This is a genomic window from Paractinoplanes globisporus DSM 43857 (genome assembly GCF_000379645.1).
Classification (GTDB): domain Bacteria; phylum Actinomycetota; class Actinomycetes; order Mycobacteriales; family Micromonosporaceae; genus Actinoplanes; species Actinoplanes globisporus.
Genome location: NZ_KB903306.1, coordinates 1 through 53287, shown reverse-complemented (window position 1 = coordinate 53287; position 53287 = coordinate 1). Strand labels below are relative to the sequence as shown.

Sequence of the window (53287 nt, the reverse complement as noted above, 5' to 3'; positions counted from 1 at the left end):
TGGGCTACTACGGCATCCGGTACGGCGCGGCCCCGATCGTGATCTGGCGCTGCACCCACTACGTGGTCACCAACGAGCGGATCCTGCTGCAGGACGGCGTCGTCGCCCGGGAGCGCCGGGACCTGCCGCTGAACCGCATCAACGACCACCTGCTGACCCAGTCCCTGCTGGACCGGCTCTTCGGCTCGGGCACGCTCACGATCGACTCGATCGGCGACCAGGCCGCGGTTCTCACCGCCGTCCCGCACGCCCACCAGCTCCAGACCGCGCTCTACGAGCTGGTCGAGCGCCTGCCGGACGACGAGGACGACGAGGAAGCAGTAATAGAAGAGGAGAAGCCGGTCACCGGGTGGCGTCGAGCTCGGCCTCGGCCGTGATCTCGGCGAGGCCGGCGACCGCGTCGAGGTCGGCCAGCTCGGCCTCGTGACCGTCGACGGGCGGCTTCAGGAAGACGAACGTGCGGTACGCCCAGAACCGGAACACCGTGGCGATCACGATGCCGATCAGCGTGACCCCCATGAACGCCAGCTCGTCGTGCTCCTCGGTGAGGCCGAAGCCGTACTTGCCGATCGCGACCATGCCGGACTGGATGACCATGCCGATCAGGTTGAAGCCGAAGAAGAGGGTGTACTCCCGCCGCAGCGCCGTCCGCGTGTGGTGGCGGTAGGTCCAGTACCGGTTCGCGAAGTACGCCAGCGTGGTGGTCACGACCGTCGCGATGACGCTCGCCTTGACCGCGCCGACCGGCAGCGCGGCCCAGGTGATTGCCATGTAGAGCAGCGTGTTGGCGGCGCCGATGACACCGAAGGCGATGGCCTCGGGGGCGAGGTGGCGCAGGCGCTGCGTCAGCGTGCTGGCTGAAGGCATCAGGCGAACCTTACGGAGAGAGTGGGCGGTCACGCGGAGTCACCAGCGGTCGAAGGCGTAGCAACGTTAGCCGTGTGACGGTCGGGGGTCTGCCCCGCGGAGCCCGGAACGGGGGAAGGTGTGGCGCGGAACACGAACCGCCGGTACGACCAGAAGCGGAACAGTGTGCCGACGGCGGTGCCGATGAGCTGACCCGAGACGTTGTCGGCGAGCGGGGTCTGCAGCGCCGGCCAGATCTGCCCGAGGCCGTAGTGGCTGATCGCGAGGCAGGCGAGGCCGATGCCGAGGCCGATGGCGTTCAGCACGAAGAACAGGGTGTACTGCCGCGCCATGTGGTCGTGGGCGCGGTGCCGCCAGGTCCAGAAGCGGTTGCCCACGAACGCCACCGTCGTCGCGATCACGGTGGAGATCGTCTTGGCGAACAGCGTCTCGATGCCGAGCTGGAGCAGGATGTTGAAGATCGTCAGGTCGATGGCGAACGCGATGCCCCCGACCGTGCCGAACTTGCTGACTTCCCGGATCAAGGCCCGAAGCTTCACGCGCACGCGGGACTGCGGCGCGGGCGGGGTATCGGGCACGCCCCGAGAGTACCGGGGGTTGTCACGGTCCGCAGTTTTCGTTGGCGAGTCTTAACCGGCCCGGTCGGCATGGTGACGCTGGGGGTACGGCCGGTGACGGAGCCCGTCGATCTCGCTGATCTCGGCGAACCGTCCCCGGCAATCGCCGCACCAGCCCAGGTGAGAGCGCATGCGGGCGGCGTCGCGGGCGGCGAGCCGGCCGCGAAGATGACCGCCGAGCCGGTCGCCGGCCCAGCGGCACTCCGGGTGCTCGGCCACGGCGACGTGCTGTTGCAGATAGAGACTGCGCAATCCCTCGCGGGCGCGGTGGGCGAGCACGGCGACCGCGTTCGGCGTCATCCCGAGCATGTCGGCCACCTCGGCCGGGCTGTTGCCCTCGACCGCGGTCTGCCAGAGCACGTCCCGCCATCGCTCGGGCAGTTTGCGAAAGGCGGCCACCGCGTACGACCGCTCGAGCCGGTCGAGCGCCGGATCGGTGAACGGCTGACCCTCGTCGTACCGGGTCAGGTCGTCGGTGAACTCGAGCCGGCGGTCCCGGCGGGCGCGGTGGTAGCAGACATGCCGCATGGTCGTGTGCAGATAGGCGCGGAAGGCGACCAGCGGGCCCCGGCCGGCTCGCAGCGACGCGAACACCTTGGCGAACGTCTCGGCGACCAGGTCGTCGGCGTCGGCCGGATCGTGAGCGAGGCCGAACGCCAGCTGACGGGCGGCGCCGCGGTGCCGTTCGTACAGCGTGCCGTAGGCGGCGGTGTCGCCCGACCGGACGGCCGTCAGCAGATCGGTGTCCGAGTCCGACGCGTCTGCCGGGATCGTCATTCCTGCCCCCAATAGAAGAGGAAAGACCAGATATCCGCAGTTTACGGCGTTTAGTCCGATTTGGGAAAGGGGGCCGAACGGCCGGGTCCGAGACGCCGAAATGGCGATGTTGCGCAGAACTGCGCTGTCCGGCGAAGGATCGATCGTTTGCAAGCAAAGTTTCCGAGGATTGTGCGGTTATCCACAGGAACAACCGATGAACGGCACGTCGGATCGTCTTAGGCTCAGGTGACTCCCATGACGCAGCCGGGCGCCCGGCCCGGCGGTCATTGGTCAGTGCCGACCGAAGGAGATCGCATGCAGCAGCCCCCGACCTCCCATCCCCGCCTGTTGGCATGGGTGGACGAGGTAGCAGCCATGACCACGCCCGACCGGATCGTCTGGTGCGACGGATCCGAGGCCGAGTGGACCGGCATCACCGATGCCCTCGTCGACTCCGGCGCTCTCGTCCGCCTCGACCCGGCCAAGAAGCCCAACTCGTTCTGGGCCCGCACCGACCCCGGTGACGTGGCCCGCGTCGAGGAGCGCACGTTCATCTGCTCGGTCGACGAGGCCGACGCCGGACCCACCAACAACTGGATGGCGCCGGCCGAGATGAAGACGACGATGACGGAGCTGTACCGCGGCTGCATGCGCGGCCGGACGATGTACGTCGTTCCGTTCTGCATGGGCCCGCTCGACGCGCCGCAGCCCATGTTCGGTGTGGAACTCACCGACAGCCCGTACGTGGTCGCCAGCATGCGCATCATGACCCGGATGGGGGCCGGGGTCCTGACGGCGCTCGAAGAGGCCGAGGCCGACTTCGTGCCGGCGCTGCACTCGGTCGGCGCGCCGCTGTCGCCGGGAGAAGAAGACGTTGCCTGGCCGTGCAACGAGACGAAGTACATCTCGCACTTCCCGGAGACCCGCGAGATCTGGTCGTTCGGCTCGGGGTACGGCGGCAACTCGCTGCTCGGCAAGAAGTGCTACGCGCTGCGCATCGCCAGCGTGGCCGCCCGCGACGAGGGCTGGCTGGCCGAGCACATGCTGATCATGAAGCTGACCTCGCCCGAGGGGCAGGTCCGCTACATCGCCGGCGCGTTCCCGTCGGCCTGCGGCAAGACCAACCTCGCCATGCTCGAGCCGACGCTGCCCGGCTGGAAGGTGGAGACGGTCGGCGACGACATCGCCTGGATGCGCTTCGGCTCGGATGGGCGGTTGTGGGCGACCAACCCCGAGTTCGGCCTGTTCGGCGTCGCGCCCGGCACCGACTTCCACACCAACCCGAACGCGATGCGCACGCTGGCCCAGGGCAACTCGGTCTTCACCAACGTGGCGCTGACCGACGACGGCGACATCTGGTGGGAGGGCATGGGCTCGCCCCCGCCGCATCTGACGGACTGGAAGAACCAGGACTGGACGCCCGACTCGACAACGCCGTCGAGCCACCCGAACAGCCGGTTCTGCACCCCGATCGCGCAGTGCCCGATCCTCGCCGACGAGTACCACGACCCGCGCGGCGTGCCGATCGACGCGATCCTCTTCGGCGGCCGCCGCAAGACCACGGTTCCGCTGGTCACCGAGGCGCGCGACTGGGTGCACGGCGTGTACCTCGGCGCCACCCTCTCTTCGGAGACCACGGCGGCCGCGGTCGGCCAGGTGGGCGTGGTGCGCCGCGACCCGATGGCGATGCTGCCGTTCATCGGTTACCACGCCGGCGACTACTTCCAGCACTGGATCGACATGGCCAAGGGCGCGTCCGGCGACGCCGCGAAGCTGCCGAAGGTCTTCTACGTCAACTGGTTCCGCCGCGGCGATGACGGCCGATTCCTCTGGCCCGGCTTCGGCGAGAACAGCCGCGTCCTCAAGTGGATCGTCGAGCGCCTCGACGGCAAGGGCGAGGCCGTGGAAACCGCCATCGGCCACGTCCCCACTCCGAACGCCCTGGACGTGACCGGCCTCGACATCACGCCGGAGGACCTGGCCGCCGTCCTCGAGGTCGACCGCGACGAGTGGCTGGCCGAGATCCCTCAGGTCACCGAGTGGTTCACCAAGTTCGGCGACAAGCTTCCCGCGGTCCTCTGGGCCGAGCTCGACGCCCTCCGAGCTCGGCTCGCCGACGCTTGATTCCCCGCCTCGCTCCGCTTCGGCTTCCCCCGACCGAGGCGGAGCGAGGTGTCTTTCTCCCGCTTCCTTGCCCGTACGCGCCGAGCACGCCTTCTCGCCCACCGTGACAAACGTAATTAACCGCCCGGCCGAGGTCGGTGCCCCGGACGAGAGCTAGGGTTTGGGGCGATGAGTCTGCGGTCTCTGATCTATTCGTTCTATGAGCGGCGCCTGGCCGGGAAGCTGGCCGGTAAGCCCGTGCCCCAGCACGTCGGCGTCATGTGTGACGGCAATCGGCGCTGGGCCAAGGAAATGGGCTTCGTCGACCCCAACGACGGCCATCGGGTCGGCGCCGCCCGGGTCAAGGAGCTGCTCACCTGGTGCGACCAGGCGGGCATCAAGCACGTCACGCTCTACCTGCTGGCCACCGACAACCTGCGCCGCCCGGCCGCCGAGCTCGACCCGCTCGTGCGGATCATCGAGGATCTCGCGACCGAGCTCGCCGAGGACGGCAACCCGTGGCGGCTGCGCATGGTCGGCGCGCTCGACGTGCTGCCCGCCACCACCGCCGCCACGCTGAAAGCGGCGCAGGAAAAGACCCGCGACCGCACCGTCGGCGTCGAGGTCAACATGGCGGTCGGCTACGGCGGCCGGCGCGAGATCGCCGACGCGGTCCGCTCGCTCATGCAGCAGCACGCGGCCGCCGGCGGCACGCTCGAGGAACTGGCCGAGATCCTCGACGTCGAGCACATCGCCGAGCATCTCTACACCCGCGGCCAGCCCGACCCCGACCTGATCATCCGCACGAGCGGCGAGCAGCGGCTCTCCGGCTTCCTGCTGTGGCAGTCGGCCCAGTCGGAGTTCTACTTCCACGACGCCAACTGGCCCGACTTCCGCCGCATCGACTTCCTGCGGGCCCTGCGCTCGTACGCCACCCGCCAGCGCCGTTTCGGCGCCTAAAAGCTCGTGAGACCGTCGGTCAGGAACTGAGCCACCGCGTACGGCGACTCCAGGGTCAGATCGGCGGCGCTGGAGACCTCGGCGCCCGTCTCGGGGTTGGCGACCGCGACGGCCACGCCGAAGAAGCCGGGATCGACCGCCTCGCGGGCGCGCAGCGCGTCGAACGCCTTGATGTCGGACATGTCGTCGCCGAAGTACCACGCGCAGTGCGCGTCGCGGACGCCCTCGGTGATGACCATGCCCTTGTCCTGGTCGACGGGGGGCTTCAGCTCGATCACCATGCGGCCGCCCTGGATCTTGAGGCCGTGCCGCTCGGCCTGCTCGTGGCCCCAGCGCTCGACCTCGCCGCTCAGCTGCGGCGCCGTGCGGTAGTGCAGTGCCACCGAGAGCCGCTTGAACTCCACGAGGATCTGGGGCGGCAGCTCGGCCCGGGCCCGCTCGGCGAGGTCGGACATGGCCGGTATCCAGGGCAGCGCGGCCGGTTCGGTCACCACGGCGCCCTCGTGCCACACTTCGAGCCCGTACAGGCCGTACAGGTCGACGCGCTCCAGGGACGCGAACCGCGACCGCAGGAAGCTCACCGGTCGTGCCGAGACGATCGCCACCCGATGGACGGCGGCCGCCAGGCGCTCGAGCACCCCGGGCACGGCCGGGACCGGCTGTGACGCGTCGGGATCGTCGGTGACCGGCGAGAGGACGCCGTCGAAGTCGAAGAAGAAGGTGGTCTCGGCCGCCCGCTCGGCCGTGACGGCCCAAGCGTCGGCGATGCTCGGCGGATGGTTCGGACGCTGAGTCTCTGCCACGACGTCAGATTACCTGCCGGAAGTCCGGTTGGCGGCCTGAGAAATTGCCGTGAGCCGGGTTTTGCGTACTACCGCCTGAGCGAGTTGACCGCTAGCGTTCTAGACATGACACGGGGTCATCCCGAGTCAGCCGGACGGCCCGGACCTGCGACAAGTGCGCCACGGGGCCCCGCAATCCGACCCCGTGCAACAGCCGGCCGCCGGAGGTGCGGACCGCGGGCGTCGACGGGTTGCACGCCCGCTGGAGCAGGCCTGTGACACCACGCCGTTCTGACGCCGAGGGCACCCCATCCAGCACCCGCGCCACAACGCGACGCACATCCCGCGATCGCCACGCTGACGCCGAACCGGCCCCGACGGGCCGTGTTTTTGTGTTGGACACCTCGGTCCTGCTGTCCGACCCGGCGGCCTTCCGCCGGTTCACCGATCACGAGGTGGTCATCCCGCTCGTGGTCATCACGGAGTTGGAGGGCAAGCGTCACCACCCGGAGCTGGGCTGGTTCGCGCGGCAGTCGCTGCGCATGCTGGACGAGCTGCGCATCAAGTTCGGGCGGCTCGATCAACCGGTGCTCTGCAACGACGAGGGGGGCACCCTTCGGGTGGAGCTCAACCACGCCGATCAGAGTGTGCTCCCGCACGGTTTCCGCAATGACTCGAACGACACCCGCATCCTGTCCGTGGCGCTCGGCCTGGCCGCCGAGGGCCGCGACGTCACGCTGGTCAGCAAGGACATGCCGCTGCGGGTCAAGGCGGCGTCGGTCGGTCTCACGGCCGACGAGTACCGCCACGGCCAGGCCAGCGACCCGACGTGGACCGGCATGGCCGACCTCAAGCTGTCCGAGGAGCAGGTCTCGGCTCTCTACGGCGGCGAGGAACTGGAGCTCGAGGAGGCCGAGCACCTGCCCTGCCACACCGGCCTGGTGATCCACTCTCCGCGCGGCTCGGCGCTGGGCCGGGTCAACCCCGACAAGACGGTACGCCTGGTGCGCGGCGACCGGGAGGCGTTCGGCATCCGTGGCCGCTCCGCCGAGCAGCGGGTCGCGCTCGATCTGTTGCTGGACGAGACGATCGGCATCGTCTCGCTGGGCGGCCGGGCCGGAACCGGCAAGTCGGCGCTGGCGCTCTGCGCGGGCCTGGAAGCGACCATGGAACGCGGCCGCCACAAGAAGGTGATCGTCTTCCGCCCGCTGTACGCGGTCGGCGGCCAGGAACTGGGCTATCTGCCCGGCACCGAGGCCGAGAAGATGTCGCCCTGGGCGCAGGCCGTCTTCGACACCCTCGGCGCGCTGGTCCACCAGAACGTCGTGGAGGAGGTCATGGCCCGCGGGATGCTCGAGGTGCTTCCGCTCACCCACATCCGGGGCCGTAGCCTGCACGACGCCTACGTGATCGTCGACGAGGCCCAGTCGCTCGAACGCAACGTGCTGCTCACCGTGCTCTCCCGCATCGGGCAGGGGTCGCGGGTGATCCTTACCCACGACGTCGCCCAGCGGGACAACCTGCGGGTCGGCCGGCACGACGGCGTGACGGCGGTGATCGAGGCGCTGAAGGGGCATCCGATCTTCGCGCATGTGACCTTGACGCGTTCCGAGCGGTCACCGATCGCCGAGGTGGTCACCGACCTGCTGGAGGAGATCCCTCTCTGAGGTGACCCCTGGCCGGGCGAACTTTCGACCGGTTTACGCGTAAATTTAGTGTGAGCAACATCACAAGAGTGCGTCGGCATTTCACATCCACTTCACGTTGCGCAATGGTGTTCGGCGAGCGCCATCGCGTGGTCATCTTCGTCGGAGATCGACGTCGGGCCACCGCCCCGATCGATGCAGACCGGGGTGTCGGCCCGAGTGGTCGCGGTGCTCGCGGCACGGCCAACCGCCGTCATGGTGGCCGGACGTGCCGCGTCCCTGCCCCCGACGAAGGGATACTTCGTGAGTCGGCCTTGGAGCCGGGTCGGAGTACGTTCCGCGTCGGTCGGTCTGCTGGTGGCGGGCCTGATCGGCGGCGTGTACCTCGGCAAGGACCGCGTGGTCCAGGCGCCACAGCACCATTCCGAAGCGTCGAACGTCGTCCAGGTGGATGTCGACGACATGCAGCTGCTCAAGCAGCGTCAGGGCCAGCACGCCGCCGCCCGTGCGTACCAGCGCGCGGCCGAGAGTGACGCCGCCGCGAAGGCCGCCACCGAGGCGCGGACCGCAGCCGGCAAGGCGCACGAGCTCGAGACGAAGGCGATCGCGGCCAAGAAGGCGGCCGCCGATGCCGCCGCCAAGAAGAAGGCCGAGGAGAGCGGCGGACCGGTCGAGTACAACGGACCGATCCCCACCTCCTGCAACGAGTACACGGGCAGCCGGAAGACCGGATGCGCGCTGATGCTCGACGCCGGCTTCGGGATCGACCAGTTCCCCTGCCTCGACAAGCTGTTCAAGAGGGAGAGCGGTTGGAACTACCGCGCCTCGAACAGCAGCTCCGGGGCGTACGGGATCCCGCAGGCCCTGCCCGGCAGCAAGATGGCGAAATTCGGCGACGACTGGAAGACCAACCCGGCCACGCAGATCAAGTGGGGTCTGGACTACATCGAGGGCCGCTACAACACGCCCTGCGGTGCCTGGTCCCATTCGGAAAGCACGGGCTGGTACTGACGCTTCTAAAGTAGACGAACTTGACAAAACGGGCCGCGCGGCGATACCGCGCGGCCCGTTTCATTGTGATCAAATGTCTACATGGTCCGAAATGCCGCGCTCATCCTCATTGGTGTCATCGCGAGCGTGGCGGCGGTCTCCGACGTGCCGGCCCGCGCGGTCGACACCCCCCGGCCGGTGCGTGAGGTCGTCGGCGGCGTCATCGCCCCGCCCGGCAAGTTTCCCTGGATGGTGCGGCTCTCGATGGGCTGCGGCGGCGCGCTGACCGCGCCCAGGGTCGTCCTCACCGCGGGGCACTGCGTCGACGGCACCGGCCCGAACAAGGGCATCAAGGTGGTCGCCGGGACGGTCGACCTCAAGTCGCCCAAGGCCCTCACCGCCAGCTCCGTCGAGGTGATCCGGGCGTCCGGCTTCCGCGACGAGACCCGCGGCGACGACTGGGCCGTGATCCGGCTCGACCACCCCCTCGACCTGCCCACGCTGCCACTGGTCAAGACCGCGGACGAGCGCGGCGACTTCGTGGTGATGGGCTGGGGCCAGACCCGGGAGGACTCGATGAAGCAGGAGCGGCGGCTGCACTACGCGACCGTCCCCACCGTCCCCGACGACAAGTGCGCGGCCGAGTATCAGAGGGCCGGGGTCAAACTCGTCGCCTCCGAGTCGATCTGCGCGGGGAAGCGCGGCGTCGACACCTGCCAGGGCGACTCGGGCGGACCCATGGTCGGCCGGGACGCCCACGGCGACTGGGTGCAGGTCGGCATCGTGAGCTGGGGGCTCGGCTGCGCCCGGGACGGCTATCCGGGCGTCTACACCCAGATCTCCTCGTTCCGCGACGACATTCGCAAGGCGACCCGTAAACTCGGCTGAGCGTGGCAGCGGTTGCCGTCGCCTGGAACCATGGGAACCATGAGTTACGGCGGCGCGGACACTCAGTCAGACCCGACCAAGTTCGGCACCGAGGCGTTCTATGCCTCGCTCGGCCGGGCGTTCGTGACCATGTGCGCCGTCATCCCGTTCCTGTTTCTCGTCGAGGTCATCGACCGCGCCATCGGGAGGGGTCAGCTCGACGTGGCCGGCGGGATCATCCCGCACCACCTGTCCGGGCTCGACGGGGTGTTGTTCAGCCCGTTCCTGCACGCGGGCTGGGACCACCTGTACGGCAACGCCGTACCGCTGATCCTGGTGGGGACGTTCGCCCTGGCCGGCGGCGGGCGGCGGTTCATCTGGTCGACGTTCGTGATCATGCTGGTCAGTGGGCTGGGCGTCTGGTTCGTCGGCGACCCCAACAGCGTGGTCGTCGGCGCCAGCGGGGTGATTTTCGGGTATCTCGGACTGCTGCTGACCCGGGGGCTCGTCGAGCGCAGCTGGTGGAACCTCGGGGTGGCCGCGTTCATCGGGCTGCTGTACTGGTACCAGCTCTACAACATCCTGCCGACCGACCAGCCGATCTCCTGGCAGGGCCACCTGCTCGGGCTGCTCGGGGGTGTGCTGGCGGCGATCCTGTTCCGGCGCAAGCGGGTCAAGCCGGCGGCCGCCGTCTACACACCCACCCTCCACGACCTGCCCTAGGACTCCTCCGATGTGGACGCCTCCAGCAGTCGCCGCAGCAGGCGTTTGAGATCCCGGCCGTCCTCCTCGGTCAGCAGGGCGCGCTCGGTCTCCTGGTAGAGCCGGTTTCCCTCGGCCTGGGTCTTCTGACCCAGGGCGGTCAGGTGGACCAGGTTGCGGCGGCGGTCCTTCGGGTCCGAGCGGCGTTCCACCAGGCCCTTCCGCTCCAGGGCATCGACCAGGTCGACCATCGTGGTGCGGTCCACGTTCAGCTTGGCCGCCGCCTGTTGTTGCGCCAGGGCCGGGCCCGCGCCGAGCACGGTCAGCACCGCCAGCTCGCGGCCGTTGATGCCCAGCGGGCCGAGGCTCTCGGCGGTGCGGGCGGCCAGCGCCATCTGTGCGTGTTTCAGCAGGTATCCGAGGCGGTCGTCAAGCACTCTCTCATCCTTGGGAGCAGGGCCGCGACGTCGGTGACGCGGGTGAGGCCGCCGCCGCGAGGCATGAGGATCAGATCGGTGAAGCCTGCTCGGGCGAAGGCCTCGGTGGCCTTGAGGATCTCATCATCGCTGTCCGGGACCGGGAACTGAACACCGCGCCGGAGGGTTCCGGGGTCGCGCCCGACGGCCGCGCAGTGCTGATCCAGGACCGTCATCAGCCGGGTCAGGTCGCCGGGCTCGGTGGCGAAGGTCGCCGTCAGCCAGCCCGTCGCCTGCTCGGCCACCACTCGCATCCCCCGGCGCTCGCCGTTGCTCGCCAGCCACAGGGGGAGTGGGCGCTGCACCGGCTTCGGGTCAGAGGGGACATCGGTGAGGCGGTAGTGCGTGCCGGCGAAGGTCGCGGTGGGCCGGTCGCCGAGCAGCCGCAGGATCTGGGCCGCCTCGTCCAGGCGCTCCACCCGCTCTCGTGGCGTCGTCTCGGGGAGGCCGATCGCGGGGTCGACATCCGGGTCGCCACCGGCGCCCAGGCCGAGGTCGAGGCGTCCGCCGCTGAGGTGGTCGACGGTGGCGGCCATCTTCGCCAGCAGCGCGGGGTGCCGGTACAGGTTGCTGCTGACCAGGGTGCCGAGGCGGACCCGGGTGGTCGCCTCGGCCATGGCGGCCAGAATGGTCCAGGCCTCGAAGATGTCGCCGGTGCGGTCGCGGCCCATGGGCCGGAGGTGGTCGAAGACCCAGCAGCTGTCGAAGCCCAGTTCATCGACCTGCCGCCACAGCTGCCGGTACTCGTCGATCGTGAAGTGTTGTTGCGAGGCCTTCCAGCCGATTGTCGTCATACCGTCAGTTTAGATGATCGTCAGCAGAGCTGACTATCCGCGCGACGGAGGATAGGCGCCGGGGTCAGATGACCGGGTCGCCGTCGCCGAGGGGGACGGTGGGGAGGTGGCCGTCGAAGTCGACCGCCGAGTAGAGGGCGAGCTTCTCCAACCGGTGGTACGAATCGATCACCCGGATGGTGCCGCTCTTGGAGCGCATGACGATCGACTGGGTGTGTGCGCCGCCCGAGCGGTACCGGACGCCCTTGAGCAGGTCGCCCGACGTCACGCCGGTGGCCACGAAGAAGCAGTTGTCGCCGGTCACCAGGTCGTCCGTGGTCAGCACGCGGTCCAGGTCGTGACCGCCGGCCAGCGCCTTCTCACGCTCGGCGTCGTCCCGTGGCCAGAGTTTCGCCTGGATCATGCCGCCCAGACATTTCAGGGCGCAGGCCGCGGTGATTCCCTCGGGGGTGCCGCCGATGCCCATCAGGACGTCCACGTCGGACTCCGCCCGCGCCGCCGAGATCGCGCCCGCGATGTCGCCGTCCGAGATGAACTTGATGTTGGCGCCCGCCTGCCGGACCTCCTCCACCAGGTGGGCGTGCCGGGGCCGGTCGAGGATGCAGACGGTGACGTCGGAGACCGAGGAGCGCTTGGCCCGGGCGATGCGGCGCAGGTTCTCGGCCGTCGGCACGTTGATGTCGATGACGTCGGCGCAGTCCGGGCCTACGGCGATCTTCTCCATGTAGAAGACGGCGCTCGGGTCGAACATCGCGCCGCGCTCGGCCACCGCCAGCACCGCGATCGAGCCGGGCATGCCCTTGCTCATCAGCGTGGTGCCGTCGATGGGGTCGACCGCCACGTCCACCTCGGGGCCGGTGCCGTCGCCCACCTGCTCCCCGTTGAAGAGCATCGGGGCTTCGTCCTTCTCACCCTCACCGATGACCACGGTGCCGCGCATCTGGATCGAGTTGATCAGCTTGCGCATGGCGTCGACGGCGGCGCCGTCCCCGCCGTTCTTGTCTCCTCTGCCCACCCATCGGCCTGCGGCCATGGCCGCGGCCTCGGTGACGCGGACCAGGTCGAGAGCGATGTTGCGGTCGAGATCCTGCGGAAACCGGGCAGGCATGGAGCGCCTCCTCGCGACGTTGCGGGGCTGGTGGTCCCACGATCCTCACATGGGCGGACGCGCAAAGTCCCGCATCAGCGACATGGTTAACAATGGGTGAGTGGAACCTGCGCCGCGCACCGACCCCCAGCCCGCTTCGGACGCCGTCGACGACACCGCTGCGCCGGGCGGCGGTGCTCCGGGCGACGGTGCTCCGGGCGTACGGGAAAAGGATGCCCTGCCCACCGATGAGGTTCCGCCGCGGCTCGGTCGCCGGGAGGAACGGTCGCCGCGGGACATGACGCTGTCGCTGGCCATCTTGATCGTGCCGATCGCGCTGCTTCTGATCTTCTATCGGACGGTGCTGAGCGGGGACGCGCCGATCACGGTCGATGCGGCGCCGACCATCCAGGAGGCGCGGCAGGCGGGGGTGTTCGCCGTGGTCGAGCCGCGCGGGCTGGGCGGCGACTGGCACACGGCGAGCGCGACCTTCAAGCGGGAGGCCAACGGGGCGACGCTGCGGATCGGGTACGTCGACCCGGACAAGGACCCGGTCCAGCTCGTGGAGAGCAACGTGCCGTCCGCGACGCTGCTGCCGGGGGAGCTGGGCAGCGACGCCAAGGCGCTCGGCAACTACCGCACGCCGGCCGGGGTGTGGCGGGTCTACGACGGGCGACCGGGGGAGACGGCGCTCGTCCTGGCCGATCCGGCACGGACGGTCGTGGTGGTCGGCAAGACCGGCATGGACAACCTGGAGACCCTCGCGTCTTCGCTTGGTTAGACGATCATCTAAGCTGCCCGGCCATGAAGAATCTACGGGGAGCTATCGTCTCGGTCGCGGTGGCCGGCCTGCTGGGCCTGGCGGCCGGCGGCTGCGCTGGAACGACCACCGACAAGGGCGGCGACGCGAAGGCGCCGGCCGACCCCAAGGCGGCGCTCGCCGCCTCCACCAAGGAACTGGCGAACGGCAACTTCGCCTTCACGGCGGCCATGCCCGACGGCAAGGCCGCGGGCGCGGTGCACCTGCCCAGCAAGAGCGCCACCTTCGCCATGGAGACCACCGGACCGGAGGCCATGAAGGTCGAGTTCGTGCTGGCCGGCCCGGACCGCTGGGTGCGGATGACCATGGACACCACGGAGCTAGAGACGTTGCTCGGCGGCAACGGCTCGGGGGCGGTGCCGCCGGAGGTCAAGGAGGCGCTGGCGCTGTTCAGCGGCAAGACCTGGTTCCACGTCGACGCCACCAAGGTCAAGAAGGACAGCAACCTCGACATCGACCTGACCGACCCCGACCTCACCGGGGCGAGCGGGCTGCTGCAGGCCGTCACCGACGTGCAGGGCGACGCGCACACGATCACCGGCAAGGTCGACGCGACCAAGTCCACGGCGACCGACGGCTTCCTGGACAGCGACACCGTCAAGGAAATGGGCGCGGGCGCCACGGCGCTGCCGTTCACCGCCACCCTCGACGACCAGGGACGCCTCACCAAGCTGGTGCTGGATGCGCCGAAGGCGGGCGACACCCCGGCCGGCAAGTGGACGATCGACGTCACCGGTTACGGCCAGCAGGTGGCCAAGACCAAGCCGTCCGGCGCCGTCACCGAGATGCCGGCCAGCGGTTACGAGAGCCTCAACGGCTAATCGCTCTCGGCTCGCGCGGCCCGGGCGGCGTCGATGCGCTCCCGGGCCCCGTCGAGCCAGTTCTGGCAGATGTCGGCCAGTTTCTCGCCGCGCTCCCACAGCGCCAGCGATTCCTCCAGCGAGCTGCCGCCCTGCTCGAGCCGCTCCACCACGGTCGCCAGCTCGGTGCGGGCCTGCTCGTAGGACAGGCTCTCGTCGGTCATTCGCCCTCCGTAACCGTCGCCCGCAGCTCGCCCTCGGCGAGCCGCAGCCGCACGACGTCGTCGTTTTTCACCTCGGTGGCCGCACGGACCACGTGGCCGTCGGCGCGTTGCACGATCGCGTAGCCCCGCTGCAGGGTCGCCGCCGGGGACAGCGCGCGCAGCCGGGCCAGGGTGTGCCGCAGGTCGTCGTCGGCGCGGCGCAGGCGGTGCTCGAGGCTGCGGACCGTGCGCTCGCGCAGCGCCGTCACGTCGGCCGCTCGCTGCTCGACCAGCAGCTCGGGGCGGGCCAGCGACGGGCGGGACCGCCAGGCGGCGAGGCGGTGCTCCTCGCGCTCGATCAGCGTCAGCACCGACCGCTCGATGCGGCGGCGGGCGATGTCGATCAGCTGCCGTTCCTCGGCCAGGTCGGGCACGATGCGCTTGGCCGCGTCGGTCGGGGTGGAGGCGCGCAGGTCGGCCACGTAGTCGAGCAGCGGCGCGTCGGTCTCGTGGCCGATGGCGCTGACCACCGGGGTGCGGGCGGCGAAGACCGCACGGCAGAGCGCCTCGTCGGAGAAGGGCAGCAGATCTTCCACGCTGCCGCCGCCGCGGGCGATCACGATGACGTCGATGGTGTCGTCGTTGTCGAGGACCTTGAGCGCGTCGATGATCTGCGGGACCGCGGTGGGGCCCTGGACCGGTACGTTGATCACCCGGAAGTCGACGGCGGGCCAGCGACGACGCGTATTCATCAGCACGTCGCGCTCGGCGGCGCTGGCCCGGCCGGTGATCAGGCCGATGCGGTGGGGCAGGAACGGCAGCCGGCGCTTGCGCTCGCGGGCGAACAGGCCCTCGGCGCCGAGCAACTTTTTCAGCTTTTCCAGCCGGGCGAGCAGCTCACCCAGGCCGACCTGGCGGATCTCGTCGGCCCGCAGGCTGAGGGTGCCGCGGGCCGGATAGAACTCCGGCTTGGCGTGCAGCGTGACCCGGGCGCCCTCGGCGAGCTCGGGAGCGCCGGCGTCGAGCACGTCGCGGTGGGCGGTGACGGTAAGGCTGAGGTCCGCCGAGGGGTCGCGCAGGGTCAGGAACACCACGGACGAGCCGGGGCGCCGGCTGATCTGGGCGACCTGGCCGTCGACCCAGACCCAGCCGAGCTTGGCGATCCAGGCGCCGACCTTCTGACTGACGACGCGCACCGGCCACGGCTCGTCGGCGGTGCTCTTCGGCGGCGGCTCGGGCTCACTCACCCGGCCAGACTACGGAAGACCTCCGACATTCTCGTCGTCCGCTACCTCGGCCCGCTGCTCGGCGTGCCCGGCGCGCTCGGGCGGGTGACCCGCCCCGGGCCGCGGCGCCGGGCTCACCAGCGTGATCACGAAGAGCGGGATCAGGCCCACGCCGGCCCAGAAGACCAGGTCGGCGACCAGGCGCCAGGGATCGACGTGCCCGCCGGCCAGGAAGGCGAACGGGTAGCCGTGCGGGTTTGCGTAGCCGGAGAGGCGGCAGCAGACGGCGGCCGAGGTGCGCGGAATCGCCGTGATCAGCAGGCCGAGCGCGGCCACCGCGGCGCCGATCAGGTAGGCGATCGGCCGCGGGCGCCGATGCATCGGGCGGAAGGCGATCAGCACCAGCCCGCCGGCGAACAGCATCGCCTGGAAGATCGTGTAGTGCGCGTCCCCGAAGCCCATGAACAGGCCGAGCGCGCCGAGAGCCGCGCAGCACCAGCCGATCAGCAACCGCAGCATGATCAGAACCGAGGCCAGCGGTCCTTGATCCTCTGGCTCGGCGTCGCGCATGCGACCGAGTATCGCGGTAAAGCCGCCCCGACGGGGCGAATCGGGGGTTGTTACGCCCGGCGGCGCCGTGCCAGCTCGGCGATCACCACCAACATCATTCCCGCGTACGCCCAGAAGAGCAGGCTGGTGCCGAGCGAGACGAGATCGACCGTCCAGTGGGCGGCGCGGGCGAGACGCTCGGCATCCACCGGGTTGTCGGCCACCGCGTACCGCTGCACCCAGGTGAACGGGAAACCGCGCTCGATCACGTACGCGTAGGAACCGGCGCGCTCGTTGTCGACGGCCAGGCCGGCCGCCGTGCCCGCGATCGCCACCATGGTCATCACGATCGTCGCGATCAGCCGCGGCAGCCGGATCCGGTGCGGCATGAGCAGCACCAGGCCGGCGGCGGCGAAGACGACGCCGACCGTGAGATCGAGCACGGCGGTCGGGCCGTGCGTCGTGAACAGGATCCAGGTCAGGCCGCCGACCAGGGACAACGCCCCCAGCAGCCAGCGGGCCAGGCGGCCGGCAGCGGCCCAGCGCGTGGTCTTCTCATCGATCGCGGTCGTGTCCGTCACCGCACGAGTATTGCTCAGACCTCGTCGCGGGAGACCGCCACGTACCATTGCCGGGTGACCGAACCTCGTAAGCGTGTGTTGCTGGCCAAGCCCCGCGGCTACTGCGCCGGCGTCGACCGGGCGGTGCAGACCGTCGAGGAAGCGCTGAAGCTGTACGGCGCCCCGGTCTACGTACGCAAGCAGATCGTGCACAACAAGCATGTCGTGAGCACCCTCGAGGCCCGCGGCGCGATCTTCGTGGAGGAGAACGAGGAGGTCCCCGAGGGGTCCACCGTCGTCTTCTCGGCGCACGGCGTCGCGCCCGAGGTGCACGAGCAGGCCCGCGAGCGCAACCTCAAGGCGATCGACGCGACCTGCCCGCTGGTGACGAAGGTGCATCACGAGGCCAAGCGGTTCGCGGCCGACGACTACGACATCCTGCTCATCGGCCACGAGGGCCACGAGGAGGTCATCGGCACCTCCGGCGAGGCCCCGGCGCACATCCAGCTGGTCGACGGCCCCGACGCGGTCGACAAGGTCGTCGTGCGCGACCCGTCGAAGGTCGTCTGGCTCTCGCAGACCACGCTCTCGGTCGACGAGACGATGGAGACTGTCTCCCGGCTCAAGACCCGGCTGCCGCTGCTGCAGTCGCCGCCGAGCGACGACATCTGCTACGCCACGCAGAACCGCCAGCACGTGGTGAAGGAGATCGCCCCGTCCTGCGACGTCGTGATCGTCGTCGGCTCGAAGAACTCGTCGAACTCCGTGCGCCTCGTCGAGGTGGCGGTGGACGCCGGCGCCCGCGCGGGTTACCTGGTCGACTACGCCTCCGAGATCCAGGACGAGTGGCTCACCGACGCGACGACGGTCGGTGTCTCCTCCGGCGCGAGCGTGCCGGAAGACCTGGTCATGGACGTGCTGTCCCATCTGGCGTCGCGCGGCTTCGGCGAGGTCACCGAGTACACGACCGCCGAGGAGCGCCTCACCTTCTCGCTGCCGCAGGAGCTGCGCCGCGACATGAAGGCCGCTCAGCTGAGCTCGGGCGCCTGAGGCTGCCGGGGAGCGATCTCGACCTGGGGTGGGGTGGGCATCTCCTCGCGGGAAACCCCCATCTCGGCGAGCTTGCGGGCGCTGACCAGCACCCGCGATTCCAAGGAGCCAACCGCTTTGTTGTACGCGGTGACGGCGCCCCCTAACGACGTGCCCAGCTTGCCGACGTGGTCACCGAGCGTGGCCAGCCGGGCATAGAGCTCGCGGGCCAGCGCATGCACCTCCAGCGCGTTACTGGCCAGCTCCTCCTGGCGCCATGAGTACGCGACCGTACGCAGCATCGCGACCAGCGTGGCCGGCGTGGCCAGCACCACGTTGCGCCGGAACGCGTGCTCCATCAGCGTCGGGTCGTGCTGCAGGGCGGCGTCGAGAAACGGGTCGGCCGGGACGAACAGCACCACGAAGTCGGGGGAGGGCTCGAACGCCGTCCAGTACTCCTTGGCCGACAGCGCGTCGACGTGCCCGCGCAGGTGGCGGGCGTGCTGCTCGAGGCAGGCCTCGCGGGTGCGCTCGTCGCGGGCCTCGGCGGCGGCCAGGTAACCCTCGAGCGGCGCCTTGGCGTCGACGACCACGCTGCGGCCGCCGTGCAGGCGCACCACCAGGTCGGGGCGGACGACCCCCTGCCGGTCGCTCACGGCGGTGACCTGCTCGGCGAAGTCGCAGTGCTCCAGCAGGCCGGCCGCCTCGACCACCCGGCGCAGCTGGTGCTCGCCCCAGCGACCCCGCACCTGCGGCGCGCGCAACGCCGCCACCAGCTGTTTCGTCTCGGTGCGCAGCTCGCCGGAGACCGCACCCATCTGCCGGACCTGCTCCCGGAGCTCGGCATAGGCGTCCACCCGCTCGCGTTCCAGCCCGGCGACGCGCAGCTCGTAACGGCGCAGCATGTCGTGCAGCGGGGCGACCGCGATAGCCACCGCCTCCTGCGACTGGGCGGCCGACTCGTAGGACAAGGCGCGCATCGACTGCTCGAGCCGATCCTCCCCGTCGCGGTGGGCCTGCACCGTGGCCTCGAGCCGGGCGATGTCGGCCGCCGCCCGCAGCCGGGCCGCCAGCCAGCCGAGGGCGGCGCCGGCCGCCAGACAGAGCAGCACCACGAACAGCGTCGAGACGGTCACAACGGGCAGATTGCCAGATCGGTATGACAAGACTCGCGAGGGTACCGTTGAGACATGAGCGTGTTGCTGATCCTGGCCATCGTCATCGTCGTCCTTCTGGTGGTCATGCTCGCGCGTCGCAACAGCGCGGGAAACCAGCAGACGCAGTTGGAAGACGCCCGCGCCGACGCCCAGAGGTGGTACGAGCGCCTCGGCGGCCAGCTGATGAACCTGCACGGCGACGACGCCGCCGCCCGGCAGGCCCTGTCCGACGCCGGCGAGCGATACAACGCGGCCGGCGGCCAGCTTCAGCAGGCCAAGACCGTGCGGCAGTTCGAGCTGGCCCGCGAGTCGGCGCTCGAGGGCCTCAACTACGTCCGGGCCGCCCGCGTGGCGATGGGCATCGACCCGGGCCCCGACCTGCCGCCGCTGGCCACCGCGCGGGGCGCCGGCCATCTGACCACCGAGCGCGAGGTCACCGTGCAGGGCCAGCACTACAAGGCGGGCCCGACCCCCGGCTCCGACACGCCGTACTACTACCCCGGCGGCCGCGTCCAGGGCCGTCCGGTGCCGGCGGGGTGGTATTCGACTCCCGTGTGGAAGACAGCGCTCGGCGCCGGCGCCGGCGCACTCGGCGGCCTGCTGATCTTCGACGCCCTGTTCTCGCCCGGCTTCGGCGACATGGGCTACGGCGACGGCTTCCAGGACGGCTACCAGGACGCCGCGCAAGACTTCGGCGGCAACGACGGCGGCGACAACGGCGGCTTCGACGGCGGCGGCCAGGACTTCGGCGGCTTCGACGGCGGCGACTTCGGCGGCGGCGACTTCGGCGGCGACTTCTAGACACCCTCGGGCGGCAAGGTCCGCGCCCAGGCGCGCGATGGCCCGGGCCGCTGCATGGTTGCGGCGGGTGCGGCCCGTCACAGTGCGCGATGGACGGCACCCAGGGCGGCGATGGGTCTCGCCGTTCGCCCGCTGCGGGACGGTGATGAATGTGCATGCGCACGTGTTCACCACACATTCGTCGTCATCATTGTTCGCCAGCTGTCGCTGAACGTTGCGCCGAAAGCGTCCGATACGCACACCAAGCCCTCAAGCTAGCCCGCATCCCCGCCACCCACCTGGCCGGGCGGCACGGCGTGCGACCACGCAACTGCCCGGCCATGGCAGCCCAAGCTGGCCACCCGCCAGCCGTGGTGGCCGTGCGCATGGGTGAGCAGAGCAGCGCGTATAGGTGAGCAGAGCAGCGCGTATAGGTGGCGTTGACCAGGCGGAACGGGCGCGACGAGAGCGGGTACGGGAGCAAGCTGCGCAGATGTTCGCCGACGGTACGTCGGCGGTCGAGGTCGCCGGGCTGCTCGAGGTATCCACGAAATCGGCGTACCAGTGGCAGCGTGTCTGGGTCGCCGGCGGGGTGCAGGCCCTGGTCTCGCGGGGTCCGGCCGGGCCCGCTCCAAAGCTCGATGATGCCCAGTTGGCCCGGCTCAAGGCTCGGTTGGAGCTGGGGCCGGCCGCGGCCGGCTACGGTGAGGATCAGCGCTGGACCTTGGCCCGGATCGTGGCGTTGATTGCGACGATGTTCCATATCCGGGTCGGGATCACCGCGGCGTGGGAAGCGATGCGCCGGCTCGGCTACACCCCGCAGCTACCGATCCACCGCGCGATCGAGCGGGACGAGGCCGCGATCGCGCACTGGCGCCGTTATCAGTGGCCGGCGGTAAAAGAGTCGCCGCCCGCACGTCCGCCTGGATCTGCTTCGCCGACGAATGCGGCCAGACGCTAAGAGCGCACAAGGCCACCACCTGGGCACCCAAAGGCGAAACACCGGTCGTGAAAGTGACCGCGAAAGGCACCGTACGGGTGTCGGTCGCCGGGCTGTGCTGCTACCGGCCCGGCCACCGTTCCCGGCTGATCTACCGCACCCTGCTCTACCGCGGCCGTAAAGGCGAACCCAAGGGTTTCCGGGAGCCGGAGCTGATCCGGCTGCTGGACGCCGCCCACCAGCAACTGCAAGCGCCGATCGTGCTGGTCTGGGACGGCCTGTCCACCCACAAGACCCCCGCGATCCGGACCGCGATCGCCGCCCGGCCCTGGCAACGCGTCTACCAGCTACCCGCCTACGCCCCCGAGCTCAACCCGGTCGAGAAGGTCTGGTCGACGATGAAAAGCAGCCTCGCCAACCTCGCTGTCCGCACTGCCGGCGAGCTCGCCGCCGTCGTGAAGAACCGCCTCAAACGCATCCGATACCGCACCCGACTGATCGACGGCTACTTCACCGGAACAGGTCTATCTCCACCCTCACCGACCAGACCTTGATCACGAAAGGTCTCTAGACCGGCGGCATGTGCTTTGCCAGCTCTCGGCGCAGGGCGCGCGGGCCCGGCCACACCTCGGTCAGGTCGGCGGTGAAGGCCGGGCCGGCGGCGGTCTCGGTCATGGCCGGGCCGCCGGGGCCCTCGCCCTGCACAGGGTGCACGCGGTCGAGGTCGACCGGGGTGACCTCGAGGATCGCCCGGATGCCCTGCCGGCGTACAACTACGCCGGCGATGTCCGGCCAGGCCAGCAGGATCGGGTCGCTGTCCTGGGCGGCCACCTCGAGGCCGCCTGACGACACCCGGATCCAGGTCTTCAGCGCGCCCCGGGTCGACCAGGCGTAGAGGCCGGCCGCCACGGCGCTGATCGCGGCGGCCTGCAGCCCGGTCTGCCACCACGGGTTGCCGGTGCCACCGGCCATCAGCGCGACGATCGGCGACACCAGGCCGAACGAGATCATCAGGAGCGCGAAGACGGCGATGAACGTCCGCCAGGGCGAGGACCGGAACAGCACGGCGTCGGCGGCGGGCGCCTGCACCTGCTCGGGCGCGATCGACATGCCCTTCATGCTGCCCGTTCGTGAGCGCCCGGGACCGGTGTTTGGCCGGTCCCGGGCAACCCTCAGAACGCGCAGGCGATCACCAGCTCGGGCGTGCGGTCGGGCAGGCGGTCGAGCTTGGTTATCCGGCCGGCCGCCTTGAGGTCGTTCTCGATCAGGGCGAGCCGGTCGAGCAGCGCCGCCGGGCCGAGCGCCTCGGCCAGCGGCACCTCGGCCTTCATCGACAGCTTCCGGTCGGACTTGGCCCGGCGGACCTGCCGCAGCGCCTCGCCGGCCAGGTCGAGCAGGTCGGCGTCACCCTCGGGCGCGACCCGGGTCAGCTCGTACCGTGTCGGCCAGGTCGAGCGGTGGACCGAGCCGTACCGCCACCACGACCAGACTTCCTCGGTCACGTACGGCAGGAACGGCGCGAACAACCGCAGCAGCACCGACAGGCCGGAGGCGAGCGCGGCGCGGGCCGAGTCGGCGGCCGGGCCCTCCGCGTACGCCCGCTCCTTGACCAGCTCGATGTAGTCGTCGCAGAACGTCCAGAAGAACGCCTCGGTGACCTGCAACGCCTCGGTGTGGTCGTACCGCTCGAACGCCTCGCCGGCCGCGGTGACGACCCCGGCCAGCCGGGTCAGCATCGCCAGGTCGAGCGGCTCGGTCACCGGCTGCCGCAGCGCCGTGCCCGCGCCCAGGCCGAGCGCGAACTTCGACGCGTTGAGCAGCTTGGTCGCGAGCCGCCGGCCGACCTTGATCTGGGCCGGGTCGAAGGCCAGGTCGGCGCCGGGTCGGCCGTTCGACGCCCAGTAGCGGACCGCGTCCGAGCCGTTCGCCTCGAGCAGGTCGATCGGGGTGACGACGTTGCCCTTGGATTTCGACATCTTCTTGCGGTCGGGGTCGAGGATCCAGCCGGAGAGGATCGCGTTCTGCCAGGGCAGGACGTCACTTTCCAGCTCGGCGCGCAGGACCGTGGTGAACAGCCAGGTGCGGATGATCTCGTGGGCCTGCGGGCGGTGGTCCATCGGGAAGACCCGCCGGAAGAGGTCCTCGTCGTCATGCCAGCCGCCGATGATCTGCGGCGTGAGCGACGACGTGGCCCAGGTGTCCATGACGTCGGGGTCGCCGGTGAAGCCGCCCGGAACGTCGCGCTGAGACTCGTCGAAGCCGGGCGGACACTCCGAGGAAGGGTCAACCGGCAGTGCTGATTCGTCCGGTATGAGAAGCTGGCTGTAGTCCGGTTCGCCAGCGTTGTCGAGCCGGTACCACACCGGGATGGGCACGCCGAAGAACCGTTGCCGGCTGATCAGCCAGTCCCCGGTGAGGCCGTTGACCCAGTGCTCGTACCGGTGCCGCATGTGCTCGGGGTACCAGTGCAGCTCCCGGCCCCGGGCCAGCATCTTCTCCCGCAGCTCCGGCTCGCGGCCGCCGTTGCGAATGAACCACTGCCGGCTCGTGACGATCTCGAGCGGCGAGTCGCCCTTCTCGTAGAACTTGACCGGGTGGGTGATCGGGATGGGCTCGCCGATCAGGTCGTCCGCCTCGCGCAGCAGCCGGACGATCTCGCGGCGGGCCGCGTTGACCGTCAGACCGGCGAACGGCTCGTACGACGCGGCGGGGACGCCGGGTGGCCGGTCGGGCAGGAAACGGCCGTCGCGGCCGAGCACGACCCGGGTCTCCAGCCGCAGGTCACGCCACCAGGTGACGTCGGTCAGGTCGCCGAAGGTGCAGACCATCGCGATGCCGGTGCCCTTGTCGGGCGCCGCGAGCTGGTGCTCGTAGACCGGGACCTGGACGCCGAACAGCGGCGTATGGACCGTTTTGCCGATCAGGTGCTGATAGCGCTCGTCGCCCGGGTGGAAGACCAGCGCGACGCAGGCCGGCAGCAGTTCCGGCCGGGTCGTGTCGATCTCGACCGGCCCGTCCGGGCCGTGGAAACGCAGTTTGTGGTACGCGCCGGGGCGTTCCCGATCCTCCAGCTCGGCCTGGGCGACCGCCGTGCGGAAGCCGACGTCCCACAGCGTCGGGGCCTCGGCCGTGTACGCCTCGCCGCGCGCGACGTTGTTGAGGAAGGCCCGCTGCGAGACGGCCCGGGCGCGAGCCCCGATCGTCGTGTACGTCAGTCCCCAGTCGACGGACAGCCCGAGCGTGCGCCACAGCGCCTCGAACGCCTTCTCGTCCTCCTCGGTGACGCTCGCGCACAGCTCGACGAAGTTGCGCCGGGAGATCGAGATCGTCTCCTTGCCGACCGTGGCCGGCGGCTGCCACGCCGGGTCGTGCGGCAGCGAGGGGTCGCAGCGGACGCCGTAGCGGTTCTGGACCCGGCGCTCGGTGGGCAGGCCGTTGTCGTCCCAGCCCATCGGGTAGAAGACGGTCTTGCCGCGCATGCGCTGGAACCGCGCGACGATGTCGGTGTGGGTGTACGAGAAGACGTGCCCCATGTGCAGCTCGCCCGATACGGTCGGCGGAGGTGTGTCGATCGCGTATACATCCGCGCGCTCCTTCGAGCGGTCGAACGTATACGTACCCTCCTCCTGCCAGCGGCGCGACCATTTCTCCTCGAGCCCGTCCAGCGACGGCCGCTCGGGGAGACCGGCGCGCGCGGTCATTCCCGTATCAGTCATGCGCAGAATGCTACGGCGGACCGCGCGCGGGGTCCCGTCAATTCACTCCGCCTCGTAGTCCAACAGCCACTGCTTCACCGGCGTGCCCCACCGGTAGCCGCCGAGCGAGCCGTCGAGCCGGAGTACCCGGTGGCAGGGGGTGTACAGCGCCACCGGGTTGCGGGCGCAGGCCGTCGCCGCCGCCCGGACCGCCGCCGGCCGGCCCGCAAGCTCGGCGAACTGCGTGTAGGTCACCGGGTGTCCCGGCTTGATCTCGCGCATGACCTGCCAGGCGTGCGCCATGAACGAGCCGTCGGTGCGCTGCTCGACCGGCACGGCGCCGAGCGCGGCCCGGTCACCGTCGAAATAGGAGCGGGTCTGCGCCGCGACCGGGCCCACGTCGTCGACCGGTGTCGCCTGCTCTCGCAACCGCGGATGAATCAACGGGAGAAGCTCGTCGATCTCGGTGGTGAAGCCGGCAGCGCGCACGGCGCCCGTCTCACCCACCACGATCGTGAGCGGGCCGGCGGGGGTCTCGATCGTCTGGTATTTCAACATCATTTCCTCCAGGGGTTGGCACACAGCCTGGCCCGTCGCGGGCGCCCGCGGGCGACTTTTTCGGGGCCTGTGGATAAGGGGCCTGTGGATAACTGGTTCAGGAGGCTCGCCACAGGCGGATCAACGCGTACGACCGCCATGGCCGCCACCGCTCGGCGTGCTGCTCGAGGGCCTTCGGGGTCGACGGCAGGCCAAGCGCGGCCGCACCGCGCCGCACGGCGAGATCGGTCGGCAGGAACACGTCCGGGTCCCCGATCGCGCGCATCGCCACATATCCGGCGGTCCACGCGCCGATCCCGGGCAGCTCCATCAGCCGCGCCATCGACTCCTCGCGGTCGGCGCCCGGCTCCAGGTCGATCTTCCCGTCCGCCACCGCCTCGGCCAGCCGGCGGACCGTCTCGCGGCGCGCCACCGGCATGCCGAACGCCAAGTCCGGCAGGTCGGCCACCGTCCGCGCGGCCGGGAATCCCACCAGGGCTGTGCCGCTACCCAAGCCTGGACCATCAGTCGGCGGAGCGCCGTCGAAGCCGCCGGCCGCGCGGATCATCCGGGTCAGGGTCGTCCGGGCGCCCGCCACGCTGACCTGCTGTCCGACGATCGCGCGCACGGCCATCTCGAAGCCGTCGACCGCGCGTGGCACTCGTACGCCCGGCTCGTTCTTGATGGCGTCGCGGAGGGCGACGTCGGCACCCAGCGTGGCATCGACGGCGTCGGGGTCCGCATCGAGGTCGAAGAGCCGGCGGCAGCGGGCGACGGCCGGTGCGAGATCGCGCACGTCGCTGAGCCGCAGCGTCGCGGAAACCCACCGGTCGGCCGGGGTGAGCGCGACCGTCGCGCTTCCGTGTGGCAGAACCAGACCTCGGCGGTACGTGGTACCCGATCGCTCTTCCACGCCGGGCAGTGCGCGCTGTTCGAGGAAGTCGAGCAGGGAAGCGATGTGCAGAGGCGACCGGTACGCGAGCCGGATGCTGATCGTTCCGGCCTCGGCCTTGCGGACCGGGCGCCGTTCGCGAAGCTGGCCGGGCGCCTGCGCGTACACCTCTTGGATGGTGTCGTTGAACTGGCGCACGCTGCCGAAGCCCGAGGCGAACGCGATCTCGGCGAGGCCGAGGTCGGTGGTCTCGATGAGGATGCGCGCGGTCTGCGCGCGCTGGACCCGGGCCAGCGCCAACGGGCCGGCGCCGAGCTCCGCGGTGAGCATGCGATTGAGGTGACGCTCGGTGTAGCCGAGGCGGCTCGCGAGGCCCGGCACGCCCTCCCGGTCGACGACGCCGTCGCCGATCAGCCGCATCGCGCGGCCCACCAGGTCGGCCCGCACGTCCCACTCGGGGGAGCCGGGCGCGGCGTCCGGCCGGCAGCGCTTGCAGGCGCGGAAGCCGGCGCGCTGGGCGGCGGCCGCGGAGGGGAAGAACGTGACGTTCTCCCGTTTCGGTGTCATGGCCGGGCAGGACGGCCGGCAATAGATGCCCGTGCTGGTCACGGCGGTGTAGAACCAGCCATCGAACCGCTGGTCCCGGCTGTCCACGGCGCGGTAACACCGTTCGAAGTCCAGTTCCATGGGTTCGAGTCTGCGCTCTCTCGCCTCTCAACGCTGGCGGGATTCGGACATGACCGTCGGCCGGGGTGATCGATTCGACGGCTGCGTAAACTGGGTGTCCGTGAGCCTCACCATCGGAATCGTCGGCCTGCCGAACGTCGGCAAGAGCACCCTCTTCAACGCCCTGACCAAGAACGACGTGCTCGCCGCGAACTACCCGTTCGCGACGATCGAGCCGAACGTCGGCGTGGTCGGGCTTCCCGACGAGCGCCTGGAGAAGCTCGCCGAGCTGTTCCACAGCGACAAGGTGATCCCCGCGCCGGTCAGCTTCGTCGACATCGCGGGCCTGGTCCGCGGCGCGTCGAAGGGCCAGGGCCGTGGCAACGCGTTCCTCGCCAACATTCGCGACGCCTCCGCGATCTGCCAGGTCGTCCGCGCGTTCTCCGACCCGAACGTGCTGCACGTCGACGGCAAGATCTCGCCCGCCGACGACATCGAGACGATCAACACCGAGCTGATCCTGGCCGACCTGCAGACGGTCGAGAAGGCCCTGCCCCGCCTGCAGAAAGAGGCGAAGCTCAAGAAGGACCGCGCGCCGGTCGTGGCCGCCGCCGAGGCCGCGTTCAAGCTGCTCAACGACGGTGTGACGCTGTACGCGGGCGGGCAGGACATCGACGTCTCCCTGCTGGCTGAGCTGCACCTTCTGACGGGTAAGCCCTTCCTGTACGTCTTCAACGTCGACGAGGCCGAACTGGGCAACGCCGCGTTCCTCGACGAGCTGCGCGCCCTGGTCGCCCCGGCCGAGGCCGTATTCATGGACGCGAAAATCGAGTCCGAGCTGATCGACCTGCCGCCGGACGAGGCGATGGAGCTCCTCGAGTCCACCGGCCAGACCGAGCCCGGCCTCAACCAGCTGATCCGGGTCGGCTTCGACACGCTCGGCCTGCAGACGTACCTCACGGCCGGCCCGAAAGAGGCCCGCGCCTGGGTGATCCCGGTCGGCGCGACCGCCCCCGAGGCCGCCGGCGTCATCCACAGCGACTTCCAGCGAGGCTTCATCAAGGCCGAGATCGTCAGCTACGACGACCTGATGACGGCCGGCTCGATGGCCGCGGCCAAGGCGGCCGGCAAGGTCCGCATGGAGGGCAAGGACTACCTCATGAAAGACGGCGACGTCGTCGAGTTCCGCTTCAACGTGTGACGGACATGGGCGCCCGGCTCAGTTCTTGCGGCCGGGCACCAGCCCATCCAGATCAAGTTTGATCGCGAACGGCGTCGTGGTGCGCAGCTCACCCCGATGGATTCCGGTCGGCACGTACGACCGCGTGGGGTCGTCGAGTTCGTAGGCGTGGACCACCGGTGCTCCGCCCTCGTCCTCGACACGCCAATAGTTCGCAATGCCGGCTTCCGCATATTTGCGCAGCTTGACGTTACGGTCGCGGTGCGCGGACTCCGGTGAGACCACCTCCACGACCAGAAGGGTCTCTTCAGGCGTGTAAAAGGTGCGGGACGGATCGTAGGGTGCCCTGGCCGCCAGGAGATCAGGTTCCGGGCGGTTCCATTTATCGAGTCGGATCGTGATTTCCCGATCAACCTCGATGCCTTCAGGCGCCTGGTCGGTAAGTGAGTTCACCAGCGCGGTGATCATCCGGGCATGCCAGACCCGCTGGGGGGACATCATGAAGACCAGCGCGCCATCGATCAACTCGGTGTGGCGCGGCGCCTCGGCAATCTCGTCGAGGTCCTCGGAGTACCAGCCCTCGGGGCGAGGGGGCCGCATCCACTCGGGCACCGCAGTCATGTCGCCACGGTAGCACTCGGTGACGATGGCTTCGGCTGCCTGAACTCAGCGTCGAAGCGGTTGAACGGCGACGAAACCCGGTCGAGTATCCGCGTCCGGTCTGGCCGGCCGTCTCCAACCCGCGTCGCTCGCTTTACACCATGGGCGACGACGCCGAGGGCGCCCGGCAGATTCGCTGGGAGTTCGACCATCTCGTGCTGGCCGACGCCGTTCTGTTCTGGTTCTCCTTCGAGACGACACAACCCATCGTTCGGTACGAGCTGGGGCGCTGGGCCGCGTCCGACAAGCCGCTGGCGGTCGGCGCCGACCCGGCCTGCGAGCGTCGCTTTGACGTCGTCCAACAACTCGCACTCGCGCGGCCCGGCCTGACCGTCCACGCCGAACTCGAGTCGACCTGCGCTGCCACGGCCGAGTTTCGCCTCGACGCCTGGCTAGAGGGCTCGCTCGAAGCAGAGTGACAGGTCGGAGCCGATGTAGACGCCGTAGAGGGGGATGGGGCGGTAGCCCTCGCGCTCGTAGAAGCGGATCGCGTCGGGCTGGGCCGGGCCGGTTTCCAGGCGCAGGGTGTGCCAGCCTCGGGCGCGGGCCTTCTCCTCGAGGACGCGCAGCAGGGCGGTGGCGACGCCGGAGCCGCGGTGGGCGGGCTCGACGTACATGCGCTTGACCTCGGCGCTGTGGTCGTCGAGACGGCGGAGGGCGCCGCAGGCGACGGCGTGGCCGTCGGGCGCGACGGCTACCAGGAAGACGTCGATGTCGGTGGACGAGGGGGCGGCGCCGGGCTCGTGGTCGTCGCTGCCGTAGCGCTCGTCGAGCTCGGCACGCTGGGCCGTGCGCAGCGCGACGCCGGCCGCGTCGTCCCAGGTGCGTTCCTCGATCGTCCAGGTCATCGTGCATCCCCTTTCTCGTAACGAGCGTTACGGTAACATCTGTTACGGATACCGAGGAAGGAGACGCGTGTCACGTACGGCGGATCGGCCCGCTCAGGGCGAGGCCTTGTCCCGTGCGGTCTGGGAGGTGCTGGCTGAGCAGGGCCTCGAGCGGCTCACGGTGCGGGCCGTGGCGGCCGCGGCCGGCTGCACGACGGGCCTGGTGATGCACCGGTTCCCCAACCGGCGAGCGCTGTTGCGGCACGCGCGCGAACTCCTGCACGAGACTTCCCGCCGGCGCGTCGAGGCGCTGGAGGCGTCGGCCACCTCACCCCGGGAGGCGCTGCGCGCCGTACTCCGGCAAGGGTTGGCGATCGACGAGGAAACCATCAGCGGAAGCGTTGTCTGGATCGGCTTCCTGGCCGCGGCGTTCGCCGACGACGAGCTGATCGAGATCCACCGCGGCAACAACCGCCTCTGGCGCGAACGCCTGGAACGACTCGTCGGCGGGGCGGCGCCGAACTGGTCGCCCGAACGTGTGTCCACTGTCGCGTTGGCCCTGAGCGCGATGGTCGAGGGCGCGGCCGCCTTCGCGGCCGCCGATCCCGCCGCCTACCCGGCGGCGACGCAGGAAAGGATGCTGGACGCGGCCCTGGAGGCCTACGGGCTGGCGAACGGCTGAGCGGAGATACCCGCGATCAGATCCTCGGGGATCTCCACGAGAAGCTCATCCGGTGCGAGGGTGACGTCGGTTTGTTCGACGGGAACGGCACGGCCTTGAATGACGAACGTGCCGCGGGTTGTCCGATAGATCGCGGGGCAGGTTCCGCCGCCGCACGACACGATCGGGGTCAACGTCATGCGTTGCTGATCGCCGGCTGGGATGGGTGCATCGAAGTCGCTCATTCACCCAAAGTAAGGAGATTCCGGCGACGTCGGCAAGAGGCTTATTTATCGACGATGATCGATCATTATTCGCCTTCGCGCTGGATGAGGCGCAGGTAGTGCCGTAGATGCCGCTCCAGGATGGGTTCAATGTCGGTAGTCGCGGTGCCGGCGTAGAGGTCGAAGATCTGCCGAAAGGCGCGGTTGTAGCTCTTCCCCTGGGAAATGGTTGCCGTGTTGAAAAGATCGATGAGCAGCGCGGTCTCGTCGAGCAGCGTAAAACCGTGCAGTGGCGCAATGGGCCAGACGGCCTCGAGCGGAATGATCGAAAGCGTGACGTTCTCCTGATTCGCCACCTCGCGGATGCGTTGAATCTGGGCCGGCATGAACTCGGGCGGGCACAGCTGATTGATCAGGGCGGCCTCGCCGAGAATGAAATGGAATGACCGGGCCGGATCGGTGAGGATGACCTGGCGCGTGATCCGTTCCGACACCGCGATCCAGATGGACTCCGCCAGCGACCTGGTTCCGTGCAGTTGCTGGAAACCGGTCAGGATCGCTCGTGCGTAGTCGCTGGTCTGCAGGAGCCCGATGACGATGTCGGGTTGAAAGACGCGGATCTCCCGTGCCTTCGCTTCCAACTCGCCCAGGACCTGCTGGCGCTTGCCGAGCGAGGTGGGGCCCGGCTTCAGGTCGGTCATCAGGTCGTGCGCCCGCTCGGCGGTCACGACCAGGCGCTCTATCTCCTCCGTCGAGGCGCCGAGGGCCTTGGCGACCCGACGAACGTTCTCGGGGTCGGGCAGGCCGATGTCCCGTTCCAGGCGGGAGATGGTGGGCTGGCTCAGTTTTACCATCCGGCCCAGCTCGGCGCCCGATATGCGCTTCGCCTTCCGGAGGCGGGCCAGGGCGGGGCCGACGGTCTCGTGCTCCTGCGCGGGGGTGCCCGGGCCGCTCTCGCTCACCTCGGGCACCTCCGCATCGCCGACCGTCCTAGTTGCTCGACCGCGACAGTTTCGCCAGAAGCTCGGCCGGGATCTCGACGAGCGACTCGCCCTCCGGCACGACGACGCCGGCATGCGCGGCGTCGACAGGGTATCCCTGGATGATCAGAGTGCCGCGATCGCTTTCGTAGATCGTCGGACAAGTGCCGCTGCCGCAGAGACTGGTGACGATCTTCAACCCATGGGTGGCCACGAGAATCTTTTCCATTCACGTCGTTGTGTATAGACAAGCGCGCGGACATCGTTTATAGGTGGGACGGATCATTATCCCGCGCCAGGAAGCGATCCGCTACCCGGCTTGTGGCCATCTGGCAGATTGCTCCGTTGCAGGCCGCGATGAGTCTCGAAGGGTGGGTGGTGGCCCGTTTTCGCGCCCGATGAATTATGCACGAGAAGCTGCATCGCCGATGAGACACTCGAATAACGGTGGTCGATCCGATTCAGCCGTTGCGGCGGCGGCCGTGGCGATCTGCGCGCCGGGCGGGGCGTGCGGTGGGTCGCCCGGGGGAGGGGGACGGCCGGCCGCGTCACACGCGGCCGGCCGTGGGGCAGATCAGGTAGTGCTGACGTCAGAGGGACGCCGCCACCTCCTCGAGGGCGTCGTACGACTGCTGCATGCCGGACTCCATGCCCGAGTCGATGACCATGTCGCGGATGGTCTTCTCGTGGTAGTCGCAGAGGGCCTCCAGGTACGTCCGGCCGTCCTTCTCGGTCAGGGTCACGGTGACCAGGCCCGCGGTGCCGTCGGGGTCGGGGACGCCCTCGAAGGCCTCCGTGTTGACCAGCCGGGTCGGCACGTCGATCTCGCGGAACTCGCCGTGGAAGGCCACCTCGAAACCGCCGTTCGCGGTCATGACGTAGCGCCACTGGCCGCCGACGCGCAGGTCGACCACGACGCTGGTCACCGTGCCCTTCTTGCCGGCCCACCAGCGCTTGATGAGGTCGGGCTCGGTGTACGCCCGCCAGACGTGGTGGCGGGGCGCGTCGAACTCTCGGGTGATCAGGATCTGGGTGTCGGACGGAAGTGTCACCTTCGCCGTGCCTTCAGTCATCGGAATCCTCCTCGCTGAGTTCCGTCAGGATGGTGTCCATCAGGTCGAACCTTTCGTTCCACATCTGCTCGTACGCCCGCAGCCAATCGCGGATCGGGCGCAGCGGCTCGGCGTTCAGCCGATAGAGCCGCTGGCGGCCCTCGTCGCGGACGCGCACCAGGTCGACCTCGCGCAGCACGCGCAGGTGCTTGGAGACCTGGGGCTGGGCGAGACCGAGCTGGGCCACCAGGTCGTTGACCGGGCGCTCGCCCTGGGCCAGGAGGTCGAGGATCTGCCGCCGGCGGGGCTCGGCCACCGCGTTGAACGCATCCGTTGTCGTCGCCGCTCGTGCCATGCGGCAATCGTATACCCATAACGGAATACGTCAAGGCGCGTGCTCACCTCGTACGGGCAAAGGGTCTTGTTTCAGGCCTCGCCGGCGATGGCGTTCAAGGCCTTGGCCAGCGACTGCAGGTCGAGGTCGCCCAGGTGGTCGAAGATGCGCCGGCGCACGCTGGCCAGGTGGGTCGGCCACGCCTCGCGCAGGCGGGCGAGGCCCTTCTCGGTGAGCACGGCGTTCCAGCCGCGGGCGTCGTCCTCGCACTTGATGCGCTGTACGTAGCCGTGGGACTCGAGCTTGGCCGCGAGCCGGGTCATGCCGCTCAGCGACATGTCACAGGCCTGGGCGAGCTCGCTCATGCGCATGAGGCCGTGCTCGGACTCGGAGAGGTTGCGCAGCACGCTGTACTCGCTCGCGGTCATGCGCTGGCCCTGCTCGAGATCGTGGTTGAGCGCGCGGGGCAGCACCAGCATGAGGCGGCCGAGGGCACGCATCACCGCCTCCTCCTCCGCGCTGAGCGGAAGGACCCCGGCGGGTGTTGTGGCGGACATGACATTGATCCTACGGCGGGCGTGCCGCACTATTTGCTTGACGAAGCAAAAAACTAGGAGCGCCAGATATGACCAAGATCGGAATCATCCTCGGGAGTACGCGGCCGGGCCGCAACGGCGAGGCCGTGGCCAAGTGGGTGCTCGACATCGCCTCCAAGCGGACCGATGCCGAGTTCGAGCTGGTCGACCTGCTCGACTACAACCTGCCCCACCTCGACGAGGCGGTCCCGCCGTCGATGGGGCAGTACAGCAAGCCGCACACGCTGGCCTGGGCCGAGAAGATCGGCTCGCTCGACGGCTTCATCATGGTCACGCCGGAGTACAACCACTCGACCTCGGGCGCGCTCAAGAACGCGATCGACTTCCTGTTCGCCGAGTGGAACAACAAGGCGGTCGGGTTCGTCGGCTACGGCTCGGTCGGCGGCGCGCGGGCGGTGGAGCACCTGCGGCTGATCGCGGGCGAGCTCATGCTGGCCGACGTGCGGGCGCAGGTCCTGCTGTCGCTGGCGCAGGACTTCGAGAACTACAGCCTCTTCCTGCCCAAGGAGCAGCACGAGCAGGCCCTGACGACGGTGATCGACCAGGTCGTGGCCTGGAGCAAGGCGCTGGAGCACCTCCGCAAGGCTGCTTGATCGGCTCGCCAGTGCGGCCCGGGATGCTTGCGTTCCGGGCCTCGCACTGGAGAATGCTCTGGTGCAAAACCAGACAACTAGTGACTCATGGCAGCAACTGCTCGAAATGCCACGAAAGTCTTGGTGGGCCAGGCTGCCGTTCGGGGTGCGGATGGCGGCCGGCGCCAGCGCCGTTCTCGCGTTGATCGGCGGTGGGGTCGTGGGCGTGGCGGCCCTGTCGCAGAACGAGCAGAAGGAAGGACCCCGCATCGTCACCGAGGTGGGGGTGGCGGCTCCGGCGCCGTCGGCGCTGTCGCCGGCCCAGCGGGAACCATCCTCACGCCTTAGGCCAAAAAATACCTATAAAGCGGACGAGAGGGTGGCGCGACCGGCGGCTCCCGTGCCGGCCTCGACGACGACGGCCGCTCCCGCAGATCGGACAAATCCGGTATCGGCGCCGGCTTCACCGAGCCCCCAGCCCGTGCAAACGACCCGCACCGAGGTGGAGACCAGGGAGATTCCGTACGAGACCCGACTCGTACGCGACCCCGCCCTCCCCCGCGGCGCCAAGAAGGTCGAGACCCAGGGCGTCCCCGGCGTCGAGACCCTCCACTACCTCGTGACGCTGACCGACGGCCGGCCGACCGACCGCAAGCTGATCGACGCCGTCGTGACCCGCCAGCCCCAGCACAAGGTCGTGGCACTCGGCACCCAGAACCCGCGCCGCCCCGCGCACAGCAGCAACTGCGGCGAGGCGCTCAACTTCTGCGTGCCGCTCGGCCGGCACGCGATCTGCCCCGGCGACGGCCGCGAGGAGGACGCCACGGTCCCGATGCCCGACCTGGTCCTGAGCTCCGACGATCTCGGGTATCTCGAAGGGCTGGCCTGCTGACGCGCTCGCGGGGAAGACTGGAAACCGTGCCGCTGACCGAAGCACGTCTGATCGAGGTCGCCCAGCGCGTCGCCGAGGTGCCCGGCGTGGTGGGAATCGTGCTCGGCGGCAGCCGGGCCCGTGGCTCGCACGCCCCCGACTCGGACACCGACGTCGGCCTCTACTACCGCTCCCCGCTCGACGTCGACCGGCTCGACCGGCTGGCCAAGTCGATTGCCGGCCCGACCGCGATGGTCACGGCGCCGGGCGGCTGGGGCCCGTGGGTCGACGGCGGCGGCTGGCTCAAGATCGACGCTCACGCGGTCGACTGGATCTACCGCGATCTCGATCGGGTGCTGGCCGTCTGGGCCGATGCCGAGCGCGGCCGGTTCGGGTTCCATCAGCAGACCGGCCATCCGCTGGGATTCCCCGATTTCGCGTACGTGGGTGAGCTCGTCCTCAGCCGCATTCTGGCCGATCCCACCGGCGAGCTGGCCGAGGCCCGCGACCGGATGCGTGTCTACCCGCCGAAACTGTCCGAGGCGCTGGTCGCCGGCCTGTGGGAGGCCGACTTCCTGGTGGCCGGCGCCCGGAAGGCGGTCTCCCGGGCGGACAGCGCCTACGTCGCGGGGTGCCTGTTCCGCGTCGTCGGGGTCTGCGCGCACGCCCTGCACGGCGCCGCCCGCAAGTGGCTGATCAACGAGAAGGGCGCGGTGGCCGCCACGGCCGCGCTGCCCGGCGCGCCCGAGCGGTTCCGGGAGCGGGTCGACCAGGCGTTCGCCGGATTGGACGGCGACCCGCTGCACCTGACCGCGGCCATCGACACCGCCGCCGATCTCGTGCTCGACACCGCGGACGCGTGCGCCATGATGATCCGGTGACTGCCGACGCGCCCACGATTCTCGCCACCAGCGCCGGGTTCCGGCGTGGCCCCCGCGGGCCCTATGACGTCCACATCGGGCCGATCCACCGGTTCGCCGCCGAGCTGTCGGGCGCCTCGAATCCGCGGATCTGCGTGCTCGCCCAGGCCACGGGCGATCCGCAGACTCTGATCGGTGCGTGCTATTCGGCGTTCGCGGGCACCGAATTCCGCCCGTCCCATCTGGCCCTGTTCCCGATGCCGAACGTCGCGGACATCCGCCAGCATCTGCTGGAGCAGGACATCATCTGGGTCGAGGGCGGCAGCGTGGCCAACCTCTGCGCGGTCTGGCGGGCGCACGGCCTCGAGGCGATCCTGCATGAGGCGTGGCAGTCCGGCGTCGTGCTCGCCGGCATCTCGGCCGGCTCGATCTGCTGGCACCAGGGCGGCAGCACCGACAGTTACGGGCCGGAGCTGCGCGCCTTCACCGACGGGCTGGCCTGGCTCCCGTACAGCAATGGGGTGCATTACGACGGCGAGGAGCAACGCCGGCCGAAGATGCACGAGCTGATCGCGGCGGGCACGCTCGGTGACGGGTACGCCACCGACGATGGCGCCGGCCTCTATTACCGCGGCACGTCTCTGCACGAGGTCGTGGCCGACCGGGAGGGCCCGCGGGGGTACGAGCTGAAGCGGGCAGCGGACGGCTCGGTCGTGGAGACGCCGCTGCCCACGAGGCTGCTCGCCTACGACGCGTAGTGCAGGATCACGTTGTGCACGTGCTGGGTCTTCTCCACCCCGCGGAACTCGACCTCGTGCTGGTGCGTGCCGACGGTGATGACGATGGTGCCGGACGAGAAGAACGAGCCGGCCCAGCTCTTGTTGCTCACCACGCTGACCGAGCTGATCTTCGAGTACGGGATGCTCGTGATCGCGACGCGCTTACCGACGAAGGACTTGTCCTGGATGATGACGCGCCGGTTGGTCAGGCCGATGAAGCCCGTGCCGGCACCGATCGCGTCGTAGACGGCGATGATCTGCTCGCCGTCGAGGAGGCCGCTCTCGATCTGCTGGAGCTGACCCTTGTTGTCGAAGATGACGTCGCTCATGGCCCCAAAGCCTAGCGAGCCGGCTCTATGGCGTGGTCTGGGTCGTCCCGATGACCGTGCGGTAGAAATCCTCGATCCGGGCGGCCAGGGTTACCTCACCGTCCGTGATGGCGTCGCCGTCGCGGGAGCCCAGGCAGATCTGTGTGTGACCGTCGAGGCGCCGGATGCTGGGGCGTATGTGCAGTGTGTCCGCCGCCACCTTGATTCGTTCCGTCAATGCGGCATGCTGACTTTCGTCGCATGCCAGCTCGCGCTTGAGCTGAACGCCGTCGCGCGTCCAGCCGGACAGCAGAGCAAGTGCGTCGCTCAGATAGTCGGTGCCGTTGGCCCGACGTCTTCTGGCCCGCATCGCCGCACCCCCTAGGCGTCGTTGCCGGCTTGTGGCCAAACTGTCGCCGTGTCGTCATGGTCGGTGCCCACAGTCTTGTCTTCCGCGACAAGCATGTCCACGCCCACATATACGTGTTTGCGTGACGATCGGGACGGCTTGGACAACCTGAACGGTGAACTTTTATGGGAAGCTCTGATCTCATGCCGGGGGAACAGCACGTCAACGCCGTGAAGTCACGCAAGGTAATCGTGGCAGCGGCGATCATCACTGAGGGTCGCGTGCTGGCCTGCGAGCGTTCGGCGCCGCCCGAGGTGGCCGGCCGATGGGAGTTTCCCGGCGGCAAGGTCGAGCCGGGCGAGACCGACGAGCAGGCGCTGGCCCGCGAGTGCGTGGAGGAGCTCGGCGTACGCGTCGAAGTAGGCGCCCGGATCGGCCCCGACGTCACGCTCGCACACGGCCGCGCGGTCCTGCGCGTCTTCGCCGTCCAACTGCTGGACGGCGACGAGCCGAGAGCCCTCGAGCACACGGCCATGCGCTGGTTGTCCGCGGACGAGCTGGACTCCGTCCACTGGCTGCCCGCGGACAAACCGATCGTCGCCGCCCTGCCGCCGCTACTGCTCTGAGTAGGTCTTGCGCAGCTCTCGCTTCAGGACCTTCATGCTCGGGCCGAGCGGAAGCGCCTCGGCGAAGCGGATCTGACGCGGGTATTTGTGCTTGCCGAGCTTCTCCCGCGACCACTCGATGAGCTCCTCGGCCGTGACGCCACCCGGGTCGGGCACCACCACCGCGCAGATCTCCTCGCCGTGCACCGGATCGGGTACGCCGATCACCGCGACCTGGAGCACGGCCGGGTGCCGGGCGAGCACCTCCTCGACCTCGCGCGGGTAGACGTTGAAGCCGCCCCGGATCACCAGGTCCTTCTTGCGGTCGACGATCGTGATGAACCCCTCGTCGTCCTTGGTGCCCAGGTCGCCGGTGCGGAACCAGCCGTCGACGATCGCCTGCGCGGTCGCCTCCGGGTTGTTGAGGTAGGCCGCGAAGACGTTGTGCCCGCGGATCACGATCTCACCGAGCTCGCCGTTCTCCATGAACTCGATCCGCTCGTCGATCTCGGGCCGGGCGATCTCCACCTCGACGCCCCAGATCGGGTGGCCGACGGTTCCGGCCCGTACGCCGAACGCGGGTTGGTTGGTGGTGGCGGTCGGCGACGTCTCGGAGAGGCCGTATCCCTCGAAGATGGTCGCGTGGAACGTCTCGTTGAACTTCTCGAGCACGGCCACCGGCAGTGACGCGCCGCCGGAGACGCACAGTCGCAAGGCGGGCAGCCGGTCGGCCTTCGCCGCGGCCTCGAGCAGCCCGATGTACATGGTCGGCACGCCGTGGAAGATGGTCACGTTCTCCCGGACCATCAGGTCGATGGCGGCCTCCCCGGTGAAGCGGGCCAGCAGCACGATCGTGCCGCCCATCCGGAAGGTGCCGTTCATCCCCACGGTCTGGCCGAAGGTGTGGAACAGCGGCAGGCAGCCCATCACCACGTCGTCCTCGTACAGCTCGTGGATGTCGAAGACGTTGACGACCGTGTTCATCACGAGGTTGAGGTGGGTGAGCAGGGCGCCCTTGGGCTTGCCGGTGGTGCCGCTCGTATAGAAGACGACCGCGATGTCTTCCGCCTCGCGACTCACGTAGGTCCGCAGTGGCGGAACGGCGGCGGCCGCGTCTTCGAGCCGGCGTACACCTTCGACCGCGGGCCCGACCGAGACGACGTCGACGCCGGCGATCTTGGAGGCGGCTACCGCGTTGGCCAGCTGGCTCGAATGCGCGACCAGCAGCTTTGCCCCGCTGTCTCGCAGGACGTAAGCGTTCTCATCCGGGGTGAGGAGAAGATGCATCGGGACGATCGTGGCGCCGACCGCGAGCGTCGCGTAGTAGACCCGGGGGAAATCGGCGAGGTTGGGGATCTGGATCGCGACCGTGTCGCCCGGGCCGATGCCGAGCTCGCGCAGGCCGGCCGCGTACGCGAGGGTCTGCCGCCACAGGTCGCGGTAGGTGATGCGCTCGGTCGTGGCGCTGTCGATCACGGCGAGCTTGTCGGGATATTTCCGGGCCGCTTCAGCCAGGACGGTGGCCAGCGACAGTTGTGTCATGCGAGGTGCCCTCCGATTTTGGTGTAGCCACGAAGCAGGTCTCTCGAGATGATCAGGCGCTGCATCTCGTCGGTGCCCTCGTAGATCCGCATCAGGCGGACCTGCCGGTACCAGCGCTCGATCGGGAGCTCGCGGGTGTAACCCATGCCGCCGTGGATCTGCATCACCCGGTCCACGACCCGGTTGACCATCCCGGCGCCGTACAGCTTCGCCATCGATGAAGCGTGCCTGGGGTCCTCGCCTTGGTCAACGGTCCAGGCGGCGCGCAGGATCAGCCAGCGGGCCGCCTCCAGCTCGACCTCGGAGTCGGCGATCATCCACTGGATCGCCTGGTTCGTGCCGATCTTGGCGCCGAACGTCTCGCGGGTGTTCGCGTACTCGATCGCCATGCCCAGGGCCCGCTCGGCGATGCCCAGGGCGTTGGAGGGGATCAGGTAACGGCCCTTGCCGATCCACTTCATGCCGAGCTCGAAGCCCTGGCCGATCTCGCCGAGGATGTTGCGGTGCGGGACGCGAACGTCGGAGAAGATCAGCGAGGCCGGGCCGCCCTCGCCCATGGTCTGGATGAACTCGGACCGCCAGCCCATCGAGCGGTCGACCAGGAACGCCGTCGCCCCGCCGTTGCTCGCCTTGCGGGACGGGTCGGTCACCCCGACCACGATCGCGAAGTCGGCGTCGTTGCCGTTGGTGATGAACGTCTTCTCGCCGTTGAGGACCCAGTCGTCGCCGTCGCGGACCGCGCGCAGCTTGATGTTCGCGGCGTCGGAGCCCGCGCCCGGTTCGGTGATCGCGAAGCAGGAGATCCGCTCGCCCTCGATCGTGGGCAGCAGGAACTCCTCCTTCTGCGCGTCATTGGCGTAGTAGAGGATGTTGTCGGCCTCGCCGCCGAACTTGAACTGCACGAAGGTGCGGCCCACCTCGGTCCAGATCAGCGACTGCAGCACGGCCGGAAGGTCCATCCCGCCGTACTCCTCGGGGGTGGAAAGGCCCCAGAAGCCGAACTTCTTGGCCTTCTGCTGAAGCTCGCGCAGCTCGCTGAGCTCCAGGCCGGGCTGGTGCCGGCGCTCGCGGAGCAGCGCCTCCTGCTCCAGCGGCACGACCTCTTTGGTGATGAACTGACGAGCGGTATCGCGAATCGCACGTTCCTCGTCGGTGAGCGAGAAGTCCATGTCGCTTAAACTAGCGGCGTAAGTTTTAGCACGTCCAGTGCGAATTCCTGGGAGATCGCTGAAATGGCCCGACCGAGGCAGCCCTTGCTGACCCGCGAGCGGATCGTCGATGCCGCATCTTCGCTGGTCGACAAGGAGGGACTGGACGCGCTGTCCATGCGCCGGCTCGCCACCGAGCTCGGCGTCCAGGGCCCGTCGCTGTACAACCACTTCGCCACGAAGGCCGACATCGTCGACGCCGTGGCCGACGCGGTGATCGAGCGGGTCGACCTGTCCGCCTTCGGGACCTGTGACTGGCCCGAGGCGCTGCGCCGCTGGGCGAGGTCCTACCGCCAGGTCCTCACCGAGCATCCCAACGTCGTGCCCGTCCTGGCCAGCGGTCCGGGCCGCCGTCCCGCCGCGCTGGCCATGGCCGAGGCCGTCTTCGGCGCGCTCGTCGACGCCGGCTGGCCGCCCGCCCGGGCCACCCACATCGGCGCGCTCATGCGCTACCTGGTGACCGGCTCGGCGCTCGGCTCGTTCGCGCTCGGCTTCGACATCGACCCCGCGCTGTACGACCAGTACCCGCATCTGCACCGCGCGCCGCTGCTGGCGGCGCATCATGAGGCCGTGGACGAAGGCGCCTTCCAGTTCGGCCTCGACCTGCTCATCAATGGCCTAGTCGCCCGACACGAGATGGGGATCCGCCGATGACCTCGCTAGACCGTCCGCACCTGTTCATCGGGGGCCAATGGGTGCCGCCCGCCGGGAACGAGACCATCCCGGTGGAGGACCCCGCGACCGAGACGATCATCGCGAACGTGCCGGCGGGCACGGCCGAGGACGTCGATCGCGCGGTTGCCGCCGCCCAGCAGGCCTTCGACGGCTGGGCCGGCCGGACGATGGCCGAGCGCGGCGCGGTGCTCGATCGCCTGCACACGGCGCTCGCCGCCAAGGCCGGCGACATCGCACGAACCGTGGGGCTCGAGCTGGGCACCCCGCTCAAGATCGCGAAGGCGGTACAGGCCGGACTTCCTCTCACGGTTCTGCGCGGCTACGCCGATCTTGCCGTACGCCCCGAGCCCGAGCAGACGATCGGCAACTCGCTGGTCGTCCACGAGCCGGTCGGGGTCGTCGGCGCGATCACGCCCTGGAACTACCCCCTGCACCAGGTCGTGGCGAAGGTGGCGGCGGCGATGGCGGCCGGCTGCACGGTCGTGCTCAAGCCGAGCGAGCTGACCCCGCTGGTGGCGTACCTGCTGTTCGATGCGGCCGACGAGGCGGGCGTCCCGGGCGGCGTGCTCAACCTGGTCACCGGCACCGGGCCCGTGGTCGGCGCGGCCATCGCCGGGCATCCGGGCGTCGACATGGTGTCGTTCACCGGCTCGACCGCGACCGGCCGGGCGATCGCGCACGCGGCCGCCGACCGCATCGCGAAGGTCGCGCTGGAGCTGGGCGGCAAGTCGGCCAACGTGATCCTCGAGGACGCCGACCTGATCAAGGCGGTGAAGGTCGGCGTCGGCAACGCGTTCCTCAACTCGGGTCAGACCTGCACCGCCTGGACCCGCATGCTCGTGCACCGCTCGCGCTACGACGAGGCGGTCGACCTGGCGGCCAAGACCGCGGCCGGCTACACGGTGGGTGATCCCTTCGACGAGGCGACCCGGCTGGGCCCGCTGGTCTCGCAAAATCAACAGGATCGCGTACGCGGTTTTGTCGAGCGCGCCGCCGCGAGCCTGGTCGCCGGCGGCCCGGACGCGCCACTGCCCGGCACCGGGCACTTCGTGGCGCCGACCGTCTTCGCGGACGTCGACCCGCAGAGCGAGCTGGCCCAGGAGGAGATCTTCGGCCCGGTCCTGTCGATCATCCCGTTCGCCGACGACGACGAGGCCGTGACGATCGCCAACAACTCCCGGTACGGCCTGGCCGGCGGCGTCTGGGGATCGGACGAGCGGGCCCTGGCCGTGGCCCGGCGGATGCGCACCGGCGCGGTCGACGTCAACGGGGGCGCGTTCAACCCGCTCGCCCCGTTCGGCGGATTCAAGCAGTCCGGCGTCGGACGCGAGCTGGGCGAGTACGGTCTTGCTGAGTTCCGTCAGGTGAAGGCGATTCAGCGATGACTACTTACTTCAACGGGGTCGTGGTCCGTTCCTCCGGCGCCCGCCCCGAGGTGGCGGAGCTGCGGCTGCCCGAGATCGGCCCGGGCCAGGTGCGGGTGCGCGTCCGCGCCGCCGGCGTATGCCACTCCGACCTGTCCATGGTCAACGGGACCCTGCGCGTCCCGTACCCCCTGGTGCTGGGGCACGAGGCCGCCGGCGAGGTGATCGAGGCCGGCGAGCACGTGACCCGGGCCGGGGTCGGCGACCACGTGGTGCTCAACTGGCAGCCGCCCTGCCGCGACTGCTGGTTCTGCCTGCACGGCGAGCCGTGGCTCTGTTCGACATCGTCCGGCGTCGCGGCCCTCGAGAACGGCATCACCCTCGAGGGCGCGCCCGTGCACGTGGCGCTCGGGCTGGGCGCGTTCGCCGGCCAGGTCGTCGTCCCGGAGAACGCGGTGATCCGCGTCCCCGCCGAGCTCGGCTTCGACCGGGCGGCCCTGCTCGGCTGCGGCGTGCTGACCGGGACCGGCGCGGTGCGCAACACGGCCCGGGTCGCCCCGGGCGAGTCGGTGGTCGTGATCGGCCTGGGCGGCGTGGGCCTGTCGGTGGTCGCCGCGGCCCGCGCGGCCGGCGCCTCCGAGGTGATCGCCGTGGACGTCACCGAGGCCAAGAAGGGCCTGGCCGAGGCGGCCGGCGCCACCGACTTCGTCGTCTCCTCGGACACGCTGTCCAAGGAGATCCGGGTGCGCACCTCGGGCCGCGGCGCCGACCACGCCTTCGAGTGCGTCGGGCGGAGTGTCACGATCCGCGCGGCCTGGCGGGCCACCCGGCGCGGCGGCGTGGTGACCGTGGTCGGCATGGGCAGCAACGAGGACATCGTTCAGCTGTCCGCATTGGACATCTTCTCCTCGGCCCGCACCCTGCGCTCGTCCGTCTACGGTGGAGCCGACTTCGACGCGGAGATCCCGCGGCTGGCCGCCGACGTCCTCTCCGGCGCGCTCGCGGTCGACCACCTGATCTCCGACCGCATCGGCCTGGCCGACGTGCCCGCGGCGTTCGACCGGATGGCCCGCGGCGAGGGCGCCCGCTCGGTCGTCGTCCTGTAGCGGTGCGGCCCGCGCCCGGAGAGGTCCTGCATTTCTCGGAGGACCCCACGATCACGCGGTTCGTCCCGCACGTGGCCGCCACGTCGACGGAGCCCACGCCGTACGTGTGGGCCGTCGACCGGCGCAACGCGCCGAGCTACTGGTTCCCGCGGCAATGCCCGCGCGCGATGGCCTGGGTGGGCCGCCGCACGACGGACGCCGACCGGGACCGCATCATCGGCGCCGGCTGCGGCGACCGGGTCCACGCGATCGAGTACGCCTGGCTCGACGCCATGCGCACCACGACGCTGTACGCCTACCGCCTCCCGGCCGGCCCGTTCGAGCCGATCAGCAGCCCCGGCGCCCAGCCGCACGCGATGGTCGCCACCGAGCCGGTCACCCCGCTGGTACCACCCGAGCCGGTCGGCAACCTGATCGACTGCCACGCGGCCGCCGGCATCCAGCTGCGCCTGCTCGACAACCTGTGGCCGTTCTGGGACGAGGTGATCGCCAGCACGGTCGGCCACAGCGGCATCCGCCTCCGCAACGCCCAGGTCAGGCCGGCGTCAGCAGGGCGGTGAGGGTGCGGGCCAGGGCGGCGCGGGAGGCCGCCACCGACAGGTTCATGGTCTCGCGCCAGGTGTTCCAGGTGCCCGACATGCTGACCGCGGTCATGGCGTTCAGCAGGCCCTCGTCGCCGTCGATCTCGGGGGCGAAGAGGGTGGCCAGCTCGTCGCGGGCGCGGGCCATGTGGGCGCGGCGGTAGTGCTGGAGCGTCTCGGAGAAGGGCTCCTTCAGGGCGGAGGCCTTCGAGTTCGGAGCCAGCTGCTCCAGCAGCCGGGAGCGCTGTTTCGTGTACGCGTCGATCCGCTCCGGGAGCGGCAGCTTCGTCGACACCGGGCGGTGGCTCTCGGCGGCCTGGCGCAGCACGCGCTCGCCGCTCGCCGCGAAGAGCGCCTCAAGATCGGAGAAGTGGCTCCACAGCGCGCGCAGCGACACCCCGGCCTGCTTGGCTATCCGCTCGGCGGTCGGCCGCAGGTCGCCCTCGCGGATCAGCTGCAGGTGGGCGTCGACGATGGCGTTGCGGGTGCGTTCGGAGCGCGCCGTCCGGCCGTCGACGCGCTGCGGGGAGGCCGGCGAAGCCGGGGAAGCGGTCACGAGTCACTCCGATAGCGGTTCAGCTCGCGCCGGGCCAGCGACCGTTTGTGCACCTCGTCGGGGCCGTCGGCGAGCCGCAGGGTGCGCGCGTGTGCCCAGAGCGACGGGAGCGGCGTGTCCTGTCCGACGCCGGCCGCGCCGTACGACTGAATGGCTTTGTCGATGATCCATTGTGTGGTCGAGGGCGCCGCGATCTTGATGGCCTGGATCTCGGTGTGCGCGCCCTTGTTGCCGACCGTGTCCATCAGCCAGGCCGCCTTCAGCACGAGCAGGCGGGTCTGCTCGATGCGCACCCGCGACTCGGCGATCCAGTCCTGCACCACGCCCTGCTCGGCCAGCGGCTTGCCGAACGGGGTACGGGCGAGCGCCCGCGTGCACATCAGCTCGAGCGCCCGCTCGGCCATGCCGATCAGCCGCATGCAGTGGTGGATGCGGCCCGGGCCGAGGCGCGCCTGCGAGATCGCGAACCCGCTGCCCTCCTCGCCGATCAGGTTGGCCGCGGGCACGCGTACGTTGTCGAAAATGATCTCGGCATGCCCACCGTGATCGCCGTCGGTGTAGCCGAAGACCGTCATCCCACGCTTGATCTGCAGGCCGGGGGTGTCGCGCGGCACCAGGATCATGCTCTGCTGCACGTGTCGCGCGGCGGACGGGTCGGTCTTGCCCATCACGATGAAGATCTTGCAGTTCGGATTCATCGCGCCGGAAATATAGAATTTATGCCCGTTTATGACGTAGTCGGAACCGTCGCGCTCGATGCGGGTGCCGATGTTGGTGGCGTCCGAGGAGGCCACGCCCGGCTCGGTCATCGCAAAGGCCGAGCGGATCTTTCCCTCGAGCAGCGGCGTCAGCCACTCCTGTTGCTGGGAAGGCGAGCCGAACTCGGCGAGCACCTCCATGTTCCCGGTGTCCGGAGCGGCGCAGTTCAGCGCGGCCGGCGCGAGCGACGGGCTGCGGCCGGTGATCTCGGCGAGCGGCGCGTACTGGAGGTTGGTGAGGCCGGCGCCGTGCTCGCCGGGGAGGAACAGGTTCCACAGGCCGGCCGCTCGGGCCTTTTCCTGCAGTTCGGGGAGCACCGCGGGCGGTTCCCAGCCGGAATGCGTGGCGAGGGTGGGCTCGGCCGCAAAGACGTGCTCGTCCATGAAGGACAGCAGCCGTTTGCGGTAGTCCTCGGTCTTCGCGTCGAAGCCGAACTCCATCAGTTCCCCTCCAGCGCTTCGTGGCCGCGCATCACGAGCGGCCCCACCAGGTTGCCGATCGACTCGAAGCCCCCACCGACCGTCTGGCCCTGAACGTAGCGGTAATGCACGCCCTCGAGGATCACCGCGAGCTTGAATGCGGCGAAGGCCACGTACCAGTGCAGGTCGCTCACGTCGCGCCCGCTGCGCCCGGCGTACCGGTCGCTCATCTCGCGCAGCGACGGATGGCCGGCGACCTTCATCGGCACGGTCGACCGGCCGCCGCTGACCTGCAGCGGAAGGCCGGCGTAGACGAGCATGAGGGCCACGTCGCTGAGCGGGTCGCCGAGCGTGGACATCTCCCAGTCGAGCACCGCGTTGATCTGCAGCTGGTCGCCGATCAGCACGTTGTCGAGCCGGTAGTCGCCGTGCACGACCGTGCCCGGGCCGCCGGCCGGGATGTCCACGGCCAGCCGGGCGTGCAGCTCGTCGATGCCGGCGACGTCGCGGCTGCGGGAGGCGTCCAGCTGCTTCTTCCAGCGGCTCACCTGGCGCTGGTTGAAACCTTCGGGGCGGCCGAAGTCGGCGAGGCCGATCGCCGCGGGGTCGAGCGCGTGCAGGTCGGCGAGGGTGTCCACGAGCGCGAGGACCAGGCCGTGCAGCCGCTCCGGACCCAGATCCGACAAGTCGGATTCTTCCCGATAGATGTGGCCGTCGACGTGTTCCATGAGGTAGAACGGGGCGCCGATGACCGAAATATCGGTACAGAGCAGGATGGGTCGCGGGGCGGGGAAGCCGGCCTTGGAGAGCGCCTCCAGGACGCGGTGCTCGCGGACCATGTCGTGCGCGGTCGGCAGGACATGCCCGAGCGGGGGACGGCGCAGCACCCATCGCTTCTCGCCGTCCGTGACCGCGTACGTCAAATTGGATCTGCCACCGGCGAACATGCGGCCGGTCAGCTCCTGGGAGGAACCGAGGTAGGCCTGCAGCGCGGCGAGGTCGAGGCCCTTCATCGGCGACCGTCCTCGAACGCGCGCTGGATCTTGTTCATCCCGCCGAGCCACCGATCGGTGTCGGTGGCCCGCAGCGCGTAGTAGTCCGCGACCTCGGGGTGCGGCAGGATCAGGAAACTGTCGCCCTCGACCGCCTTCGCGGCGACCGCGGCCACCTCGGCCGGTTCGAGCGCGCCCTCGGCGAGCATCGCGGCACTCGCGCTCTCCCGGTCGTTGCCGCGGGTCAGCATGTCGGTGCGCACGCCCTGCGGACAAAGGGCCTGCACAATCAAACCCCGATGGGCGTACGTCGCCCGGAGCCACTCGGCGAACGCGAGGGCGCCGTGCTTGGTGACCGCGTACGACGCGCTGCCCAGGATCGAGAGCAGGCCGGCGGCGCTGACCGTGACCAGCAGCCGTTTCGATTCACCCTGGTCGAGCCAGCGGGGCAGCAGGTGCCGGGCGACGTAGACGTGGGACAGCACGTTGACCGAGAAATCCCTGGTCCACGCGGCGTCAGGGGTGTTCTCGTCACCGGCGGTGAGCACGCCGGCGTTGGAGCAGAACAGGTCGATGCCGCCGAGCTCGGCCCAGGCCGTGTCGATCAGGCGGCGGGTGTCGTCCTCGTTCGCGGCGTCGGCCGGGACCGCCAGGCCGCCGATCTCCGAGGCCACCGCCGTGGCCGCCCGGTGATCGAGGTCGCTGACGATCACCTCGGCGCCGTCGGCGGCGAACCGGCGGGCCAGCGCCGCGCCGATGCCGCCGCCGGCGCCGGTGACCACGACGCGCCGCGTCACTGCACCGACCCGGTCAGCGTGATGCCGCCGTCGATCACGACGGTCTGGCCGGTGATCCAGGCGGCGTCCGGCCCGCAGAGGAACGCGACCGTGCCGGCCACGTCCTCGGGCACGCCGAGGCGGCCCAGCGGATAGGTGGCCGCCACCTTTTCCTCGCGGCCCTCGTAGAGGGCGGTCGCGAACCTGGTCTTGACCACGGCCGGGGCGACCGCGTTGACCCGCACCTTGGGCGCCAGCTCGACGGCCAGTTCCTCGGTTAGGTGGATCAGCGCGGCCTTGGTCACCCCGTAGAAGGCGATCCCCGGCGCCGGGCGCACGCCGGAGACCGACGAGATGTTGACGATGGCGCCGCCCTCGGACAGACCGCCGCGCAGCGCCTCCTGCACCCAGCCGAGGGTGCCGAGCACGTTGACGTCGATCATCTTGCGGGCGGCGCCGAGGTCGAGCGAGCCGAGCGGCCCGTACGCCGGATTGATCCCGATGTTGTTGACCAGCGTGGTGATCGGCCCGAACTGGCCGAGCACCGTGTCGATCACGGCGGCCCGGTGGTCGGTGTCATCGCCCTTGCCGGGGATGCCGATCGCCACGTCGGGCCCGCCCAGGTCGAGTGCGGCCTGGGCGAGCGCCTCCGCGTTACGGCCGGTGATGGCGACCTTGTAGCCCTCGGCAACGAAACGTTGCGCGATGGCGTAGCCGATGCCTCGACTGGCCCCGGTCACAATCGCCACTTGGTCCGCCATCGCCGCTCCTTCGCGTCGCTGTGTCAACTTGTCGCCTCGTCAGCTTCGGATTTCCCGCCGACCCTTGACGCTACTGCGCCGGAGGAACGCCGTTCGCCGGAGGCGCGGCCGCTGTCCCCGAGTAGGGGGCGACGGCGCCGGCCGCGTCGTCGGTCGTGTACGGCGTCCCGAAGTAGGTCGCCTTGCCGCCGGTGAGCTTGGTCAGCTGCTCGCCCGCGTACCCCGAATGATCTTGCGCCGAGAAGCGCACCGGCACCAGCCCGGGCCCGGTGAATCCGCCCTTCTGCACGGCTTCGGTGAGCTTGTCGCGGGTCAGGTCCTTGCCGGCGCCCTGCAGCGCCTGGACGAACAGGTAGCCGACGGACATGCCGTACACGACGTTGTTGTCGAAGGTGGCGTTTCCGTTGTATTGGGCGTTGACCTTCTTGTAAAGCTGGATCCACGGGCTGGAATCGTCGGTGGCCAGCGGCAGGTAGTTGGCCGCCACCACGCCCTCGAGCAGCGGCGCCGCGGCGCCCAGCGTCTTGGCGAGCGTGGTCGGGTCGGAACCGACGTTGCTGACCACGAACTGCGGCTTGTAGCCGATCTTCGCGGCCGTTCCGATCGACAGCGCGGTGAAGCCGGGAATCGACGCGAGGACGACGACGTCGCAGGCCGCGGCCTTGAACGCGCCGATCTGCGGGCCGACGTTGGGGTTGGTCACCACGTACGTCTGCTTGGCCGTCACCGAGCCGAGGACCTGCTCGACGCCGGCCAGGCTGTCCTTGCCGAAGTCGTCGTCCTGGCCGAGGAAGCAGACCTTCTTGCCGGCGTACGTCTCCTTCACGTACGTCGCGAGGATCTTGCCCTCGACCGTGTAGTCGGGGTTGAACCCGAACGTGCCTGGATACTTGTCCGGCTGGTTCCACGTGCGGCTGCCGCTGGCCACGAAGAGGTCGGGCACCCGGTTGGTCTTGAGGAAGTCGAGTACGCCGGTGTGCGTCGGCGTGCCCAGCCCGTTGAGGATCGCGAACACCTTGTCCTGCAGCACGAGCTGGCGGACGACCTGCTGGGTGTTGGCCGGGTTGTAGCCGTCATCCATGATCTTGTACGTGATCTTGCGGCCGTAGACGCCGCCGTTCGCGTTGACGTAGTCGAAGTAGGCCTTCGTGGCCGGGGCGATCGACGAGTACCCGGCCGCGGCCGGGCCGGTGAGTGGCTGGTGCGTACCGACCAGGATCTCCGTGTCGGTCACGCCGGGGGTGTTGCTGCTGCTTCCACCACTGCTATTGCTGTTTCCGTTGCTGCAGCCTGCGGCCAGCAGCAGCGCGGCGAGGACGGTCGCGGTGCGTTTCATTCTTGGCCTTTCTGCTTGCGGATTTTTCTGGGGAACTTCATCGAGGCCAGCCCGCCGGGGGCGGCGAGCATGACGACGACAAGGACGACGCCGAAGAAGGTCAGCGCGAGGTTGCCCTCGAGGTGTTGCGAGCCGGCGTCCTCGGCGATCGACTGAGCCACCGAGGGCAGTGCCACCAGCAGGAACGCGCCGATCAGCGCGCCCGTCAGCCGGCCCAGGCCGCCGATCACGATCGCCATCACCAGGAACAGCGAGAGCGTGAGCGGGAAGGCGCCGGGGGAGACGCTCTGGGCGAGCACGGCGAAGAGGGCGCCGGACAGGCCGGCGCAGGCCGCCGAGACCACAAAGGCCAGGACTTGCGTTCGCGCGACGCCGACGCCCGCGAGTTTGGCGGCGGTCTCGTCGTCGCGCACCGCGCGCATGTCCCGGCCGAAGCGACCCCGGACGAGGTACGCGAGGAACAGCACGGTCAGCAGCGCGCCGGCCCAGCAGATCCACACCTGCCACTGCTCGACGGGGATCACTCCGGGTGGCGGGTTGAGGGCCACGGAGAGTCCCTGGTCGCTGTTGAACGTATTGTCGAAGGTGCTGGTGATGCTCGGCACGACCACCGCGACCGCGAGGGTCAGGCCGGCCAGGTACGGGCCCCGCAGCCGGGCCGCGGCCAGACCGATCACGCCCCCGGCCAGCGTCGTCACGACCACGGCGAGGACGATGCCGGGCAGCAGCAGGTTGAACCTGTCCTGCCACAGAGCCAGCGTGTAGGCGCCCGTTGCCATCAGCGCGCCGTGGCCGAGGCTGAGCTGGCCGTTGAGTCCGGTGAGGACGGTCAGGCCGGCGGTCACGCAGAGATACGCCCCGATGGTCGCCAGCTGGTAGTTCCGGAACGGCGGCAGTGTGTAGGTCAGGACGACGATGACGGCCGCGCCAACGAGCACACCGGCCAGCGGTACGAACCTGTTCTGGCGCGATTTTTGGCGATTTTTCGTCGTTGTCGCCAGGCGTTCGACGATCGTCATGCGGTCCTCGCCTTCGCCTTGGAGAACAGGCCGTCGGGGCGGCTCAGCAGCACCACCACCAGCAGGATCAGCACGGCCATCGGCGCCACGTTCGCGCCCAGGTAGCCACTGACGTACGTGAGCAGCAGGCCGACGACCAGGCCGCCGACCACCGCGCCGACCGGGCTGTCCAGCCCGCCCAGCACCGCGGCCGTGAACGCCGAGATGAACAGCAGGTCCATCGCGTTCGGGTGCAGGCCCAGCTCGGTGGGGATCACCAGCATCCCGGCGAGCGAGCCGACCGCGGCCGCCAGCGCCCAGCCGAGCGTCAGCATCCCGCCGACCGGCACGCCGAGCAGGCGCGACACGTCCGGCGCGAACGCCGCCGCCCGCATGCGCAGTCCGGTCGACGTACGCGTGAAAAGAAGCGTGAGAAGGACGACCACCGCGCCCACCGCGCCGAACACGAACAGGTCGAAGCGGGAGAGGAGCGTGACGCCGCCGATCTGGAAGGCGTCCCGGCTGAACGGCGCCTCGGCCGGTCGGTAGTCGTTGCCGTAGATCATGCCGAGCACGCCCTGGATGATCAGCACGAGGCCGAGCGCGACGACCACGCCGTTGAGCGGCGACGAATGGTCGACGAAGCGCATCACCACCCGCTCGACCACGGCGCCCAGCACGAGCCCGCCGGCGATCGCCACCACGAAGCCGAGCCAGTACGAGCCGGTCGCGCTCGCCACCGAATAGCCGACGTACGCGGTCGCGACCGCCATCGCGCCCTGGGCGAAGTTCACGATCCGCGCGGCCCGCCAGATCAGTACCAGGGCCAGCGCGAACGCCGCGTAGACCGCGCCGCGGCTGAGCCCGTCGAAGGTCAGATAGAGGAATCGGTCCATGTCAGAACCCCAGGTAGGCGTGCCGGAGATCGGCGTCGTCGGCGAGCTTGTCGGCCTTCTCCCGGGCCGCTATCCGGCCGAGGTTCAGCACGATGCCCTCGTCGGCGATCGACAGCGCGCTGCGCACGTTCTGCTCGACCAGCAGCACGGCCAGCCCGGTGCGGTCGCGCAGGTCGCGCAGCAGCCCCATGATCTGCGAAGTGATCTTGGGAGCCAGGCCCAGCGACGGCTCGTCGAGCAGCAGCAGGCGCGGCTTCGCGGCCAGCGCGCGGCCGATCGCCAGCATCTGCCGCTCGCCGCCGGAGAGCTGGTGTCCGAGGTGGTTCTTTCTCTGGGCGAGCGCCGGGAACAGGTCGTAGATCTCGTCGAGCGGTTCACGCGGCTTGCGCCAGAGCCCGCCGAGCCGCAGGTTCTCGTCGACGGTGAGCTCGGTGACCACGCCGCGGCCCTCGGGCACGTGCGCTATGCCGTGCCGCACCATCTTTTCGACCTTGACCCCGCGCAGGTCGAGGCCGTCGAACATCACCCGGCCGGCGGCCAAGGGCAACAATCCCGACAGCGTACGGAGGAGAGTCGTCTTGCCCGCGCCGTTGGCGCCCAGTACCGCGACTATCCGGCCGGCGCCCACGCTCAGCGTGACCTCGTGCAGCACCGGGGCGGCGCCGTACCCGGCGGTGAGGCCCTCGACCTTGAGCAGATCGCCTGCATTGCTCATGCGGCGGCTCCCAGGTAAGCCTCGGCGACCTTCGGATCGGTGCGGATCTCGCCGGGGGAGCCGAGCGCGATCGGCTTGCCGAAGTCGAGCACGAGGATCTCGTCGCAGACCGACATGACGAGGTCCATGTGGTGCTCGACCAGCAGGACCGTGGTGCCGGCGTCCCGGATCAGGTCCGCCAGCCAGGCGATCTCGTCGGGGTCGAGGCCGCCCGCCGGCTCGTCGAGCATGAGGATCCGGGGCTTGGCGGCGAGGGCGCGGGCCAGCTCGACCCGCTTGCGCTTGGCGTAGGGGAGTTCGGCGGGGTGGGCTTTCGCGTGCTCTGCCACGCCACAGCGCTCCAACGCCTCGTACGCATCCTCGGGTTTTGCCCGTCTGCTGCGGAGGCCGACCTGGACGTTCTCCAGGACCGTCATGCCGCCGAACTGGCCGACGCCCTGCAGGGTGCGCGCGATGCCGTGGCGATGGAGGTGATGCGGTCGCGGGCGCAACGGGCGGCCGTCGAGCGTGATCGCACCCGACTGCGGCGTCACGAACCCGCAGATGACATTGAAGAGCGTCGTCTTGCCGGCCCCGTTGGGACCGATGATCCCGACGATGCGGCCCGGCGGAACCCGCAGGGAGACATCGTCGAGCGCGAGGAGCCCGCCGAAGCGGACGGTTATGTGGTGGAGGGAAAGCCCCTGGTCATCGTGCGTTGACATGGTCACCTCGGCGCTGCGGACCGGTGGAGTCCTGAGTGGAGCGTGAAGGTCAACTTTTTACACTTGGAGTGTAACTTTCTGGGTCGCCGCGTCAACCGTTGCTTTTGTTCGATGCATATTCGATGTCACCTCGTGTTCATCCCGCGGCGTGGGGGGTTGTTCTCGGCCTTGTCGTCGACGTTGTCGTCGACGTTGTGGTCGGCCTTGTCTTCGACGACGAGCGGTGCCGCGACGCGATCATCCGGGCGCTGGGCTCGAACCCGGTCGATCTGGCGAGGCCCTGCACCCGGCTCGGGGCCGCGCTGCGGCATCTCGGCGCGGAGCGGGGTGGATCGGCTGGCCGGCGCGCGGGTTCGGCGCACGGGGTGGCGTCCGGCGTCGTCGGCCGAGCGGTCGGGCGTCGGCCTCACCGGGCGGCCGCGTTGCGCCCGCTCGGCGGCTGCGCGCGCTGGGGCCGCTGGGCGTGCGTTGCCCCCACCGGCCGGCCACGCGCTGGGCCCACCGGGCAGCCGCGCGCTGGGGCCGCTGGGCGTGCGT

General features: G+C 69.7%; 63 protein-coding genes and 1 pseudogene (1 of these 64 cut by a window edge). 25 read left to right on the top strand and 39 right to left on the bottom strand.

The genetic code is table 11. The annotated features are described in order from the left end of the window. Window positions 1-377, top strand: the 3' portion of a protein-coding gene (locus A3CQ_RS0120495; RefSeq protein WP_020512824.1) for a PH domain-containing protein. 187 nt of this gene lie to the left of the window's left edge; 377 of the gene's 564 nt are visible here — the last part of the coding sequence; its start codon lies off the left edge, out of view; its stop codon occupies window positions 375-377. Here A3CQ_RS0120495 and A3CQ_RS0120490 read toward each other — a convergent pair. The 3 genes from A3CQ_RS0120490 to A3CQ_RS0120480 are packed head-to-tail and all read right to left on the bottom strand — an operon-like array spanning window position 343 to window position 2261. Beyond that, the gene (locus A3CQ_RS0120490; protein ID WP_020512823.1) at window positions 343-867 is read right to left on the bottom strand and encodes a GtrA family protein; all 525 of its coding nucleotides are present in this window, start codon (window positions 865-867) and stop codon (window positions 343-345) included. The two genes, A3CQ_RS0120495 and A3CQ_RS0120490, sit on opposite strands and share 35 nt — an antisense overlap. 29 nt (window positions 868-896) lie before the next feature. Next, entirely contained in the window at window positions 897-1445 is a 549-nt protein-coding gene (locus tag A3CQ_RS53510) for a GtrA family protein (RefSeq protein WP_051115293.1), read from the bottom strand. A 51-nt stretch (window positions 1446-1496) separates the two neighbouring features. Next, window positions 1497-2261: a sigma-70 family RNA polymerase sigma factor gene (locus A3CQ_RS0120480; protein WP_020512821.1), complete on the bottom strand. Its 765-nt coding sequence runs from the start codon at window positions 2259-2261 to the stop codon at window positions 1497-1499. 297 nt (window positions 2262-2558) lie between these two features. Here A3CQ_RS0120480 and A3CQ_RS0120475 point away from each other — a divergent pair, with 297 nt between their 5' ends. Both A3CQ_RS0120475 and A3CQ_RS0120470 read left to right on the top strand, forming a co-directional pair. Next, entirely contained in the window at window positions 2559-4367 is a 1809-nt protein-coding gene (locus A3CQ_RS0120475) for a phosphoenolpyruvate carboxykinase (GTP) (protein WP_026205943.1), read from the top strand. A 168-nt stretch (window positions 4368-4535) separates the two neighbouring features. Further along, window positions 4536-5306 (top strand): isoprenyl transferase, encoded by a 771-nt coding sequence (locus A3CQ_RS0120470; protein WP_020512819.1) that lies wholly within the window; start codon window positions 4536-4538, stop codon window positions 5304-5306. On the opposite strand, the gene otsB is transcribed toward A3CQ_RS0120470, so the two are convergent. Beyond that, complete coding sequence (gene otsB / locus A3CQ_RS0120465; RefSeq protein ID WP_020512818.1) at window positions 5303-6109, bottom strand: trehalose-phosphatase; 807 nt, start codon at window positions 6107-6109, stop codon at window positions 5303-5305. The two genes, A3CQ_RS0120470 and otsB, sit on opposite strands and share 4 nt — an antisense overlap. 254 nt (window positions 6110-6363) lie before the next feature. Between otsB and phoH2 the strand changes: the two genes are divergently transcribed. From phoH2 to A3CQ_RS0120445, 4 genes are all read left to right on the top strand, one after another. Then, window positions 6364-7755 (top strand): RNA 5'-3' helicase PhoH2, encoded by a 1392-nt coding sequence (gene phoH2 / locus A3CQ_RS0120460; protein WP_026205942.1) that lies wholly within the window; start codon window positions 6364-6366, stop codon window positions 7753-7755. A gap of 282 nt (window positions 7756-8037) precedes the next feature. Continuing rightward, window positions 8038-8745, top strand: coding sequence for an aggregation-promoting factor C-terminal-like domain-containing protein (locus tag A3CQ_RS0120455; RefSeq protein ID WP_026205941.1), 708 nt, complete (start codon window positions 8038-8040; stop codon window positions 8743-8745). Window positions 8746-8826: 81 nt separating this feature from the next. After that, entirely contained in the window at window positions 8827-9612 is a 786-nt protein-coding gene (locus tag A3CQ_RS0120450) for a S1 family peptidase (protein ID WP_020512815.1), read from the top strand. Between the two features lie 39 nt (window positions 9613-9651). After that, window positions 9652-10314, top strand: coding sequence for a rhomboid family intramembrane serine protease (locus tag A3CQ_RS0120445; RefSeq protein ID WP_020512814.1), 663 nt, complete (start codon window positions 9652-9654; stop codon window positions 10312-10314). Here A3CQ_RS0120445 and A3CQ_RS53505 read toward each other — a convergent pair. The 3 genes from A3CQ_RS53505 to glpX all read right to left on the bottom strand — a co-directional run bounded on the left by A3CQ_RS53505 (window position 10311) and on the right by glpX (window position 12671). Further along, window positions 10311-10730 carry a MarR family winged helix-turn-helix transcriptional regulator gene (locus A3CQ_RS53505; RefSeq protein WP_020512813.1) on the bottom strand — a complete coding sequence of 140 codons (420 nt, stop codon included), beginning with the start codon at window positions 10728-10730 and terminating at the stop codon, window positions 10311-10313. The two genes, A3CQ_RS0120445 and A3CQ_RS53505, sit on opposite strands and share 4 nt — an antisense overlap. After that, window positions 10700-11563, bottom strand: coding sequence for an LLM class flavin-dependent oxidoreductase (locus A3CQ_RS0120435; RefSeq protein ID WP_020512812.1), 864 nt, complete (start codon window positions 11561-11563; stop codon window positions 10700-10702). Before A3CQ_RS0120435 ends, A3CQ_RS53505 begins: the two co-directional genes overlap by 31 nt. A 64-nt stretch (window positions 11564-11627) precedes the next feature. Continuing rightward, window positions 11628-12671, bottom strand: coding sequence for a class II fructose-bisphosphatase (glpX, locus tag A3CQ_RS53500; protein ID WP_020512811.1), 1044 nt, complete (start codon window positions 12669-12671; stop codon window positions 11628-11630). 100 nt (window positions 12672-12771) lie between these two features. Here glpX and A3CQ_RS0120425 point away from each other — a divergent pair, with 100 nt between their 5' ends. Together A3CQ_RS0120425 and A3CQ_RS0120420 are read left to right on the top strand one after the other, a co-directional pair. Then, window positions 12772-13431, top strand: coding sequence for a DUF4245 domain-containing protein (locus A3CQ_RS0120425; protein ID WP_245577286.1), 660 nt, complete (start codon window positions 12772-12774; stop codon window positions 13429-13431). 23 nt (window positions 13432-13454) lie between these two features. Next, on the top strand, window positions 13455-14291 hold the full coding sequence (locus A3CQ_RS0120420) for a hypothetical protein (protein ID WP_026205940.1): 837 nt from the start codon (window positions 13455-13457) through the stop codon (window positions 14289-14291). On the opposite strand, the gene A3CQ_RS0120415 is transcribed toward A3CQ_RS0120420, so the two are convergent. Genes A3CQ_RS0120415 through A3CQ_RS53495 form a run of 4 tightly spaced genes read right to left on the bottom strand, consistent with a single transcriptional unit; the run spans window position 14288 to window position 16829 of the window. Continuing rightward, on the bottom strand, window positions 14288-14494 hold the full coding sequence (locus A3CQ_RS0120415; RefSeq protein ID WP_020512808.1) for an exodeoxyribonuclease VII small subunit: 207 nt from the start codon (window positions 14492-14494) through the stop codon (window positions 14288-14290). The genes A3CQ_RS0120420 and A3CQ_RS0120415 overlap by 4 nt on opposite strands. Beyond that, entirely contained in the window at window positions 14491-15720 is a 1230-nt protein-coding gene (gene xseA / locus A3CQ_RS0120410; protein WP_020512807.1) for an exodeoxyribonuclease VII large subunit, read from the bottom strand. Before xseA ends, A3CQ_RS0120415 begins: the two co-directional genes overlap by 4 nt. Before the next feature lie 9 nt (window positions 15721-15729). Further along, window positions 15730-16269 carry a hypothetical protein gene (locus tag A3CQ_RS0120405; RefSeq protein WP_020512806.1) on the bottom strand — a complete coding sequence of 180 codons (540 nt, stop codon included), beginning with the start codon at window positions 16267-16269 and terminating at the stop codon, window positions 15730-15732. Window positions 16270-16319: 50 nt separating this feature from the next. Further along, a complete protein-coding gene (locus tag A3CQ_RS53495; protein WP_020512805.1) occupies window positions 16320-16829 on the bottom strand; it encodes a hypothetical protein in 510 nt (169 codons plus the stop codon). A gap of 54 nt (window positions 16830-16883) precedes the next feature. On the opposite strand from A3CQ_RS53495, the gene A3CQ_RS0120395 reads away from it, so the two are divergent. Next, window positions 16884-17858: a 4-hydroxy-3-methylbut-2-enyl diphosphate reductase gene (locus tag A3CQ_RS0120395; protein WP_026205939.1), complete on the top strand. Its 975-nt coding sequence runs from the start codon at window positions 16884-16886 to the stop codon at window positions 17856-17858. On the opposite strand, the gene A3CQ_RS0120390 is transcribed toward A3CQ_RS0120395, so the two are convergent. Then, on the bottom strand, window positions 17837-18973 hold the full coding sequence (locus A3CQ_RS0120390) for a DNA recombination protein RmuC (RefSeq protein ID WP_020512803.1): 1137 nt from the start codon (window positions 18971-18973) through the stop codon (window positions 17837-17839). The genes A3CQ_RS0120395 and A3CQ_RS0120390 overlap by 22 nt on opposite strands. A gap of 54 nt (window positions 18974-19027) precedes the next feature. On the opposite strand from A3CQ_RS0120390, the gene A3CQ_RS0120385 reads away from it, so the two are divergent. The 3 genes from A3CQ_RS0120385 to A3CQ_RS0120375 all read left to right on the top strand — a co-directional run bounded on the left by A3CQ_RS0120385 (window position 19028) and on the right by A3CQ_RS0120375 (window position 21268). Continuing rightward, window positions 19028-19795, top strand: coding sequence for a hypothetical protein (locus tag A3CQ_RS0120385; RefSeq protein WP_020512802.1), 768 nt, complete (start codon window positions 19028-19030; stop codon window positions 19793-19795). Between the two features lie 391 nt (window positions 19796-20186). Continuing rightward, window positions 20187-20735, top strand: a complete 549-nt coding sequence (locus A3CQ_RS0120380) for a winged helix-turn-helix domain-containing protein (RefSeq protein ID WP_026205938.1) — start codon at window positions 20187-20189, stop codon at window positions 20733-20735. After that, window positions 20660-21268: a transposase gene (locus A3CQ_RS0120375; protein WP_157296110.1), complete on the top strand. Its 609-nt coding sequence runs from the start codon at window positions 20660-20662 to the stop codon at window positions 21266-21268. Before A3CQ_RS0120380 ends, A3CQ_RS0120375 begins: the two co-directional genes overlap by 76 nt. 13 nt (window positions 21269-21281) lie before the next feature. On the opposite strand, the gene A3CQ_RS0120370 is transcribed toward A3CQ_RS0120375, so the two are convergent. From A3CQ_RS0120370 to A3CQ_RS0120355, 4 genes are all read right to left on the bottom strand, one after another. After that, window positions 21282-21824: a hypothetical protein gene (locus A3CQ_RS0120370; protein ID WP_020512799.1), complete on the bottom strand. Its 543-nt coding sequence runs from the start codon at window positions 21822-21824 to the stop codon at window positions 21282-21284. Window positions 21825-21886: 62 nt separating this feature from the next. Further along, complete coding sequence (gene valS / locus A3CQ_RS0120365; RefSeq protein WP_026205937.1) at window positions 21887-24430, bottom strand: valine--tRNA ligase; 2544 nt, start codon at window positions 24428-24430, stop codon at window positions 21887-21889. Between the two features lie 42 nt (window positions 24431-24472). After that, window positions 24473-24970: a methylated-DNA--[protein]-cysteine S-methyltransferase gene (locus A3CQ_RS0120360; RefSeq protein WP_020512797.1), complete on the bottom strand. Its 498-nt coding sequence runs from the start codon at window positions 24968-24970 to the stop codon at window positions 24473-24475. Between the two features lie 94 nt (window positions 24971-25064). Then, complete coding sequence (locus A3CQ_RS0120355; RefSeq protein WP_020512796.1) at window positions 25065-26525, bottom strand: AlkA N-terminal domain-containing protein; 1461 nt, start codon at window positions 26523-26525, stop codon at window positions 25065-25067. A 100-nt stretch (window positions 26526-26625) separates the two neighbouring features. Here A3CQ_RS0120355 and ychF point away from each other — a divergent pair, with 100 nt between their 5' ends. After that, on the top strand, window positions 26626-27705 hold the full coding sequence (gene ychF / locus A3CQ_RS0120350) for a redox-regulated ATPase YchF (protein ID WP_026205935.1): 1080 nt from the start codon (window positions 26626-26628) through the stop codon (window positions 27703-27705). An 18-nt stretch (window positions 27706-27723) separates the two neighbouring features. On the opposite strand, the gene A3CQ_RS0120345 is transcribed toward ychF, so the two are convergent. Continuing rightward, complete coding sequence (locus tag A3CQ_RS0120345) at window positions 27724-28305, bottom strand: Uma2 family endonuclease (protein WP_026205934.1); 582 nt, start codon at window positions 28303-28305, stop codon at window positions 27724-27726. Between the two features lie 35 nt (window positions 28306-28340). Here A3CQ_RS0120345 and A3CQ_RS0120340 point away from each other — a divergent pair, with 35 nt between their 5' ends. After that, window positions 28341-28763: a nucleoside 2-deoxyribosyltransferase domain-containing protein gene (locus tag A3CQ_RS0120340; protein ID WP_281171501.1), complete on the top strand. Its 423-nt coding sequence runs from the start codon at window positions 28341-28343 to the stop codon at window positions 28761-28763. Here the strand turns inward: A3CQ_RS0120340 and A3CQ_RS0120335 are convergent. After that, window positions 28737-29192: a GNAT family N-acetyltransferase gene (locus A3CQ_RS0120335; protein ID WP_020512792.1), complete on the bottom strand. Its 456-nt coding sequence runs from the start codon at window positions 29190-29192 to the stop codon at window positions 28737-28739. The two genes, A3CQ_RS0120340 and A3CQ_RS0120335, sit on opposite strands and share 27 nt — an antisense overlap. A 67-nt stretch (window positions 29193-29259) precedes the next feature. Between A3CQ_RS0120335 and A3CQ_RS0120330 the strand changes: the two genes are divergently transcribed. Further along, window positions 29260-29853 carry a TetR/AcrR family transcriptional regulator gene (locus A3CQ_RS0120330; protein ID WP_026205933.1) on the top strand — a complete coding sequence of 198 codons (594 nt, stop codon included), beginning with the start codon at window positions 29260-29262 and terminating at the stop codon, window positions 29851-29853. Here the strand turns inward: A3CQ_RS0120330 and A3CQ_RS53490 are convergent. The 6 genes from A3CQ_RS53490 to A3CQ_RS0120300 all read right to left on the bottom strand — a co-directional run bounded on the left by A3CQ_RS53490 (window position 29832) and on the right by A3CQ_RS0120300 (window position 32979). Beyond that, window positions 29832-30077 (bottom strand): hypothetical protein, encoded by a 246-nt coding sequence (locus tag A3CQ_RS53490; protein WP_211216655.1) that lies wholly within the window; start codon window positions 30075-30077, stop codon window positions 29832-29834. The genes A3CQ_RS0120330 and A3CQ_RS53490 overlap by 22 nt on opposite strands. A 65-nt stretch (window positions 30078-30142) precedes the next feature. Then, window positions 30143-31018: a helix-turn-helix domain-containing protein gene (locus A3CQ_RS57590; protein WP_157296108.1), complete on the bottom strand. Its 876-nt coding sequence runs from the start codon at window positions 31016-31018 to the stop codon at window positions 30143-30145. Window positions 31019-31046: 28 nt separating this feature from the next. Then, the gene (locus tag A3CQ_RS0120315; RefSeq protein ID WP_020512788.1) at window positions 31047-31265 is read right to left on the bottom strand and encodes a hypothetical protein; all 219 of its coding nucleotides are present in this window, start codon (window positions 31263-31265) and stop codon (window positions 31047-31049) included. A gap of 361 nt (window positions 31266-31626) precedes the next feature. Then, window positions 31627-32109, bottom strand: coding sequence for an SRPBCC family protein (locus A3CQ_RS0120310; RefSeq protein WP_020512787.1), 483 nt, complete (start codon window positions 32107-32109; stop codon window positions 31627-31629). After that, window positions 32102-32443, bottom strand: a complete 342-nt coding sequence (locus A3CQ_RS0120305; RefSeq protein ID WP_026205931.1) for an ArsR/SmtB family transcription factor — start codon at window positions 32441-32443, stop codon at window positions 32102-32104. The genes A3CQ_RS0120310 and A3CQ_RS0120305 overlap by 8 nt, the downstream gene beginning before the upstream one ends. Window positions 32444-32514: 71 nt before the next feature. After that, on the bottom strand, window positions 32515-32979 hold the full coding sequence (locus A3CQ_RS0120300) for a MarR family winged helix-turn-helix transcriptional regulator (RefSeq protein WP_020512785.1): 465 nt from the start codon (window positions 32977-32979) through the stop codon (window positions 32515-32517). Window positions 32980-33047: 68 nt separating this feature from the next. Between A3CQ_RS0120300 and A3CQ_RS0120295 the strand changes: the two genes are divergently transcribed. The 4 genes from A3CQ_RS0120295 (at window position 33048) to A3CQ_RS0120280 (ending at window position 36079) form a co-directional block, all read left to right on the top strand. Further along, window positions 33048-33611, top strand: coding sequence for an NADPH-dependent FMN reductase (locus A3CQ_RS0120295; protein WP_020512784.1), 564 nt, complete (start codon window positions 33048-33050; stop codon window positions 33609-33611). A gap of 460 nt (window positions 33612-34071) precedes the next feature. Then, window positions 34072-34482: a G5 domain-containing protein gene (locus A3CQ_RS60945; protein WP_020512783.1), complete on the top strand. Its 411-nt coding sequence runs from the start codon at window positions 34072-34074 to the stop codon at window positions 34480-34482. A 26-nt stretch (window positions 34483-34508) separates the two neighbouring features. Further along, window positions 34509-35342, top strand: a complete 834-nt coding sequence (locus A3CQ_RS0120285) for a nucleotidyltransferase domain-containing protein (protein WP_020512782.1) — start codon at window positions 34509-34511, stop codon at window positions 35340-35342. After that, window positions 35339-36079, top strand: a complete 741-nt coding sequence (locus A3CQ_RS0120280; protein ID WP_020512781.1) for a Type 1 glutamine amidotransferase-like domain-containing protein — start codon at window positions 35339-35341, stop codon at window positions 36077-36079. Before A3CQ_RS0120285 ends, A3CQ_RS0120280 begins: the two co-directional genes overlap by 4 nt. On the opposite strand, the gene A3CQ_RS0120275 is transcribed toward A3CQ_RS0120280, so the two are convergent. Further along, complete coding sequence (locus A3CQ_RS0120275; protein WP_020512780.1) at window positions 36067-36429, bottom strand: PH domain-containing protein; 363 nt, start codon at window positions 36427-36429, stop codon at window positions 36067-36069. The genes A3CQ_RS0120280 and A3CQ_RS0120275 overlap by 13 nt on opposite strands. Window positions 36430-36454: 25 nt before the next feature. Next, the gene (locus A3CQ_RS0120270) at window positions 36455-36778 is read right to left on the bottom strand and encodes a 4a-hydroxytetrahydrobiopterin dehydratase (protein WP_020512779.1); all 324 of its coding nucleotides are present in this window, start codon (window positions 36776-36778) and stop codon (window positions 36455-36457) included. Window positions 36779-36960: 182 nt separating this feature from the next. On the opposite strand from A3CQ_RS0120270, the gene A3CQ_RS0120265 reads away from it, so the two are divergent. Then, complete coding sequence (locus tag A3CQ_RS0120265) at window positions 36961-37383, top strand: (deoxy)nucleoside triphosphate pyrophosphohydrolase (protein WP_020512778.1); 423 nt, start codon at window positions 36961-36963, stop codon at window positions 37381-37383. On the opposite strand, the gene A3CQ_RS0120260 is transcribed toward A3CQ_RS0120265, so the two are convergent. Together A3CQ_RS0120260 and A3CQ_RS0120255 are read right to left on the bottom strand one after the other, a co-directional pair. After that, window positions 37372-38904: a long-chain-fatty-acid--CoA ligase gene (locus A3CQ_RS0120260; protein ID WP_020512777.1), complete on the bottom strand. Its 1533-nt coding sequence runs from the start codon at window positions 38902-38904 to the stop codon at window positions 37372-37374. The two genes, A3CQ_RS0120265 and A3CQ_RS0120260, sit on opposite strands and share 12 nt — an antisense overlap. Continuing rightward, entirely contained in the window at window positions 38901-40073 is a 1173-nt protein-coding gene (locus A3CQ_RS0120255) for an acyl-CoA dehydrogenase family protein (RefSeq protein ID WP_020512776.1), read from the bottom strand. Before A3CQ_RS0120255 ends, A3CQ_RS0120260 begins: the two co-directional genes overlap by 4 nt. Before the next feature lie 63 nt (window positions 40074-40136). Here A3CQ_RS0120255 and A3CQ_RS0120250 point away from each other — a divergent pair, with 63 nt between their 5' ends. Genes A3CQ_RS0120250 through A3CQ_RS0120235 form a run of 4 tightly spaced genes read left to right on the top strand, consistent with a single transcriptional unit; the run spans window position 40137 to window position 43817 of the window. Beyond that, window positions 40137-40766 carry a TetR/AcrR family transcriptional regulator gene (locus A3CQ_RS0120250; protein ID WP_026205929.1) on the top strand — a complete coding sequence of 210 codons (630 nt, stop codon included), beginning with the start codon at window positions 40137-40139 and terminating at the stop codon, window positions 40764-40766. Beyond that, complete coding sequence (locus tag A3CQ_RS0120245; RefSeq protein ID WP_020512774.1) at window positions 40763-42172, top strand: aldehyde dehydrogenase family protein; 1410 nt, start codon at window positions 40763-40765, stop codon at window positions 42170-42172. Before A3CQ_RS0120250 ends, A3CQ_RS0120245 begins: the two co-directional genes overlap by 4 nt. Beyond that, window positions 42169-43257 carry an alcohol dehydrogenase catalytic domain-containing protein gene (locus A3CQ_RS0120240; RefSeq protein WP_020512773.1) on the top strand — a complete coding sequence of 363 codons (1089 nt, stop codon included), beginning with the start codon at window positions 42169-42171 and terminating at the stop codon, window positions 43255-43257. The genes A3CQ_RS0120245 and A3CQ_RS0120240 overlap by 4 nt, the downstream gene beginning before the upstream one ends. Window positions 43258-43259: 2 nt before the next feature. Next, window positions 43260-43817, top strand: a complete 558-nt coding sequence (locus A3CQ_RS0120235) for a DUF6886 family protein (RefSeq protein ID WP_020512772.1) — start codon at window positions 43260-43262, stop codon at window positions 43815-43817. Here A3CQ_RS0120235 and A3CQ_RS0120230 read toward each other — a convergent pair. The 11 genes and pseudogenes from A3CQ_RS0120230 to A3CQ_RS62175 form a co-directional block, all read right to left on the bottom strand. Continuing rightward, window positions 43792-44394, bottom strand: coding sequence for a TetR/AcrR family transcriptional regulator (locus tag A3CQ_RS0120230; RefSeq protein ID WP_020512771.1), 603 nt, complete (start codon window positions 44392-44394; stop codon window positions 43792-43794). The two genes, A3CQ_RS0120235 and A3CQ_RS0120230, sit on opposite strands and share 26 nt — an antisense overlap. Then, entirely contained in the window at window positions 44391-45593 is a 1203-nt protein-coding gene (locus tag A3CQ_RS0120225; protein WP_020512770.1) for an acyl-CoA dehydrogenase family protein, read from the bottom strand. Before A3CQ_RS0120225 ends, A3CQ_RS0120230 begins: the two co-directional genes overlap by 4 nt. Further along, a complete protein-coding gene (locus A3CQ_RS0120220) occupies window positions 45593-46585 on the bottom strand; it encodes a phosphotransferase family protein (RefSeq protein ID WP_020512769.1) in 993 nt (330 codons plus the stop codon). The genes A3CQ_RS0120225 and A3CQ_RS0120220 overlap by 1 nt, the downstream gene beginning before the upstream one ends. Further along, on the bottom strand, window positions 46582-47361 hold the full coding sequence (locus tag A3CQ_RS0120215; RefSeq protein ID WP_020512768.1) for an SDR family oxidoreductase: 780 nt from the start codon (window positions 47359-47361) through the stop codon (window positions 46582-46584). Before A3CQ_RS0120215 ends, A3CQ_RS0120220 begins: the two co-directional genes overlap by 4 nt. Beyond that, window positions 47358-48101, bottom strand: a complete 744-nt coding sequence (locus tag A3CQ_RS0120210; protein WP_020512767.1) for an SDR family oxidoreductase — start codon at window positions 48099-48101, stop codon at window positions 47358-47360. Before A3CQ_RS0120210 ends, A3CQ_RS0120215 begins: the two co-directional genes overlap by 4 nt. Window positions 48102-48171: 70 nt before the next feature. After that, a complete protein-coding gene (locus A3CQ_RS0120205; RefSeq protein ID WP_020512766.1) occupies window positions 48172-49437 on the bottom strand; it encodes an ABC transporter substrate-binding protein in 1266 nt (421 codons plus the stop codon). After that, a complete protein-coding gene (locus A3CQ_RS0120200) occupies window positions 49434-50456 on the bottom strand; it encodes a branched-chain amino acid ABC transporter permease (RefSeq protein ID WP_020512765.1) in 1023 nt (340 codons plus the stop codon). Before A3CQ_RS0120200 ends, A3CQ_RS0120205 begins: the two co-directional genes overlap by 4 nt. Next, complete coding sequence (locus A3CQ_RS0120195) at window positions 50453-51331, bottom strand: branched-chain amino acid ABC transporter permease (RefSeq protein WP_020512764.1); 879 nt, start codon at window positions 51329-51331, stop codon at window positions 50453-50455. The genes A3CQ_RS0120200 and A3CQ_RS0120195 overlap by 4 nt, the downstream gene beginning before the upstream one ends. 1 nt (window position 51332) lies before the next feature. After that, window positions 51333-52046: an ABC transporter ATP-binding protein gene (locus A3CQ_RS0120190; RefSeq protein ID WP_020512763.1), complete on the bottom strand. Its 714-nt coding sequence runs from the start codon at window positions 52044-52046 to the stop codon at window positions 51333-51335. Beyond that, entirely contained in the window at window positions 52043-52750 is a 708-nt protein-coding gene (locus A3CQ_RS0120185) for an ABC transporter ATP-binding protein (RefSeq protein ID WP_020512762.1), read from the bottom strand. Before A3CQ_RS0120185 ends, A3CQ_RS0120190 begins: the two co-directional genes overlap by 4 nt. A gap of 125 nt (window positions 52751-52875) precedes the next feature. Then, window positions 52876-53287, bottom strand: a pseudogene (locus A3CQ_RS62175) (hypothetical protein); the annotation flags it as partial.

Bases quoted from the DNA above. Each gene is read 5' to 3' on its own strand.
- A3CQ_RS0120490 (WP_020512823.1), bottom strand. From the start codon at position 867: ATGCCTTCAGCCAGCACGCTGACGCAGCGCCTGCGCCACCTCGCCCCC.
- A3CQ_RS0120480 (WP_020512821.1), bottom strand. From the start codon at position 2,261: ATGACGATCCCGGCAGACGCGTCGGACTCGGACACCGATCTGCTGACG.
- A3CQ_RS0120475 (WP_026205943.1), top strand. From the start codon at position 2,559: ATGCAGCAGCCCCCGACCTCCCATCCCCGCCTGTTGGCATGGGTGGAC.
- A3CQ_RS0120470 (WP_020512819.1), top strand. From the start codon at position 4,536: ATGAGTCTGCGGTCTCTGATCTATTCGTTCTATGAGCGGCGCCTGGCC.
- A3CQ_RS0120450 (WP_020512815.1), top strand. From the start codon at position 8,827: ATGGTCCGAAATGCCGCGCTCATCCTCATTGGTGTCATCGCGAGCGTG.
- A3CQ_RS0120445 (WP_020512814.1), top strand. From the start codon at position 9,652: ATGAGTTACGGCGGCGCGGACACTCAGTCAGACCCGACCAAGTTCGGC.
- A3CQ_RS0120435 (WP_020512812.1), bottom strand. From the start codon at position 11,563: ATGACGACAATCGGCTGGAAGGCCTCGCAACAACACTTCACGATCGAC.
- glpX (WP_020512811.1), bottom strand. From the start codon at position 12,671: ATGCCTGCCCGGTTTCCGCAGGATCTCGACCGCAACATCGCTCTCGAC.
- A3CQ_RS0120420 (WP_026205940.1), top strand. From the start codon at position 13,455: ATGAAGAATCTACGGGGAGCTATCGTCTCGGTCGCGGTGGCCGGCCTG.
- A3CQ_RS0120415 (WP_020512808.1), bottom strand. From the start codon at position 14,494: ATGACCGACGAGAGCCTGTCCTACGAGCAGGCCCGCACCGAGCTGGCG.
- A3CQ_RS0120405 (WP_020512806.1), bottom strand. From the start codon at position 16,269: ATGCGCGACGCCGAGCCAGAGGATCAAGGACCGCTGGCCTCGGTTCTG.
- A3CQ_RS0120385 (WP_020512802.1), top strand. From the start codon at position 19,028: ATGAGCGTGTTGCTGATCCTGGCCATCGTCATCGTCGTCCTTCTGGTG.
- A3CQ_RS0120370 (WP_020512799.1), bottom strand. From the start codon at position 21,824: ATGTCGATCGCGCCCGAGCAGGTGCAGGCGCCCGCCGCCGACGCCGTG.
- valS (WP_026205937.1), bottom strand. From the start codon at position 24,430: ATGACTGATACGGGAATGACCGCGCGCGCCGGTCTCCCCGAGCGGCCG.
- A3CQ_RS0120360 (WP_020512797.1), bottom strand. From the start codon at position 24,970: ATGATGTTGAAATACCAGACGATCGAGACCCCCGCCGGCCCGCTCACG.
- A3CQ_RS0120355 (WP_020512796.1), bottom strand. From the start codon at position 26,525: ATGGAACTGGACTTCGAACGGTGTTACCGCGCCGTGGACAGCCGGGAC.
- A3CQ_RS0120345 (WP_026205934.1), bottom strand. From the start codon at position 28,305: ATGACTGCGGTGCCCGAGTGGATGCGGCCCCCTCGCCCCGAGGGCTGG.
- A3CQ_RS0120335 (WP_020512792.1), bottom strand. From the start codon at position 29,192: ATGACCTGGACGATCGAGGAACGCACCTGGGACGACGCGGCCGGCGTC.
- A3CQ_RS53490 (WP_211216655.1), bottom strand. From the start codon at position 30,077: ATGAGCGACTTCGATGCACCCATCCCAGCCGGCGATCAGCAACGCATG.
- A3CQ_RS0120315 (WP_020512788.1), bottom strand. From the start codon at position 31,265: ATGGAAAAGATTCTCGTGGCCACCCATGGGTTGAAGATCGTCACCAGT.
- A3CQ_RS0120310 (WP_020512787.1), bottom strand. From the start codon at position 32,109: ATGACTGAAGGCACGGCGAAGGTGACACTTCCGTCCGACACCCAGATC.
- A3CQ_RS0120305 (WP_026205931.1), bottom strand. From the start codon at position 32,443: ATGGCACGAGCGGCGACGACAACGGATGCGTTCAACGCGGTGGCCGAG.
- A3CQ_RS0120300 (WP_020512785.1), bottom strand. From the start codon at position 32,979: ATGTCCGCCACAACACCCGCCGGGGTCCTTCCGCTCAGCGCGGAGGAG.
- A3CQ_RS0120295 (WP_020512784.1), top strand. From the start codon at position 33,048: ATGACCAAGATCGGAATCATCCTCGGGAGTACGCGGCCGGGCCGCAAC.
- A3CQ_RS0120275 (WP_020512780.1), bottom strand. From the start codon at position 36,429: ATGAGCGACGTCATCTTCGACAACAAGGGTCAGCTCCAGCAGATCGAG.
- A3CQ_RS0120270 (WP_020512779.1), bottom strand. From the start codon at position 36,778: ATGCGGGCCAGAAGACGTCGGGCCAACGGCACCGACTATCTGAGCGAC.
- A3CQ_RS0120265 (WP_020512778.1), top strand. From the start codon at position 36,961: ATGCCGGGGGAACAGCACGTCAACGCCGTGAAGTCACGCAAGGTAATC.
- A3CQ_RS0120260 (WP_020512777.1), bottom strand. From the start codon at position 38,904: ATGACACAACTGTCGCTGGCCACCGTCCTGGCTGAAGCGGCCCGGAAA.
- A3CQ_RS0120255 (WP_020512776.1), bottom strand. From the start codon at position 40,073: ATGGACTTCTCGCTCACCGACGAGGAACGTGCGATTCGCGATACCGCT.
- A3CQ_RS0120250 (WP_026205929.1), top strand. From the start codon at position 40,137: ATGGCCCGACCGAGGCAGCCCTTGCTGACCCGCGAGCGGATCGTCGAT.
- A3CQ_RS0120245 (WP_020512774.1), top strand. From the start codon at position 40,763: ATGACCTCGCTAGACCGTCCGCACCTGTTCATCGGGGGCCAATGGGTG.
- A3CQ_RS0120240 (WP_020512773.1), top strand. From the start codon at position 42,169: ATGACTACTTACTTCAACGGGGTCGTGGTCCGTTCCTCCGGCGCCCGC.
- A3CQ_RS0120225 (WP_020512770.1), bottom strand. From the start codon at position 45,593: ATGGAGTTCGGCTTCGACGCGAAGACCGAGGACTACCGCAAACGGCTG.
- A3CQ_RS0120220 (WP_020512769.1), bottom strand. From the start codon at position 46,585: ATGAAGGGCCTCGACCTCGCCGCGCTGCAGGCCTACCTCGGTTCCTCC.
- A3CQ_RS0120210 (WP_020512767.1), bottom strand. From the start codon at position 48,101: ATGGCGGACCAAGTGGCGATTGTGACCGGGGCCAGTCGAGGCATCGGC.
- A3CQ_RS0120205 (WP_020512766.1), bottom strand. From the start codon at position 49,437: ATGAAACGCACCGCGACCGTCCTCGCCGCGCTGCTGCTGGCCGCAGGC.
- A3CQ_RS0120200 (WP_020512765.1), bottom strand. From the start codon at position 50,456: ATGACGATCGTCGAACGCCTGGCGACAACGACGAAAAATCGCCAAAAA.
- A3CQ_RS0120195 (WP_020512764.1), bottom strand. From the start codon at position 51,331: ATGGACCGATTCCTCTATCTGACCTTCGACGGGCTCAGCCGCGGCGCG.
- A3CQ_RS0120190 (WP_020512763.1), bottom strand. From the start codon at position 52,046: ATGAGCAATGCAGGCGATCTGCTCAAGGTCGAGGGCCTCACCGCCGGG.
- A3CQ_RS0120185 (WP_020512762.1), bottom strand. From the start codon at position 52,750: ATGTCAACGCACGATGACCAGGGGCTTTCCCTCCACCACATAACCGTC.